Annotated in this window: 56 protein-coding genes and 5 pseudogenes (2 of these 61 running past the window's edge); 38 read left to right on the top strand and 23 right to left on the bottom strand. The window is 69.4% G+C overall.

Going from position 1 to position 55,490, the window contains the following annotated elements; genetic code table 11:
• Positions 1-271: the 5' portion of a DUF6233 domain-containing protein gene (locus tag AC07B0_RS33820; RefSeq protein ID WP_356877606.1), read on the bottom strand. 65 nt of this gene lie to the left of the window's left edge; the window shows 271 of its 336 coding nt (coding positions 1-271); its start codon is at positions 269-271; its stop codon lies off the left edge, out of view.
• 101 nt (positions 272-372) lie between these two features.
• Here AC07B0_RS33820 and AC07B0_RS33825 point away from each other — a divergent pair, with 101 nt between their 5' ends.
• Together AC07B0_RS33825 and AC07B0_RS33830 are read left to right on the top strand one after the other, a co-directional pair.
• Positions 373-678 (top strand): hypothetical protein, encoded by a 306-nt coding sequence (locus AC07B0_RS33825; protein ID WP_478899785.1) that lies wholly within the window; start codon positions 373-375, stop codon positions 676-678.
• Positions 679-1,134: 456 nt separating this feature from the next.
• On the top strand, positions 1,135-1,539 hold the full coding sequence (locus AC07B0_RS33830) for an aggregation-promoting factor C-terminal-like domain-containing protein (RefSeq protein WP_356877604.1): 405 nt from the start codon (positions 1,135-1,137) through the stop codon (positions 1,537-1,539).
• 99 nt (positions 1,540-1,638) lie between these two features.
• Here AC07B0_RS33830 and AC07B0_RS33835 read toward each other — a convergent pair whose 3' ends face one another.
• Positions 1,639-3,171 (bottom strand): hypothetical protein, encoded by a 1,533-nt coding sequence (locus AC07B0_RS33835; RefSeq protein WP_478899786.1) that lies wholly within the window; start codon positions 3,169-3,171, stop codon positions 1,639-1,641.
• A gap of 182 nt (positions 3,172-3,353) precedes the next feature.
• Positions 3,354-3,527 (bottom strand): CsbD family protein, encoded by a 174-nt coding sequence (locus tag AC07B0_RS33840; RefSeq protein ID WP_356877602.1) that lies wholly within the window; start codon positions 3,525-3,527, stop codon positions 3,354-3,356.
• A gap of 296 nt (positions 3,528-3,823) precedes the next feature.
• On the opposite strand from AC07B0_RS33840, the gene AC07B0_RS33845 reads away from it, so the two are divergent.
• Positions 3,824-4,231 (top strand): hypothetical protein, encoded by a 408-nt coding sequence (locus tag AC07B0_RS33845; protein WP_478899787.1) that lies wholly within the window; start codon positions 3,824-3,826, stop codon positions 4,229-4,231.
• 35 nt (positions 4,232-4,266) lie between these two features.
• Here AC07B0_RS33845 and AC07B0_RS33850 read toward each other — a convergent pair whose 3' ends face one another.
• Both AC07B0_RS33850 and AC07B0_RS33855 read right to left on the bottom strand, forming a co-directional pair.
• Positions 4,267-4,647, bottom strand: coding sequence for a PIN domain-containing protein (locus tag AC07B0_RS33850; protein WP_478899788.1), 381 nt, complete (start codon positions 4,645-4,647; stop codon positions 4,267-4,269).
• Positions 4,644-4,901, bottom strand: a complete 258-nt coding sequence (locus tag AC07B0_RS33855; RefSeq protein WP_356877599.1) for a hypothetical protein — start codon at positions 4,899-4,901, stop codon at positions 4,644-4,646. Before AC07B0_RS33855 ends, AC07B0_RS33850 begins: the two co-directional genes overlap by 4 nt.
• A gap of 317 nt (positions 4,902-5,218) precedes the next feature.
• On the opposite strand from AC07B0_RS33855, the gene AC07B0_RS33860 reads away from it, so the two are divergent.
• The 3 genes from AC07B0_RS33860 to AC07B0_RS33870 all read left to right on the top strand — a co-directional run bounded on the left by AC07B0_RS33860 (position 5,219) and on the right by AC07B0_RS33870 (position 7,680).
• A complete protein-coding gene (locus tag AC07B0_RS33860) occupies positions 5,219-6,442 on the top strand; it encodes a hypothetical protein (RefSeq protein ID WP_478899790.1) in 1,224 nt (407 codons plus the stop codon).
• Positions 6,443-6,610: 168 nt separating this feature from the next.
• Positions 6,611-6,841, top strand: coding sequence for a hypothetical protein (locus AC07B0_RS33865; protein ID WP_469383000.1), 231 nt, complete (start codon positions 6,611-6,613; stop codon positions 6,839-6,841).
• Between the two features lie 311 nt (positions 6,842-7,152).
• Positions 7,153-7,680 (top strand): GNAT family N-acetyltransferase, encoded by a 528-nt coding sequence (locus AC07B0_RS33870; RefSeq protein WP_478899792.1) that lies wholly within the window; start codon positions 7,153-7,155, stop codon positions 7,678-7,680.
• 89 nt (positions 7,681-7,769) lie between these two features.
• Here the strand turns inward: AC07B0_RS33870 and AC07B0_RS33875 are convergent.
• Positions 7,770-8,207: pseudogene (locus tag AC07B0_RS33875) on the bottom strand (leucine-rich repeat domain-containing protein); the annotation flags it as partial.
• Between the two features lie 1,169 nt (positions 8,208-9,376).
• On the opposite strand from AC07B0_RS33875, the gene AC07B0_RS33880 reads away from it, so the two are divergent.
• Together AC07B0_RS33880 and AC07B0_RS33885 are read left to right on the top strand one after the other, a co-directional pair.
• A complete protein-coding gene (locus AC07B0_RS33880) occupies positions 9,377-10,561 on the top strand; it encodes a ParA family protein (protein ID WP_356877594.1) in 1,185 nt (394 codons plus the stop codon).
• Entirely contained in the window at positions 10,558-11,649 is a 1,092-nt protein-coding gene (locus AC07B0_RS33885; protein WP_478899794.1) for a ParB/RepB/Spo0J family partition protein, read from the top strand. Before AC07B0_RS33880 ends, AC07B0_RS33885 begins: the two co-directional genes overlap by 4 nt.
• A gap of 279 nt (positions 11,650-11,928) precedes the next feature.
• Here AC07B0_RS33885 and AC07B0_RS33890 read toward each other — a convergent pair whose 3' ends face one another.
• Both AC07B0_RS33890 and AC07B0_RS33895 read right to left on the bottom strand, forming a co-directional pair.
• Positions 11,929-13,050: an NADAR family protein gene (locus tag AC07B0_RS33890; RefSeq protein ID WP_478899795.1), complete on the bottom strand. Its 1,122-nt coding sequence runs from the start codon at positions 13,048-13,050 to the stop codon at positions 11,929-11,931.
• A gap of 574 nt (positions 13,051-13,624) precedes the next feature.
• Positions 13,625-14,230 carry a hypothetical protein gene (locus AC07B0_RS33895; protein WP_478899797.1) on the bottom strand — a complete coding sequence of 202 codons (606 nt, stop codon included), beginning with the start codon at positions 14,228-14,230 and terminating at the stop codon, positions 13,625-13,627.
• A gap of 1,230 nt (positions 14,231-15,460) precedes the next feature.
• Between AC07B0_RS33895 and AC07B0_RS33900 the strand changes: the two genes are divergently transcribed.
• Together AC07B0_RS33900 and AC07B0_RS33905 are read left to right on the top strand one after the other, a co-directional pair.
• Entirely contained in the window at positions 15,461-16,165 is a 705-nt protein-coding gene (locus tag AC07B0_RS33900; RefSeq protein ID WP_356877588.1) for a hypothetical protein, read from the top strand.
• 51 nt (positions 16,166-16,216) lie between these two features.
• A complete protein-coding gene (locus AC07B0_RS33905; RefSeq protein ID WP_356877587.1) occupies positions 16,217-16,633 on the top strand; it encodes a hypothetical protein in 417 nt (138 codons plus the stop codon).
• 272 nt (positions 16,634-16,905) lie between these two features.
• Here AC07B0_RS33905 and AC07B0_RS33910 read toward each other — a convergent pair whose 3' ends face one another.
• Positions 16,906-17,505 carry a YdcF family protein gene (locus AC07B0_RS33910; RefSeq protein ID WP_478899798.1) on the bottom strand — a complete coding sequence of 200 codons (600 nt, stop codon included), beginning with the start codon at positions 17,503-17,505 and terminating at the stop codon, positions 16,906-16,908.
• A 128-nt stretch (positions 17,506-17,633) separates the two neighbouring features.
• Here AC07B0_RS33910 and AC07B0_RS33915 point away from each other — a divergent pair, with 128 nt between their 5' ends.
• Positions 17,634-18,221 (top strand): TetR/AcrR family transcriptional regulator, encoded by a 588-nt coding sequence (locus AC07B0_RS33915; protein WP_478899799.1) that lies wholly within the window; start codon positions 17,634-17,636, stop codon positions 18,219-18,221.
• Entirely contained in the window at positions 18,218-18,598 is a 381-nt protein-coding gene (locus AC07B0_RS33920; protein WP_356877584.1) for a hypothetical protein, read from the top strand. Before AC07B0_RS33915 ends, AC07B0_RS33920 begins: the two co-directional genes overlap by 4 nt.
• A gap of 93 nt (positions 18,599-18,691) precedes the next feature.
• Here the strand turns inward: AC07B0_RS33920 and AC07B0_RS33925 are convergent, their stop codons facing one another.
• Positions 18,692-20,182, bottom strand: a complete 1,491-nt coding sequence (locus AC07B0_RS33925; protein ID WP_356877583.1) for an alpha/beta hydrolase — start codon at positions 20,180-20,182, stop codon at positions 18,692-18,694.
• 20 nt (positions 20,183-20,202) lie between these two features.
• Here AC07B0_RS33925 and AC07B0_RS33930 point away from each other — a divergent pair, with 20 nt between their 5' ends.
• The 4 genes from AC07B0_RS33930 (at position 20,203) to AC07B0_RS33945 (ending at position 26,799) form a co-directional block, all read left to right on the top strand.
• Complete coding sequence (locus AC07B0_RS33930) at positions 20,203-22,344, top strand: hypothetical protein (RefSeq protein ID WP_478899801.1); 2,142 nt, start codon at positions 20,203-20,205, stop codon at positions 22,342-22,344.
• Positions 22,334-24,691, top strand: coding sequence for a WD40 repeat domain-containing protein (locus AC07B0_RS33935; protein ID WP_478899803.1), 2,358 nt, complete (start codon positions 22,334-22,336; stop codon positions 24,689-24,691). The genes AC07B0_RS33930 and AC07B0_RS33935 overlap by 11 nt, the downstream gene beginning before the upstream one ends.
• Positions 24,692-24,968: 277 nt before the next feature.
• Complete coding sequence (locus tag AC07B0_RS33940; protein ID WP_469383021.1) at positions 24,969-25,664, top strand: RES domain-containing protein; 696 nt, start codon at positions 24,969-24,971, stop codon at positions 25,662-25,664.
• A 736-nt stretch (positions 25,665-26,400) separates the two neighbouring features.
• Complete coding sequence (locus AC07B0_RS33945; protein WP_478866650.1) at positions 26,401-26,799, top strand: XRE family transcriptional regulator; 399 nt, start codon at positions 26,401-26,403, stop codon at positions 26,797-26,799.
• 71 nt (positions 26,800-26,870) lie between these two features.
• On the opposite strand, the gene AC07B0_RS33950 is transcribed toward AC07B0_RS33945, so the two are convergent.
• A complete protein-coding gene (locus AC07B0_RS33950) occupies positions 26,871-28,253 on the bottom strand; it encodes a tetratricopeptide repeat protein (protein WP_478899805.1) in 1,383 nt (460 codons plus the stop codon).
• A gap of 632 nt (positions 28,254-28,885) precedes the next feature.
• Between AC07B0_RS33950 and AC07B0_RS33955 the strand changes: the two genes are divergently transcribed.
• The 4 genes from AC07B0_RS33955 to AC07B0_RS33970 all read left to right on the top strand — a co-directional run bounded on the left by AC07B0_RS33955 (position 28,886) and on the right by AC07B0_RS33970 (position 31,303).
• Entirely contained in the window at positions 28,886-29,734 is an 849-nt protein-coding gene (locus AC07B0_RS33955; protein ID WP_469383027.1) for a hypothetical protein, read from the top strand.
• Positions 29,735-29,932: 198 nt separating this feature from the next.
• Positions 29,933-30,259 carry a ribosomal protein L7/L12 gene (locus AC07B0_RS33960; RefSeq protein ID WP_469383029.1) on the top strand — a complete coding sequence of 109 codons (327 nt, stop codon included), beginning with the start codon at positions 29,933-29,935 and terminating at the stop codon, positions 30,257-30,259.
• A gap of 53 nt (positions 30,260-30,312) precedes the next feature.
• Complete coding sequence (locus AC07B0_RS33965; protein WP_469383031.1) at positions 30,313-30,753, top strand: hypothetical protein; 441 nt, start codon at positions 30,313-30,315, stop codon at positions 30,751-30,753.
• 235 nt (positions 30,754-30,988) lie between these two features.
• A complete protein-coding gene (locus AC07B0_RS33970; RefSeq protein WP_478899807.1) occupies positions 30,989-31,303 on the top strand; it encodes a hypothetical protein in 315 nt (104 codons plus the stop codon).
• On the opposite strand, the gene AC07B0_RS33975 is transcribed toward AC07B0_RS33970, so the two are convergent.
• A complete protein-coding gene (locus tag AC07B0_RS33975; protein WP_478899809.1) occupies positions 31,298-32,827 on the bottom strand; it encodes a hypothetical protein in 1,530 nt (509 codons plus the stop codon). The genes AC07B0_RS33970 and AC07B0_RS33975 overlap by 6 nt on opposite strands.
• Before the next feature lie 1,273 nt (positions 32,828-34,100).
• Entirely contained in the window at positions 34,101-34,307 is a 207-nt protein-coding gene (locus AC07B0_RS33980; protein ID WP_469383036.1) for a hypothetical protein, read from the bottom strand.
• Positions 34,308-34,621: 314 nt separating this feature from the next.
• Here AC07B0_RS33980 and AC07B0_RS33985 point away from each other — a divergent pair, with 314 nt between their 5' ends.
• The gene (locus AC07B0_RS33985; RefSeq protein ID WP_469383038.1) at positions 34,622-35,050 is read left to right on the top strand and encodes a DUF4259 domain-containing protein; all 429 of its coding nucleotides are present in this window, start codon (positions 34,622-34,624) and stop codon (positions 35,048-35,050) included.
• A 38-nt stretch (positions 35,051-35,088) separates the two neighbouring features.
• Here the strand turns inward: AC07B0_RS33985 and AC07B0_RS33990 are convergent, their stop codons facing one another.
• Positions 35,089-35,625, bottom strand: coding sequence for a hypothetical protein (locus tag AC07B0_RS33990; protein ID WP_469383040.1), 537 nt, complete (start codon positions 35,623-35,625; stop codon positions 35,089-35,091).
• Between the two features lie 260 nt (positions 35,626-35,885).
• Here AC07B0_RS33990 and AC07B0_RS33995 point away from each other — a divergent pair, with 260 nt between their 5' ends.
• Entirely contained in the window at positions 35,886-36,176 is a 291-nt protein-coding gene (locus AC07B0_RS33995) for a hypothetical protein (protein ID WP_478899811.1), read from the top strand.
• Positions 36,177-36,371: 195 nt separating this feature from the next.
• On the opposite strand, the gene AC07B0_RS34000 is transcribed toward AC07B0_RS33995, so the two are convergent.
• Positions 36,372-37,070 carry a hypothetical protein gene (locus AC07B0_RS34000; RefSeq protein ID WP_478899812.1) on the bottom strand — a complete coding sequence of 233 codons (699 nt, stop codon included), beginning with the start codon at positions 37,068-37,070 and terminating at the stop codon, positions 36,372-36,374.
• 140 nt (positions 37,071-37,210) lie between these two features.
• On the opposite strand from AC07B0_RS34000, the gene AC07B0_RS34005 reads away from it, so the two are divergent.
• Together AC07B0_RS34005 and AC07B0_RS34010 are read left to right on the top strand one after the other, a co-directional pair.
• A complete protein-coding gene (locus AC07B0_RS34005) occupies positions 37,211-37,396 on the top strand; it encodes a hypothetical protein (protein WP_478899813.1) in 186 nt (61 codons plus the stop codon).
• A gap of 18 nt (positions 37,397-37,414) precedes the next feature.
• The gene (locus AC07B0_RS34010; RefSeq protein WP_478899814.1) at positions 37,415-37,996 is read left to right on the top strand and encodes an HD domain-containing protein; all 582 of its coding nucleotides are present in this window, start codon (positions 37,415-37,417) and stop codon (positions 37,994-37,996) included.
• A 69-nt stretch (positions 37,997-38,065) separates the two neighbouring features.
• Here AC07B0_RS34010 and AC07B0_RS34015 read toward each other — a convergent pair whose 3' ends face one another.
• A complete protein-coding gene (locus AC07B0_RS34015) occupies positions 38,066-38,326 on the bottom strand; it encodes a hypothetical protein (protein ID WP_469383049.1) in 261 nt (86 codons plus the stop codon).
• 155 nt (positions 38,327-38,481) lie between these two features.
• Here AC07B0_RS34015 and AC07B0_RS34020 point away from each other — a divergent pair, with 155 nt between their 5' ends.
• Entirely contained in the window at positions 38,482-39,015 is a 534-nt protein-coding gene (locus AC07B0_RS34020) for a DUF7822 domain-containing protein (RefSeq protein WP_469383051.1), read from the top strand.
• 210 nt (positions 39,016-39,225) lie between these two features.
• Here AC07B0_RS34020 and AC07B0_RS34025 read toward each other — a convergent pair whose 3' ends face one another.
• Positions 39,226-39,567, bottom strand: a complete 342-nt coding sequence (locus tag AC07B0_RS34025; RefSeq protein ID WP_478899816.1) for a hypothetical protein — start codon at positions 39,565-39,567, stop codon at positions 39,226-39,228.
• A 428-nt stretch (positions 39,568-39,995) separates the two neighbouring features.
• Here AC07B0_RS34025 and AC07B0_RS34030 point away from each other — a divergent pair, with 428 nt between their 5' ends.
• The gene (locus AC07B0_RS34030; protein WP_478899817.1) at positions 39,996-40,223 is read left to right on the top strand and encodes a hypothetical protein; all 228 of its coding nucleotides are present in this window, start codon (positions 39,996-39,998) and stop codon (positions 40,221-40,223) included.
• Positions 40,224-40,233: 10 nt separating this feature from the next.
• On the opposite strand, the gene AC07B0_RS34035 is transcribed toward AC07B0_RS34030, so the two are convergent.
• Positions 40,234-41,844: an alpha/beta hydrolase gene (locus tag AC07B0_RS34035; RefSeq protein ID WP_478899818.1), complete on the bottom strand. Its 1,611-nt coding sequence runs from the start codon at positions 41,842-41,844 to the stop codon at positions 40,234-40,236.
• Positions 41,845-42,076: 232 nt separating this feature from the next.
• Here AC07B0_RS34035 and AC07B0_RS34040 point away from each other — a divergent pair, with 232 nt between their 5' ends.
• Both AC07B0_RS34040 and AC07B0_RS34045 read left to right on the top strand, forming a co-directional pair.
• A complete protein-coding gene (locus AC07B0_RS34040; RefSeq protein WP_469383062.1) occupies positions 42,077-42,532 on the top strand; it encodes a DUF3592 domain-containing protein in 456 nt (151 codons plus the stop codon).
• A gap of 722 nt (positions 42,533-43,254) precedes the next feature.
• A complete protein-coding gene (locus AC07B0_RS34045; protein WP_469383064.1) occupies positions 43,255-43,545 on the top strand; it encodes a hypothetical protein in 291 nt (96 codons plus the stop codon).
• Positions 43,546-44,302: 757 nt separating this feature from the next.
• Here AC07B0_RS34045 and AC07B0_RS34050 read toward each other — a convergent pair.
• Positions 44,303-44,821, bottom strand: a complete 519-nt coding sequence (locus AC07B0_RS34050; protein ID WP_356877554.1) for a proline dehydrogenase — start codon at positions 44,819-44,821, stop codon at positions 44,303-44,305.
• A gap of 80 nt (positions 44,822-44,901) precedes the next feature.
• Positions 44,902-45,549: pseudogene (locus AC07B0_RS34055) on the bottom strand (transposase); the annotation flags it as partial.
• Between the two features lie 237 nt (positions 45,550-45,786).
• Here AC07B0_RS34055 and AC07B0_RS34060 point away from each other — a divergent pair.
• A complete protein-coding gene (locus AC07B0_RS34060; RefSeq protein WP_478899819.1) occupies positions 45,787-46,392 on the top strand; it encodes a recombinase family protein in 606 nt (201 codons plus the stop codon).
• Position 46,393: 1 nt separating this feature from the next.
• Positions 46,394-47,899 carry a S1 RNA-binding domain-containing protein gene (locus tag AC07B0_RS34065; RefSeq protein ID WP_478899820.1) on the top strand — a complete coding sequence of 502 codons (1,506 nt, stop codon included), beginning with the start codon at positions 46,394-46,396 and terminating at the stop codon, positions 47,897-47,899.
• A gap of 90 nt (positions 47,900-47,989) precedes the next feature.
• On the opposite strand, the gene AC07B0_RS34070 is transcribed toward AC07B0_RS34065, so the two are convergent.
• Positions 47,990-48,244 (bottom strand): hypothetical protein, encoded by a 255-nt coding sequence (locus AC07B0_RS34070; protein ID WP_478899821.1) that lies wholly within the window; start codon positions 48,242-48,244, stop codon positions 47,990-47,992.
• A gap of 754 nt (positions 48,245-48,998) precedes the next feature.
• Here AC07B0_RS34070 and AC07B0_RS34075 point away from each other — a divergent pair.
• The 3 genes from AC07B0_RS34075 to AC07B0_RS34085 all read left to right on the top strand — a co-directional run bounded on the left by AC07B0_RS34075 (position 48,999) and on the right by AC07B0_RS34085 (position 51,215).
• The gene (locus AC07B0_RS34075; protein WP_478899822.1) at positions 48,999-49,559 is read left to right on the top strand and encodes a PH domain-containing protein; all 561 of its coding nucleotides are present in this window, start codon (positions 48,999-49,001) and stop codon (positions 49,557-49,559) included.
• Positions 49,560-50,047: 488 nt separating this feature from the next.
• The gene (locus tag AC07B0_RS34080) at positions 50,048-50,359 is read left to right on the top strand and encodes a hypothetical protein (protein WP_469383075.1); all 312 of its coding nucleotides are present in this window, start codon (positions 50,048-50,050) and stop codon (positions 50,357-50,359) included.
• A 283-nt stretch (positions 50,360-50,642) separates the two neighbouring features.
• Positions 50,643-51,215 carry a GNAT family N-acetyltransferase gene (locus AC07B0_RS34085; RefSeq protein WP_478899823.1) on the top strand — a complete coding sequence of 191 codons (573 nt, stop codon included), beginning with the start codon at positions 50,643-50,645 and terminating at the stop codon, positions 51,213-51,215.
• Between the two features lie 306 nt (positions 51,216-51,521).
• Here AC07B0_RS34085 and AC07B0_RS34090 read toward each other — a convergent pair whose 3' ends face one another.
• Positions 51,522-51,926 (bottom strand): DUF8189 domain-containing protein, encoded by a 405-nt coding sequence (locus AC07B0_RS34090; protein WP_478899824.1) that lies wholly within the window; start codon positions 51,924-51,926, stop codon positions 51,522-51,524.
• 301 nt (positions 51,927-52,227) lie between these two features.
• On the opposite strand from AC07B0_RS34090, the gene AC07B0_RS34095 reads away from it, so the two are divergent.
• The 3 genes and pseudogenes from AC07B0_RS34095 to AC07B0_RS34105 all read left to right on the top strand — a co-directional run bounded on the left by AC07B0_RS34095 (position 52,228) and on the right by AC07B0_RS34105 (position 54,047).
• The gene (locus AC07B0_RS34095) at positions 52,228-52,722 is read left to right on the top strand and encodes a hypothetical protein (protein WP_469383080.1); all 495 of its coding nucleotides are present in this window, start codon (positions 52,228-52,230) and stop codon (positions 52,720-52,722) included.
• 4 nt (positions 52,723-52,726) lie between these two features.
• Positions 52,727-53,367 (top strand): annotated as a pseudogene (locus AC07B0_RS34100) (MerR family DNA-binding transcriptional regulator).
• 110 nt (positions 53,368-53,477) lie between these two features.
• On the top strand, positions 53,478-54,047 hold the full coding sequence (locus tag AC07B0_RS34105; protein WP_469383083.1) for a GNAT family N-acetyltransferase: 570 nt from the start codon (positions 53,478-53,480) through the stop codon (positions 54,045-54,047).
• Between the two features lie 377 nt (positions 54,048-54,424).
• On the opposite strand, the pseudogene AC07B0_RS34110 reads toward AC07B0_RS34105, so the two are convergent.
• Positions 54,425-54,595 (bottom strand): annotated as a pseudogene (locus AC07B0_RS34110) (MFS transporter); the annotation flags it as partial.
• A 51-nt stretch (positions 54,596-54,646) separates the two neighbouring features.
• Between AC07B0_RS34110 and AC07B0_RS34115 the strand changes: the two are divergent.
• Together AC07B0_RS34115 and AC07B0_RS34120 are read left to right on the top strand one after the other, a co-directional pair.
• Positions 54,647-55,321, top strand: a pseudogene (locus AC07B0_RS34115) (AraC family transcriptional regulator); the annotation flags it as partial.
• 97 nt (positions 55,322-55,418) lie between these two features.
• A protein-coding gene (locus tag AC07B0_RS34120; RefSeq protein WP_478899825.1) for an SCO4651 family lipoprotein crosses the window boundary here: on the top strand, positions 55,419-55,490 show its start. Its footprint extends 459 nt past the window's final position; 72 of the gene's 531 nt are visible here — the first part of the coding sequence; the start codon lies at positions 55,419-55,421; its stop codon lies beyond the right edge, outside the window.

Here is a 55,490-nt window from a genome sequence, read left to right on the forward strand (position 1 = left end):
GGGCGCGCCGGACCGCCTCCCGGGTCGCGGGCTTACAGCGGCTGCGGGTGTCCCAGCAGCTCCCCGTGTGGACGCGCACGGCGGGGCGGCCGGTCCCGATGCCGTGCTCGACCAGCCACTCCGGCCGCGGCGGCGCCGGCGGCCGCGCGGTGCTGGACGCTTCGCGGCGCTCCTCGGCGGCGATCCAGTCGCGGGTCCGTCGCAGGTCGTTGACCTGGACCTTTTCCAGGAAGCGGAGGAGCTCCAGGCGCGACAGCTGGTTTTCGGACACAAGTTCGATTATAGGCCAGGGTGAGGATTCGGAGCCCGTTGCCGGTGGCGCGTGCGGTGTGGTGCGGGGCGGGTCCCCCTGGCCGGTTCTAGGCTCCGCTCGTGGCGGATGTCGAACTCACCGACGATTTGATCATTCTCCGGAAGCGCGCCGACACGGCGTGGGCGCTGCTGCGGGATGTCCAGGAGCGGCACGGCCGGCCGTCCGTGGAAGGCGGCTGGCCCGCGGAAGCACACGCGGAGTGGGACGAGGCGCGCGTCCAGTGGGGCGAAGCCGCCGACGCCGTCCGGGTCGCCATCGGGGCATGGGCGGCGGAGAGCGGTCAGCGCCGTATCGACATCGAGGCCCGGCTGACGGGTGAGGTGCGCGGAGGCAAGGATCCCCAGGTCTGGCCGGAGGCCGGATAGCCGCATCGGTGACATCGCTTCCAGGCGGTACGGCGTACCGGTCCCTTTCCTCGGGACAGGCCGATCCGGCCCTCAGCTGCCCTTCCTCGAAGCGGTACATCCAGTGACATTCGGTGAGATTCGGGCGGCTCGGGGGTGAGCCGCCCCATAGGGCCCACGTCACATACGACCCGGGCTAGTAGGCGCCGAAGGTACGGCGCGGGCTCCTTCTACCCGGCTCCGACCTGCGCGGATACGTTCCGGCTCGCCGGTGGGCCGCAGGTCCCCGGCTGCGAGGGCGGGTAGTAAGCGGGCTCGTTGCCAGGCGGGTGGGGCATCGGTAGAACTGGATGTGTCGCCGGGCGGCCCGGGTGTTTCACTCACCTGCCGCTGACGAACCCCTCTCCACCGCGTGAAGGGATCACGCATGCCTTCGGCATGCCGCGACCGCCCTTGTCCCCTGTGGAAGGTTCCCCTGTGTCGAACTCCGTCATCCGCCGCATCGCCGCTTCGAAGAAGACCCTCGCGGGTGCCGTCGTCGCCGTCGGTGTCGCCGGTTCGATGCTCGCCACGGTTCCCGCCCAGGCGGCCCCGACGAGCGCCAAGGCGATCGCCCAGCAGATGATCAAGGACCCGGCGCAGTTCGCGGCGTTCAACAACATCGTTTCCCGTGAGAGCGGCTGGAACCACACCGCCACGAACTCCTCCTCGGGCGCCTACGGCCTCGTCCAGGCCCTGCCGGCCTCGAAGATGTCCTCCGCCGGTTCCGACTGGAAGACCAACCCGGCCACCCAGATCAAGTGGGGCCTGGACTACATGAACTCCCGCTACGGCAGCCCCGTCGGCGCCTGGAACTTCTGGCAGACCCACCACTGGTACTAAGCCACCAGCGGACCCGAGAACACATCGCGAAGACGCCCGGCCGGGACACCCCCGCCGGGCGTCTTCGCGTACCCGGGGACGGGCCGCGGATGCCGGTCGTCAGCGCAGGACGGCCCCCGGCGGGGTGACGGTGCCGTTCAGGCACTGGTCGAGGAGGGCGTGCATGCGCGGCACGGGGAGGGCCGGATTGGCCGCGGCGCCCTCCGCAGTGCGGGGGTCGGAGAGGAGGGCGTCGAGGGCTTCCGGGGGCAGGCTCGGGTTGGAGGCCGCTGCCCGGCGCACCGACGCGTCGGGGTCCTCCACCGGAGGGTCGGGCAGGGCCGGATCGGCTGCTGCCAGGGCCCGCACCTCGGAATCCGGGTGGTCGATGAGATGAGCCCAGCCGGTACGGGGGAACGCGGGCAGGTCCGCCAGGTGCGAACGGTGGGCTTCGCGGGTGACGAAGACGTTCAGGAGGAGGCTCGGCGGAGCCAGCGGGTGGTGGCAGGCCAGCCGGATCCTCACCTCCTCGTCGTCGTCCTGCGCGAGCGCCTCGACGAGTTCCGCCGACAAGCCCGGCCACCTTGCCGCGACCCGGCGGAGCACCGGCTCCTCGGACACCGCACACGCGGCGAACCAGTCGGGCGACGGCCCGACGTCCGGCTCGACGTGCGACCTGGTGTACGGCCCGCCGGACGGGCAGACGCAGTCAGGACCGTGCCCGAGGACCTGATCGATCGCCCAGTACTCCGCCCAGGTACGGGGGAAGGGGTGGAGGCGCGCGCACATCCGCACGTACTCGTCCGGGTCCTGCAGCAGCTCCGCCATCAGGTCCGGTTCCACGTCGGGCCGGGCGGCGACCGCCGCGCGGACCTCCGTTTCGGGGTGGCGGGCGAGACGGGCGAGGGCGTAGGCGGGGATGTGCGGGTTCCGGGCCATGGGGAGCACCGTGCCGTCCGTGAAGCACTGCTCGACGAGCGCGGGGGACAGCGCACACGTGTCGAGCATGTACCGGTAGCGCGGGCCGAAGGACGGCAGCTTGGCCTCCACCCGTTCCGGGTCCAGCCGCCAGTTCCTGTCGTGCGCCTCTTCACGGACCGCGGGGTCCGGATCGTCGAGCAGCCCCGCCCGCTGCGCCGGGGTGAGCGACTCCCACCGCCACGTCGCCCGTATCCGGAGTTCGGGATTCTCGCTGCCGGCCATGGAGCGGAAGAAGGAGAGCGGGATCTGCCGGGACGAGTCGAGCCCCGCGATGATCTCGTCCACGGTGACCCGGCCGTCCACGCCCGCGTCCTGGGCGGTCAGGAGGGTCACGAGGACGTCGTCCGGCAGCGGTCGGACCCATCGGACGTAGTGACGGGGATAGGGGCCGGAGGCGAGCCATGCGCGGACGACCCCCGACGGGTCCGTCGCCAAGGGCGCGAGCCGCGCCGGGTCGACGTACCGGTTGCGGGCGAGCTCGCGGCGGACGACTCCGTCCGGATGGTGCAGAGCGGCGTCGACGACGGCGTCAGGCAGGTCACGACCCCCGCACATCAGCAGACCGGCGTCACCGGCAGCCGCTCGGTCCAACAGGCGTACCAGTACGTCGGAGGGCGCCGCCCGGTTGAAGGCGATGCCGCGCAGCCACAGTTCACGCAGAGAGTCGGACACCGTGCCATCCTGCCACCTCACCTCCTGAACCCGGCGGCCCGGGCGGCCGGGCGCAGACCCGCAGCCCCGCGGGCAGCGGCAACAGGGGGCGTTCGACACACGGCTGGGCCCCGACCCGGGGGGAGGGGGTCGGGGCCCAGCCGGCTTGTGGAGGGGGCGCGTTGGCCCCTCGGTCCGTCAGATCAGCGACGGAAGGCGTCCTTGACGTCTTCCTTGGCGTGACGCACCTTGCCCTTGGCCTGGTCGGCCCGCCCCTCGGCGGTCATGCGCTCGTTGCCCACGGCCCGTCCGACGGTCTCCTCGACCTTGCCCTTGGCCTGCTCCGCGTGCGCCTTGCTCTTCTCCGTGCCCGACATCGGGACCTCCTCGTGTAGTACCGGTTTGGTCGTGTCGCTCTCCTGCTCCCGATCGCGGCCCGCAAACCCCCTGTCTTCAGCCCGCTTTCCGGGTGTCGTGGGAACGGCCGAAGGACGGGTGGGTGCCGAGCGTGCCCCTGGGTGCCTTCCTCGGAAACGGTGCTGACACCGTAGGAGTCGTGAGAGCAGAAGGAGCGGCACCAGAACCGGAAACCTCCGTGCGGAGTGCGTTCACTTCTCTGGGTGAGGTGGCGTGCCGCTATCAGGCGGACGAGCTGCGCCCGGAGGATCTGCCGATGATCGCTGCTGAGGCGCTCGCAGCCGGACTGGACACCCTGACCCTGTGCGAGCTGGCCGGCTGGCCCCGCAACACCGACGCCCGCGACATCCGCGACGCGTTCGAGCAAGCACTTGCAGAGTCGGGGATCGGGCTGCCGGACAGGGGTCTGGCACGGCGCCACGCCCTGCGCCGGCTGGCGGCGAGGCTCGTCGATGGAGAGGCAACTCCCGCTGACCTGGCGACGGACGACTGGTGCGAGACGGAGGCCGAGACCGCGGCTGAGCAAGCGCTCGTGGCGCTGATCCCGCCATGTGATTGCTGTATCGAGTACACCTTGGGACTTGACCAGCAGACGTGGGCGGCGCAGCTACGGAACGCCGCCCTCGCCCTGACGTCGTCTCCGCCGATCCGCCCCGGATGCTGAGCTGCAGTGATCCCGCGCTTCCGGGCGGCGTGAGCCTACGGGGTGAGGTCCAGGACGCGGACCGGCTGCCCTTCCCAGCGCTTCGGCGCGGTCGTGGCGACGATCGCGCCATCGGGCCGGTCGGCCGTCGGCTGCGCGGCGTGCCGACTGTGGGCGGCGGCCCAGGTCTCCTGCTGGGCGACCGCAAGCGCCGCCGGCAGGTCCAGGTCCAGAACGGTGATGCCCGGCAGGGCGGCGAGGTGCTCCGCGGTACCGGGCCGGGCCCGGTCGGCTTCCACGAGCGCGCACGACGGCGCGTACAGGAACCAGCCCGTCTCGGCGTGCGCACGGTGGATCAGCCGCGAGGCCAGCACGTTCCCCTGCCCGGCCGCCGTCATCGCCGTCTCGTCCAGCACGATGTGCATCGCCTCGCTCACGGGCGCTGCACCTGCGCAAGCCGCCGGTCCAGCTCGTCATCGAGCTCGTGCTGCTCGTCCGGAGTCGGCGCGTACCCGTTCCAGGCCCGCAGCGCGGCCTGCGCCTTCTCCGCGCGCTCGGCGCGCTCGGCCGGCGTCAGCATCGTCTCGGCCAACCTGGCCAGATAGGCGCGCAGGGACAAGCCCTCGGCGGCCGCGATCGCGGCGAGGCGGTCCCTGGCTTCCTCGGGGATCCTCACGTTGGCATCGGACATCGTCGTGCTCCTTCCCATCCCCCCAGGGTACGGGTACGTACCCGTACCCGCCACGTGGGGCGGGCCGCCTGCTGCGCAGAGACCCCGCCGACGCCCCCGGAAACGCGGCCACCGCAGGCGGGGGTGCGGAAACGGGCGAATGCGGTCACTCCTGGCAGCAGCTCCGCCCTTGTTCGGGGCCGGCGGTCGGGGCTCCATCCACTCCCACGCCGCCTCCGTCAACTCACCTCAACCTGCCACAAGATCAATCTTTCAGACCAGGCCTTAGCATGGGCACGCCATCCCCCGTTACCGTGTCCAGCCGACGGAAGACACCCATGCGCCTCCAGCGGATATCCGCCGCGACCGCGGCCCTCGCCGCGCTCACCACCCTCGCCACCGCCTGCGAGGACTCCCCCAAGCCGGGCCCGCCCGCCGCGAGCCCCTCCGCGAGCCCCTCCGCGAGCGCTGGGGGCGCCGCCCCCGACTCCCCCACGGCCGCCGGCGCCGGCGCCGCGCCCGCCACGCTGGCCGGGGCGCAGGCTCACGTACAGCAGTACACGTCCTGCGAGAACCTCAGCACCGACCCGAACGACAGCCGGGTGCCGCTGAGCGGGTTCATCGGTGCCGGGGACTGGGGCATCACGGAGCGCGGCGTCTGCACGGACAAGAAGGCGCAGGGCGAGATCGTCCTCTTCCTGACCCCGGACATGAAGGCCTTCCAGCAGGCCGCCAAGGACCACGCCGCGAAGCGGCTCGCCGAGGGCCGGTACGACACCGACCTCGCCAGCCGCACGGTCGTGGGCAAGACCTTCGCCCTGACCGCGCTCAAGACCGCCACCGCCGTGTCGCTGGTCGACCCGCCCAACTCCGACCTGCGCATCCTGAGCTGCAACCCCGACGTCTTCGTCCCGGAGGGGTTCAAGAAGGAGAAGGCCCTGGTCGAGGGCTGCTTCCTCACCGACTACGTCAACAGCCCCGACGGCCAGGGCAGCCCCCACCGCGGGGCGGTCCGCGACCCCTCCACCGAGGGAGCCGCGAAGCCGGGCCAGCCGTCCACCGGCAGCCTGGGCCTGCCGAGCGCCGGCAGCATCGCCGAGCTGAAGAAGCTCGTCAGCCCGCACACGGTCGACTGCACGAGCATGACGGTCACCGACGAGCAGGTACGGTCGATCGACTACATGCCCGTCGTCGACGGCCCCGCGAGCGCTTGGGGCGTCAAGCAGCGAGCGGTCTGCGGCCAGCTCGGCGGGGAGCAGCGCGCGCACAACCTGAACTGGCTGGACACCGTCTCCGACATGAAGACCCTCCAGACCAAGGCCAAGGCGGCGCAGCTGGCCGACCTGAAGGACGACGGGCGTCTCAAGGCCACTGCGAGCAAGCTGCTGGTCGGCACGAACATCGCCGTGGAGACCAACAACGCGAACGTCCGCCGCGGGCTGTACCAGCTCCAGTTCCTGTACCTGAACTGCGAGACCGGCTTCACCGCGCCGGCCGGCTACCGGCTGGAGAAGTCCCAGGTCGAGGGCTGCGTCCTGACCAACTACGAGCGCCCTAGCTGACACACGGCCCCCCGGGGCGTGCGCGGCACGCCCCGGGGGGTACCGACTGAGGTGTTCCGCCATCCGCGCACCAGAAGCACCAGCAGCGGGCTCCGCCGACGACCCACCACACTGCCGCGCTACTCCTGGCAGACTGACCCTCGATCATGAACCGAGGGCAATTACCTGATGATGTCATTGCGTGCCTACCTCGCCAGCTACGCGGGCGGCGAGGTCACCCGGGCCGAGATGATCGAGACTGTCGCGGCATGGCCGCTGGAGGAGAGCGACTTCGATCCGGCCCACACCCTGCCGACCCACCAAGACAACACCACTGACGTGTTGGCCATTGCCCTCCTCAACGGGCAGATCGCCGATGCCGACTACCAGGAAATCACCCTGCGTCGCCAGCGGTCCTGACCACGCCGCGACCGCGGCGAGGGGGGAGAGGCCGGCGGGCCATCCTGGAAGAGGCGAAGGGCAAGTGTGCGGACCGGCCGCGCGGAGCGAAGGCCGGTACGGCTGACGTCGGGACCGCCGGGGGCCTGCAAGGGAGGGGCCCAGATTCTGCTGCGCGCACGCCAGGGGGGACGGAACGAACCTCGGTCAGGCCGCTTCTGTCCGGACGCTCTGTGATCGCCGACAAACGTGGGCCCGCCTCTGGGTATCGACAGGTCAGCAGTGGCATAACCGCATGCGGCAGGTCGGTTGCACCTCGGAGAATGGTGCACGTGGTCCACCGAATCGAAGCGCCCAGTCCCGACGATGCCGCAGCCGTGGGCCGTATGCAGCTCACGGCCTGGCTCCAGACCTACCCCAACGAAGACGTCGGCGTCGACGAGACGTGGATCCGCGAGCAGCGAGGGTCCGCTGTCACCACCGAGGGCATTGCGCAGTGGCGAGAGTTCATTGACGAGGCCGCATGCCACCCCGACCGGCTCTTCTGCCGTGTCGTCCGGTCCGGGGCTGAGATCACTGGTGTCCTCTGTGGCCGCCGGGATGAAGGGGTGACCCTCGGGCCGATGTATCTGCTGAACGAAGCCCAAGGCCAGGGCATCGGCGGTCAGCTGATGGGTGAGTTCCTCCTATGGGCGGACGGTGCTCCCCTGCACCTGTGGGTGACCGAGTACAACGGGAGAGCGATCCGGTTCTACGAGCGCCACGGGTTCCAGCTCACGGGCGAGCGTGCACTGTGGCGAGACAGGCTGCCCAACGTGCGAATGGCGCGCGGTCCCATGCAGCACCCTCAGATCGCATGAGACGCAGGCGATGCGCAACGTGATCGACCACAAAACCTGAGCCAGAACCCGAGAAAGAGCGGCACTGTGCCGCGAGGGGGGCGTCGCTGTCAGGTCAGGACGAGGCAGCCTAGCCGCTCCAGCTCGCTGCGGAGCGGCAGGGAGGGATCGACCTCGTTCCAACGCCGATCCAGCTTCTCCAGCGATGGCATCAGGGCGAGCCAGTCCGGCAACTGGCCGAGGCGGTTGCTCCGCAGGTCGATCTGCCGCAGTTGCGGGAGGCCGGCCAGGGACTCTGGTACCCCGGTCAGGGAGTTCTCGCGTAGGTCCAGGTAGCGCAGTTCATGCAGCTCGGCTGCCGACGACGGCAGGTACTCGATCGCGTTCCCTCGGAGCCACAGCTCACGCAGGCAGCGAAGCTGGCCGATGCTATCGGGCAGGGCGGTGAGCCTGTGGGACTTGCCGGTTCCGGAGTCCCCTATCAGGCAGAGCGGTTGGCTCTTCTTGATCCACTCGCAGCTGGCAAAGGTATGGATGGCAGCCGCGTCGGCGGCGGCTACCGGCTCGGTGTGCACGGCGAGGAGTACGACGTCGTCGGGCTCGGCCGGGGGCCGCGCCCGACCTGGCCGTCGTGGCTGATCACCGTCCGGTGGCTGGCCGACCGCCGTGTGACGACCCACCGCACGGGCTGGGACGACCGGAGCGACGCCGTGGTCGAGCGCCCCCGGCCTGAGGTACGGCTCTCTGCGCCCGCTGCGCGAGCGGACGGGCGGCCTAGGCGGCCGCCGAACGCCAGTGTTGAAGCTCGCGTCCATCACCAGCCAAATCCGGCTGCGCGTGCTGATCGCCTCTCGGCAACATGGGTGCAGCAAGCCGAGCAACCTGTCTGATCAACCTCAGGAGGACCACGACGTCCGCACCGGACGAGCCGTTCTCCCCCTTCGACCCCCAGTGGAACCCTGCGGTCACGCGCCTCACCAGGCTTTTGGGCGCACCTCGGACTGGACGGGGATGCTCCCCGAGGGGTGAAGGGGGTCAAGCTGCGCGAGGCCATGCGCGGCCGGTCCTGGACCCAGGCCCCCGCATCGCTGCGCCACGAGGCCGACGAGTTCGTCCGCAGCGCCTGACCTGCCAGCACCCGCACCGTGGTGACGGACCTGGCCACCGAACAGTTCCTAGTCGTCGTCGGCATACCTGTCCGCGCATTCCTGTAGGTGCTCCGCGGAGTACGAGTCGTGTGCACCTGGCTTTGCGGGCAGGACAGTTGCGGGGCGATCCGCTGAGATGGGGTCTGGCTACCCGGCTGCGCATGTGACCCTCAACATGCCTGGACGCCGGTTGGGCCGAGACCACCCCCGCCCAGACCAGGGAGACATCCGTTCTCCCTTGCCGGCGGCCCCGGAACCGCCCCCGTCTTGCCCGGCTCTGAACGCGGGGTCTGACAGGGACCGTGGCAACCAGGCCCCGGTTGGCCCGACTCGGTCTCGTGCCCTGAACTGGCGACGTACCTGGACCGGCGGACGCGGGCGGCGTCGGAGCCCGTCTTCCCGCGCCATTGGGCGGCGGTCTGCCCGTAGTTGAGAGGGGTGCTAACGCCGTTAGCACCCCAGCAGGGTGCTAACGGCGTTAGCACCGGAGTAAAAACTGCCGCAGAAAGTTAGCAAAACGCGTCTATTGGATCTCCGGTGTCACCTGCCACGGCAGTATGCTGCCGTGCATGTCATCTCCGAACTCGGGTGCTGATCGGGAGAAGCTCGTCTCGAAGCTGCCCGCGCACCTTCAGCAGGCACTCAAGATCCGTGCAGCACAGCTCCAGACCGACATGCAGGACGCGGTCGCTGCCGGTATCCAGGCCTGGCGTGACTGCCGGGACCAACTCCCCACCGTCAACACCGCCGGAGCCGACTCCTTCGGCACCTACCTTCCCGAGGGCCTCTACGAGGACTTCAAGGACGACTGCGGTGAGCGAGGCGTCTCCTACATTCAGGGACTCGCCCAGTCCGTGGTCCTCTGGCTCGCCGACAACCCGGCCGAAGCACAGAAGGCCACCCGGCGGATCATCGTCTGCAACCAGAAGGGCGGCGTCGGCAAGACGGCCGTCTCCGCCGGCCTCGCCGAGGCACTCGCCGAAGACCCGTCCGCCACCGGAGCCACAGCCTCGACGGGAATCGGCGGCCTGCGGGTCCTCCTCGTCGACTACGACCCCCAGGGCCACCTCACCCACCAGCTGGGCCTCACCGCCATCCCGGCCGGCGAGGAAAGCCTCATCACGCACATGCTGCACCGCGAGCAGGCCAAGCAGTCACTCCTCGACCTCACCGTGGCCATAGGCGGTGACCGCTTCGGCGGCCGCCTGCGGATCCTGCCCGCCGCGTTCGACGCGTTCCTCCTCGACTCCGGCCTCACCGTCTTCCGCGGCCCGCGCGAGGCCGCACTCGAGCGGGCACTGGCCCCCCTCGAGGAGCACTTCGACGTCATCGTCGTCGACTCACCTCCCAGCCTCGGGCTCGCCATGGACGCGGCTCTCAACTACGGCCGCCAGCGTGACGGGGAGAAGCCCGGCTCCTCCGGCCTCGTCATCCCCGTCGAAGCCGAGGACACCTCCGCCCAGGCGTACGGAATGCTCATCCAGCAGATCGACTCCCTCTCCCGCGACTTCGACATCGAGATCGAGCAGCTCGGCCTCGTCGTCAACAAGTTCGACAGCCGCCGCGGCTACATCGCGACGTCCTCCCTCGACAAGTGGAAGTCACTCGGCACTCCCCCGGTCCTCGCCGTCGTCCCCGACGTCAAGGAACAGCGCGAAGCCGTACGCAAGCAGCGCCCGCTCCTCGACTACGCACCCGACTGCGAACAGTCCCACCAGATGCGGCAGATCGCCCGGGGGGTGAAGACCGCATGAGCAAGGCAGACATGCTCGGCGACTCCCCCACCTTCAACGCGGTCGCCCAGCCCATGAGCAGCCGCGCGGCGTCCTTCGCACGGTTCGCCGGCCAGGACGCTCCCGCCGCCGAGCCCTCGTCCGCCGCCCCGACCGGCACCCTGCGCGTTCCGTTGGACGCCCTGGCGCACAACCCCTACAACCCGCGCGAGGAACTCAAGTCGGTCAAGGACCTGGCCGACAGCCTCACCTCCCGAGGCGTCATCCAGCCCCTCGCAGCCGTCACACGGCAGGCCTTCCTCACCGCGCACCCCGGCCACGAAGAGCAGATCGGCCAGGCCGCCTACATCGTCGTCGACGGCAACCGGCGCCTGGCCGCCGCGAACCTCGCCGGGCTGGACGAGCTGCCCGTCCACGTCGACGACTCCCTCGCGCAGGACGCCGACACCCTCCTCGAGACCGCCCTCATCGCGGCGGTGCAGCACGAGAACCTCGACCCCCTCGACGAGGCGAAGGCACTCCAGCGCCTCGTCGACGTCCACGGATCCCAGCGAGCCGTCGCGCGTGCTCTGGGCAAGTCCAGCCCGTGGGTCACCCAGCGGATTGCTCTGCTCAAGCTCACCCCAGAACTGCAGGAGGCGGTCGAGGACCGGACGCTTCCGGTGGAGATCGCCCGCAACGTGGGCCAGCTCCCCGCGCAGCAGCAGCAGAGCGCAGCCGAGGAAGCCCTGGCGAAGCGCGCTGAGACCAAGCGGCGCAAGCAGAGCACCCAGGGTGCTAACGCCGTTAGCACCCCGCCGACCCCTCACAGTGCTAACGCCGTTAGCACCCCTGCCACCCCTCAGGGTGCTAACGCCGTTAGCACCCCCTCCGCCTCTGAAGCTGCCACTCCCCCGGCCGGCCACGAGGTACAGGGCAGCGAGAACGCGGAACCCGGCCCGTCGTCCTCGGAAGCGGCCGGCGCCCCGTTCCTCATGGACGTCCGCTCGATTCCCCGGATGCCTTGGCATGACGGAGCCGCCGTGGCCGACATCCTCCTCGAGAAGATGGACCCCGCGCAGCGCGAACTCCTCGTGGAACGGCTCCTGGCCGCACACGGCGAGGAGTAGCAGTACAGCTGGAACGTGACTGAGCCCGCCCGGATTCCGGGCGGGCTCAGTCACGTTTCGGGTCCGTGCTGCCGGCAGCGTGAGTACCGGTCCGGCGGCCGCCCCGAGTGAGGCCGGTGGTCAGCGCGTCCCGACATGGGGTCGGCCGTAGGACTGCGGTCGGCCGAGCAGAGCAGAGCACCCAAGGTGCTAACGCCGTTAGCACCCCGGCAGTCGTCCCGTCCCCGGGTTCCCGGGTCGCATGGCCGGGCCCTGGGGGAGTCCATACGTCTGGTTCGGTCACAGCCCGGGAATCGGGGTTCGCCGCATATGGAGTTCTGAGCGGACGAGTTCGAGGAGGCGGCCTGTCCAGTTGCGGCCCCGGCCCGCATTGTCACCCCAGAACGCCGACTGCAGGTCGTCGTAGATCACGGTGGCGTCGTCTGTGGCCATGAGGATTTCGGCGAGCTCGGGGTGCTGGTCGTACTTGGCCCGCAGCAGGCCGGTCATGACCGCGGTGCGGGCCTGCTCCCAGCCCTCGCGCAGCGGTGTCCCGGCCGCGAGCTTGCGTGCCGCGATGGGAGAGTCCGTCGCCGTGATCTCGCTGCTGACTTCCGGCCGTGCGACGGACAGGGCCCAGTAGGCGTGGGCGACGGAGGGGTAGGTGGCCTCTCCGACGGTGATCGGGGCGGGGTAGTCGTTGCGCAGTGCGAGCCGGCCGGGGTCGGCCAGCGGCTCGTTCGGGAAGGTCTGGTCGAGCTGGACTGCAGGGGCGTGCGGAGTCGCCGGGCCGTCCGCGGGGACGCGTGCGCGGTAGTCGGTACTCCGCCGGGCGCGCTCTTCGAAGTACGCGAGGGCCCTGCCGTACGCCTCCTCGGTGACCGGCGGGTCAGCCGGCCGGTAGGTCCGGTTGCCGGGCCCGGCAACCAGCACCCGCAGCGGCCAGTCCTTGCTGTCCATGTCGCCCAGCGAGTAGCGGCGCCGTGTCGTCGGGATGGCCAGGAAGGCGGCGCGGGCCGCGGCCCGGTTCTCCTCTGTCCGGTCGGCGAGGAATGCGTCGACGGCTGCCAGGCAACGGCCGGTCGAGTCGGAGCGGCCGTTCAGCTGGTCGATGGAGTCGCGGACTTCGGCGACGAGCAATTCCGGGGTGAGCCCTGTCCGGGGTTCGCTGAACTTCCAGGACGCCAGTTCGTGCGCCGACGCCTGGGCGCCCTCCGGGAGGGTGGTGGCCACCCAGCCGGTGCGGAGCTTCTCCTCGAACTCCTCCAGCGTGACCAGACCCCAGCAGTCGATGAGCCCGTCGGCGTAGATGAAGAGGTCGGTGAGGAAGTAGCTGCCTCCGTTGCAGATGAAGGCGTGGCGCCACGTGCCGGGTATGCGGACGCCGTCCGCGGTGCGATGGGTGATCTGCTTGCCGTTCATCTGGTGATTGTGCCGCACCGGCCGCTGAGGAGACTTTGCCGCGACTCCTGAAGGTCGTCCCTCGCACCCGGCGCGGAAACCATCGGGGGAGCGCAGCTCTGCTCTCGGCCGGATAGGCCGCACCGATTTCCCTGTACGCCGGCTCCTCTTACGCCGAGACCTTCGGGTGGATCGCGGCTGCCGGAGTACTGCCCGCAGGGGTCGCGGTGGTGGGGCGGATGCGGCAAGCACACAGGGCCAAGGTGCGGTGGTGGGCATCGGGGCCGAACGTGGTCGCGGCCATCGGCACCCTCTTCCTCGGAGCCACGTCAGAGACGTACCAACCACCGGTCCTGGAACGGTCCCACTACGTCGGACCGCGGCTCCGGGCGCGGGACTTGAAAGGCCTCGGAGGCGGCCCACGGCCTCCGGGCAGGCGTCGATCTGTCCATCCCCGACTGCGAGGGCTTGCGGCTGAGGTGGGAGGTGGCGGGGACGGACGAGCGGCCCGAACCGTACGTGCTCCTGGGCGATCCGCATGCCGGGGATCAGGCCGTGCTGCGCAAGCGTGTGGGGTCGGCCGAGAAGGAACGGTCTAGTACGCGCCTCCGCGGAAGAGGATGCTGTCGTGATGGCGCGGGTGGTCGCCGCGTTCGTGGGCAGCGTCGGAACGGTCGGCGGGGCGTGAGTGCGGGGAGAGGGCCCGGAGGGTTTCCAAGCCGGCCAGCACGTCGTCGCGTCGATCCGCGGACTTCATCCAGGCCGGCAGCCGGGAGAACATCGACATGGTGGGGGAGGCGTGACGCTCACGCAACCGGGCACCCACGTAAGCGGCGAGGGCCTCGACATGGTCCACGTCGTAGGCCCACAACGTCCGCCCCGCACAACGCGTCTGAAGCCAGAGCGGCCTCCGGAAGAACGGGTCCTCGGTACCACCGGGCGCCGCGCCGACCAGACCGGCGCCCCGCTCGTCGGCCGTCCAGTCGGCGACCGCGCCGCAGCCCGCGCAGGAGAGGCGACGGGGGAGGAAGAGCAGCGCGCTGAAGTACTTCGGTGCCGCAAGGCCGGGGAGCGGCACGACGACCGCGCGGCCACCGCACCGCGGGCAGACCACGAGGATCCGGGCGGTGAACTGGACGAGCCACACGCCGTGGTCGTGGTGGCGGCGGACCGGTTGGGGACGTGCAGGCTCGGAGCTCATGACACACACCCTGGCAGGCCCTGCTGGGCTGTTGGGGTGACTCCGTAGCCGATTCGCACTGCACCGAACCTGGCAGAAAGGCCTGGAAGCCTCTCTGGCGGCGTCGCGGGTAGGGGATGGTCCGATCACTCCAGGAGCTTCGAGATAGAGCCTTCAAGGTGCCATTCTGCGGGTCGCTTATGACCCAGTTTGAGCTTTTCATGAACTTGTTCCGTAGTGAGTTGGGCGTCTCGTCTCATTAGATCCGCTACTGGTCCTGCTGCCGGTTCCGGCCGGTGCAGCCTGCCTTCGGCATCACGGCCGCCACAGCTGGTGGCTGCTGAATCCGGAATCTTGTCCGCCATTGAGTGACGGCCCGTCAATCCCAGGGGCCAGCCCCTGGACCCCGCCAGCGCCTGGCCGCGCTGGACCGGCCGTGGCATGGGGGGCTCCTCGCCCCCCAGACCCCCTCGCCAGGCGCTCGGGCGCCCTGGACCCGCTCACCCTCATGTCCTGCGCCGACTCCCTAACGGTCGCCGCCGCACCGGTCGGGCGCGGGGCGCCCTCCCTGGACACGAGGGCCTCAAGCCAAAAGGGGCCGACGCCTTCTGATGCTGATGTGGGGGACTGCCCGTCGAATGTCGGCCGGGAGCGCAACTACGGAGTTGAGGTGCTGTGGTCAGGGTGGGGGAGGGGAGGGGAGGGCAGAGCAGTTGCACAGCAAGAGGTCTCACCGTGCTGCCTGGCCATCACCGCCCGATGGGACTTGAAGGCCGCGGGCACATGAAGGCGCGGCCGATTGCGGGTTGCTCTTGTAGTAAGAGAGCGCGGCGCTCATAGCCCTCTGACCTGCATGTTTGGGAGCATGAGTGTGCTACCCAGGGCACATTCCGCGACGTGAAATGTGTACCTGGCGGGCACATTTGGGGAAAAAATCAAGCAACAGTTGATTTTCTTCAGCCCTGTTGTCGCGATGGATCACTGCAGGTCAGAGCGTCAAGGGTTGAGGCGGAAGCCGGATAAGCGCTCCTCCCGGCCGCACTGCAATGTGCCGCAATGGCGACACGTAGAATCAAGCAGGCGTGTACTTTCTGGCCTTCGGCGCAGCAAAACTTCACGTGGCGTGTACTTTTGGAGCCGCTCCGCGCGGTTCGCGCATCAGAGGCGCCTCTCGGCGCGCCGGTGCACCAAAAGACAAGCCCACGTTGATTTTTCGGTAGTCTCAGACCGCCTGAGTAACAAGGAGGTCCTGTGACATCTGATCCGCCCGCCCGTCGTCGACAGCGCGGGCCCCGGCCTGTCCCGGCACCCGCCGCGGCAGGGAACGACGCCGAATACGGGGACATCCTGGCCGTCCTCGGCCAGCAGCTCGGGGAGACGGTCGCACAGGCCACCGACCCCGGCGGCCGCCGTCGCCTCAAGGGCGTCCACTTCGAATACGCCGCGGACCCGAGGTCCGTCCACGACATGGCCGGCGGCGCCGGCTACAGCCTCGCCAGCAACTGGTTCACCCAGCTCCTCGCGCAGCTGGCCGTCGCCAACAGCATCACCAAGTCCCAGCTCTGCGTCTTCCTGTTCGTGGCCGGAGGGCAGGTACCCGGTACTGGCATCGCCCAGTACACCCAGCAGGAGATCACCGACGGGCTGAACAAGATCGCCGCGCAGAAGGGCGGCAAGATGATCACCCGTTCCACCGTGAACCGTGCCGTGCAGGCGCTGTGCGGATACAACTGGGTGGAGAAGGCCGGCAACGGCCGGATCCAGATCAACGTGCGCCTGTGGTTCCAGGGCAACAGCACGGCCCAGCACGAAGTACTCGCCGAAATCGCCGACAAGCACGACCACGACCCCGGCGCATTCCCCTACGCGGTGGGACCGGAAGGCGCCCACCAGGAGGAGCTGGACCTCGACTTCGGTGCCGAAGCCAGCTTTCGCGGAAGGAAACGTACCGGGTGATAGTGCTGCCATGCCCGCGCACGGGCGACCGCTCACGAGGAAGGCCATCCCATGGCTAACGTCATGTCTCCGATCGTCGCGGAGCGCATCTGGGCCCTGCCGTTGTCAGGGTCCGCCGTCAAGTTCCTCCAGTACCTCGTCTCCCGCAGCGACTTCGGGGGAGCGCTGCCGGTCCGGCAGAAGGACATGGCGGCTGAGTACGGTGTCACACCCCAGGCCGTGAGCGGACTCATGGCGCCCCTGTGTGACCTCAACATCGTCCTCAGGCCGCGCAGCGAGGAACGGAACGGCAACTCCTACCGGCTTCACCCGCTCGCGGCGAAGTACGAGAGCCCCGAGGCCATGGAAGCGGCGTTCCGGGCCGCCCTCGCACGGATCCAGGCCGGAGACCTTCCCAACCTGAAGCTGCCGACGTACCAGCAAGCCCCGCCGGCCCCGACCGGCAGGCCGAAGCTCCAGGTCGCGTGACCGCGGACCCACCGGGACGAATACAGAGGGCCCCCACCAAGGTGGGGGCCCTCTGCGCCTGAGTAACAGTTGGCGTCCAGTATATCCGTCGGCCTTCGCTCTCGCAGGCAGCCAGAACCTGGCGTGAGGCGCGGGCCCTTGACCGGCAGGGGGAAATGGCCGCCGGTGCCGGTCCACCTCGTGCAAGGTGCCTGGTCCTCAGGCGTGGTCAGCCGGCTCCTCAGGGGTGGTCAGCCGGCGGCGACATGTGACGCCGAAGCGAGAGCGGCCGTCTACCGCACGGCCTTGCGTTCTTCGACCGTGAGGCCGCGGAGCGTCCAGAGCCCGTACAGAGCCAGCAGCGGCTTACCGGCCATCCACTCACCAAGACGGTAGTCATCCGCTCGCACGAGCCTCTCGGCGAGATCAGGGCGCTGCCGCCGCAGGTACGCACGAGCCTTGAGCGCGTGAGCCGGTTGGGAGACGATCTTGATGCGGTCTGCATCCTCAAGCAGCGGGATCACGTTAGTGATGTTTTCCCAGGTCGTCGCGCTCTGGTCTTCGAGAAGCATTGTGACGTCGAACCCGAGCACCGACTTCGCGTAGTCGGCCATCAACCGGGCCTCCGCAGCACCGTTGCCGGTGGTACCGCCGCTGAAGATCACGCGATTCCCGGCGCACCCGTTGTCGGCGAGGGAACGGATCCCGGCACGAACTCGCCAGCGGTTGATGAAGTTCGCCGTCGGTTGTGGGTTCCGGTAGCCCAGCACGACCACGGCTTCGGAAGCGCCCGTGCCGGTCCCCACGAGGGCTCGAGACCAGCGCCAGTTCGACCACTCGCCCCAGGCCAGGGCCGTAGCCCCGGCCAACAGCAGTCCTGTCCTTCGTCGCATGCGGCGACATTAGGACACCGAGCCATTGAGCAGCGAAGGAGTCAGCCGCCTTTGAGGGCACGCGTGCTGCTGGGGATTCTCATCCGGGGGTTGTTTACCATACGGGTCGACCCGTAAAGTAAATGGATATGAGCTTCTCTCCGTCCTCCAGAGGACGTCCCAGGGATCCCCGCTCGCACGAGGCGATCGTCAGCGCGGTCACCGAGCTGCTGGGCGAGGTGGGGTACGCCGCGACGTCGATCGGGGCGGTGGCCGCCCGTGCCGGTGTCGGCAAGGACACGATCTACCGGCGGTGGCGGGGCAAGCCGGAGCTGGTCTTCGAGGTCGTGTTCACGACCACCGACCACGCTCCGGTCCCGGACACCGGAACGCTGGCCGGGGACCTGACCGCACTGCTGCGGGGCCTGGTGGACGAGTTCCACGCACCTGCCGCCGCAGCCGCGCTCCCGGGGCTGCTCGCCGACTTCGCCGCCGACCCGGTGCTGAAGGCCCGCATCCGCAGCGACTTCCTGGCCCCGTCGAAGGAGCGGCTGCTGATCGTCTTCGAGCGCGCCGTGGAGCGCGGGGAAATCGCGGCCGGCACGCCTGTGGACCTGGTCCTGGACACCCTGGCGGGAGCCGTGTTCTTCCACGTCGGTCTGGTCGGGGAACAGCCCGACCCTCAGCTGGCCGGCCGGCTGGCCGCTGTCATAGCCCAAGGGATCGAGATCCGATGAACGGCTGGCTTCTCGCGGCGGGCATCACCACGTTCGGCGTGGCCGCGGCGCACATCGTCGGCGGGCACCGCGACGTGGTGCGCCCGCTGCTGTCCTGCGGACTCGCCGACGAACCCAAGCGCGTCCTCCATGCCGTGTGGCACATGGTGAGCGTCGACCTGGTGCTCTCCGCAGCCGCCCTGATCTACCTCGCGCTGGCCGACGGTACGTCGGCGACCGGCCTGATGGCCTGGTTCGTGGCCGCGCACTTCGCCGCGTACGCGATCGCCTTCCTGGCCGTCACCCTGTCTGTCGGCTGGCCGAGACCACTGCTCAGGCTGCCGCAGTGGATGCTGCTCCTGCCGGTCGCTGCCCTGACCGTGGCGGGCGCCGTGTAGCGACAGCCGCGGAGCGATGCCGCAGAGGTACCGGCAGAGCTGCTCCGAGCCGCCTGCCCCCTGTGGGTCGTGTGGGCGGCTCGGAAACCGCTGCTACTCCTCGGCTTCCCGCAGCGGCTGGCCGGGTTCGTCGGCCAGGACGAGCTGGGTGATGGTGAACCCGTCGGGTGTGCGGATCGAGACCCGGTAGAGGCTGGGCGCTGTCACGGTCGCGTCGGCGCGGGCTTGGCCGTCTTCCCAGCTGAGGGTGAGTTCCTGCCGGTCTTTGGGGTCTTCGAGGCTGGTGAGGCGGCAGGTGATGCCGGCGAGGGAGTCGATGCCGCTGAGGGTGATCTTCCACGGCCGGCCGGCTTCGACGAGGTCGGGTGCGGTCAGGCCGCATCCGGCTTCGCCCAGCGGCGGGCCCATGTGGGCGTCCTCGCGGATGATCTCGGTGATGGCTTCGAGCGCCGTCCGGGCCTTGGCGACGTCGCCGTGCTGGAGGGGGAGCGCGGTGACCGCGGGGGCGATGGCGGCTGATTCCTTGTAGACGGTGCCGTCGCCGTGGACGCGGAAGAACTTGATGTTCTTGTCGTGGTCGCGGACGAAGGTGCCGTCGGTGTGGGTCCGGGCGCCGTCGAGGTGTGCTTCGACCTGCCCGTCACGGATGGTCAGGTTCTGCCAGGTGGGCTGGTTGACGCCGACGACGGAGCGGTGGTCGGGCAGGCTGATCGGCTTCTGACTACGGTGGAACACGGCGGCGTTGCGCGCGAGTTCCGGGTTGCCGCCGATGGAGGTGATGTCGCCGGGTGTCAGATGGCGCACGTCTCCGTTGCTGCGCAGGCTCTTGTACTGCGGCAGCAGGTCGTGGAGGCCGGGCATGTCCGCGCAGATGGCGCGGAGCCTGCGGTGGGGGAGGGGTACGGGCGTTCCGCGGCCGGTGTTGAGGATGACCGCGGCTTTGACCGCTCCGTGGAAGGGGGTGCCCAGGGTGATGACGCCGCGGGTGTCGCCCCGGAGGTCGCTGTCGTACCGGTCGTCCAGCGCCGCACGGGTCACGAGCCCGCCCATGGAATGGGCGACGAAGACGAGCCGGGCTTCGCGTTCGTCGACGCGGTGCCGGCGGGCGGTGTCGTGGGCGGGGTGCAGCCGCCAGGAGGACAGGTGCTCGCGTGCCGCCGCGGCCAGGAGGCGGGCGTTAGCCGCGATGGGCAGGCGCCAGTCGTAGGCGAACTCCAGGACGGCCGCGGGGTGGGCGACACTGGTCCCGACGGTTTCCACGAGGTCGGTGTAGGGCTCGGAGCCCGCGAGATAGGGCGTCCAGGCGCTGTGTTTGAGCAGGCCGGTCGCCCTGATCCGGGTGTGCTTGCCGTCGAGTTCCTCGTCGGTCATCCGAAGGCCCTCAAGGCCCTTGGGGCTGGTCCACGCCTTGCGCAGCCAGGAGATTCCCTCCAGGCCCCACAGGTGCTTGTTCGTGTGGGTGTCGAACAGTTCGCTGCCCATGATGCCGGGGACGATCACAACGGCGTCCTGGGTGACGTGATCGGGTAACTCGCCGGCCATGCCGGCGGCCGCGGTGACCCGAAGCTGCTGATTCTGGTCCATGGGTGTGAACAATAGGGAAAGTGAACGGGCAGCGAGGCGAGATCGGCTTGGCGCAGCCGATCCCTGTGCCGGAGGCTGCCGAGGGCCCCTCCGCGCCGGAGGCGGGGGCGCTCTTCCTCCTGCTGCTGGAAGACGGCACGGACGAGATGCGGGCCGCGATGGACGAGCAACTGGACGCCGTCGCCGCCTGGTGGGTGAAGGCTCCCCCGGACGGCCCGGGATTCACGAAGGTCGAACCGGAGTACCCGCCGGCCAGCCGGCACGACGTGGAGCGCTTCCTGGCCGCCTCGCGCATCCGGGAGGTAGAGCCCGGTGTTCCGCTGGTGCTGTACGTGACCGGGCACGGGATCACGTCAGCGGCGGCGACGCACTACGCGGTGCTCCGCGACACCCGCACCGAGCGGCTCCTCGCGACGGGACTGAGGACCACCGAGATCATCGCTGCCGCACTGGACTCGCTCTCCCAGGACGTTCTGGTGATCGTGAACATGTGCGAATCCTCGGACGTCGGCCCCGAACTGCTGGCGATGGAACGGGACCTGACGGACCGCACGGAGTCCGCGACGCTCCACGTACTGGCGACCGCGGGGCCCAGACGCAAGGTACTGGGCGGCGCGTTCGCGGCGATCCTCCGGGAGGCATACGAACTGCTGCGCTCCAGCGAAGAGATCACCCGCCCCTTCCTGACGATGGAAGAGTTCAGCGGAGCCCTGAGGCAGGCCACCCGGACCATCAACGAGCGGGAAGGCCGCAAGCTGGAGGGGCCCCGGGCACTCCTGCCGGGCAAGCAAGACGTCCCGACCGCGACGCTGCCGAACCCCGGATACCGGATGATCGCGGCGGCCGTGGAGCCGGGCCGGCAGGAAGTCGCGCCGACGCTGGAGCACCTGGACTACTGGCTGGAGAAGGCCAGCGGCCGCCCCACCGCCGCCGACGTCGGCTGGTACTTCTCCGGACGCAGGCCGCTGAACCGGGACCTGGCCACGTTCTTGCGGGGTCCGGCCGCCGTCATGGTCGTCACCGGTATCGCCGCCAGCGGCAAGTCGGCGATCCTCGGCCGGGCCGTGACCCTCGGCGACGAGGGCTTCCGGCGCTCCGACCGGTTCGCGGCGGCGGTCCGTCACTGCCCGCCGGAGACGGTGCCCGACGAAGGCTCGGTAACGGTGGCGGTGACCGCCCACAACCGCGATCCCCTGGACCTCCTGCGGGCCGTCGCCACGAAACTGGGAGCGAGCGCGGATCCGGCCGGAGGCACCGACGCCCTGCGCAGGTGGCAGGCCGGGCTGCGGCTGTTCCTGCGGACTCCCGGCCCGATGGTCACGGTCGTCGTCGACTCGCTGGACGAGGCGAACGACCCCGTGGGATGCGTACGCAACGTCCTGGTCCCCCTGGCCGGCCGCCACAGCGCCCACGGCACGCGCCTGGACCGTGTTCCGCCGCAGCCCACGGACACCACACCCCCAGGGCGCGGTGTCCGGCTGGTGGTCGCCGTCCGCAGCAGCAGCCCCGCCGACGACACCTCCCGCGGTGAGGACAGCGAACACGAACTGCTGTCCGAACTCAGGACGTCGTTCCCCGCAGTCACGATCCTGCGCACCGACCTCGAAGTAATGCGGGAGGACATCGCCGGGTACGTCCGCGCCCTCCTGGACGGCGAGGACACCTGGCGGGGCCAGGACCTGGACGAGGTCTCACAGGTGGTGGCAGCCGCGGTCGGCCGGTCCTTCCTCGACGCCCGGGTGGCCGCGGAGCAGCTCAGGACGGGCGGGCCCGCACTCCTGGGCGACGCGTGGTGGCTGGACCGGCTGAACACTGGCACGGTAGGGCTGCTCGCCGCGGACCTGGACAGGGTCGCGGAGGACGGACTCGGGGCCGAGGAAGCGCTGGCACTGCTGCGCGCGACCGCGTTCGGCCTGGGGCGCGGCATTCCGTGGGGGGAAGTGTGGCCGGCGATGGCGGCAGTGCTGCTCGAACGGTCCCTGGAGGGAGCCGACGAGAAGATTCGCACACTGCTGGGCGGGCGTCTGGCCGGGTATCTCACCTACGACAGTGAGGACGACCGTCGTGTCTACCGCCCGGCGCACGACAGGCTGGCAGCGGTCTTGAGGCGCTGGCCCGCGGGCGGCGCCATGGGGGGAGGGGGGACCGGAAGTGACGGCTGATCATGAAGGTCAGGCGGGGGAGCCGACGGACGAACCGGGTGTGCACGCACGGATCGCCGAGGCACTGGCGCAGCTGATCGCCAGAGACGGGGAGACGCCCCCGCCGCCGTACGTGCGCCGGTACCTGGCCAGTCACGCCCAGCTCGGAGACGCGCTCGACGACGCCCATGTCCCGGCGGAACTGCTGCCCTGGGCCACGGGAGCCGGAATCCGCGGAATGCTGGCCGCATCCGGGGCGAGGGAGCCGGGGTCGTGGCTGGAGGCCTGGGCCACGGTCGAACCGTACCTGCACCGGGCGGACGTGCCCTCACGGCTGGCCAGTCTCCAGCTCGCCTACGCCGGCCTGCGCTTCCCCCGGGTGCCGCGGGCCCGAATGCCCGCCGAAGTGGCATCGCCCCCCAGTTCGAGGCTGGCCGTCCTGTGGTCCCAGTGGACCCCGCCCGTCAACGTCCTGGCCAAGGTGGCCGTCCCCGTCCACTCCCTCGCGGCCTGGACCACCCTGGAAGGCCGCCCCCTTCTGGCGGCGGGAGACGAACACGGCGGCATCGAGATCATCGACCCCGCCGACGGAAGCGCGGTCGGCGAACGCATCACCGCACACGAAGGCCTGGTGTGCCGCCTGCTCAGCGGAACCCGGCCCGGCCAGGGACCGGTACTGGTGTCCGGCAGCGCCGACGGCGCGGTCCGCGCCTGGGACCCGGTCCACGGATCGCTCATCGACCAGATCCGCCGGCCGGCCGGCATCTGGATCGACGACCTGAGCGCCTACCGTGACGCCGAGGACGAACTGGCCGTGCTCGCCGTCAACGGATGCGCCGAAGTGGTGCGCTGGAACGAACGCATGGGAGCCGAGGACCTCCTGGCCTTGCCGGGGGAGACACCACGCGCCGGCAAGGTCGCCCTGACCACCTTCGAGGACGGGACGGGCAGACGGCTGCTCGCCATCGCCGACGGGACGTCGCTGACCTTCAGGGACCCGGAGGACTGCCGGCACACGGCCGCGGCCTTCGACGTGCCCAGCCCCGTGCGGGCCCTGACCGCCACCACCCGGGCCGGCCAGGTGGCCGCAGGACACGCGGACGGGACCGTCACCCTGTGGGGGACCGCCGGGAAGACCGCGACCCTGGACGCCGGCACCGGCCCCGTGACCGGCCTGGCAGCCCTGGCCGTCGGCTCCCGCCACCTGCTCGCCGCCTGCTCGGCCAACGACATCGCCCTGTGGAACACCGAACAGACCGGGCCGGCAGCACTGCTGAGCGGCCACAGCGCACCCGTGACCGCCCTGACCCGCGTCACCGTGAAAGGCGGCGACGCACTCGCCTCCGCATCCCTGGACAACACCCTGCGCCTGTGGGACCACAAGGCCCTGGACGCGGCCCTCGACGCCGGCTCGCCCGCACCACCACGCGTGACCAACGGGGTCCTGGCCCGCGACGACCACACGAGTGCCCCCTGGTTCGCCCTCAGCGGCCGCCACCCCGGCATCGACATATGGGACGTGGCCGGCGGGACCGTCGTGACCAGCGTCCCCACCGATGCAGCGCCCGCCGCAGTGGCCTGGGCACGACGGACACAGGGCCGGACCCTGCTGTGGGCCGGCCCGGACCACGGCATCCGCATGTGGGACGCGGGTACCCGGACCCACCTCCCGGACCCGCTCGAAGGCCACATCATGCGCGTGCGGGCCCTCGCCCCCCTGACGACCGCGGACGGCCGCCACGTGCTCCTCAGCGGCTCCGACGACCACACCGCCAAACTGTGGGACCTGGACGACAGCAGCCTGCTGTGCGACTGGCACGGCCACGACCTGCGCGTCCTCACGGTGGCCGCGGCCACGGACCACCACGGCCAGGACTGGTACGCCACCGCCGGCGCCGACGGCACCGTCCGCCTGTGGGACATCGAAAACGGCGCCCTGCGCCGGCCTCTGCGGTGCATGCAGGGCCGCATCCACACCATCGGCATCAACCCCAGCCCCGCCGCCGGCCTGCCCCCACACCTGGCCAGCGCCGGGCAGGACGGTACCGTCCGCCTGTGGGACCTCCTCGAACACCGCCCGCTGAACGAGCCGCTGACCGGTCACACCAGCGCCGTGCGCGCCCTCGCCCTGTGGACCCTCGACAGCCTCGGCAGCTTCCTCGCCAGCGCCTCCGACGACGGAACGATCAGGATCTGGAACACCGCCAACGGTCACTGCCTCCTGCTGCTCGCCACCGGCAGCCCCGTCCTGACCCTCACCGCCCACCCCTCGGCCAGTCCCACGCGGATCGTGCTCGCCTTCGCCGGCGAAGCCGGCGCTGCCACGCTCGAACTCGAACTCGGCGAACGCCAGCGCAAGACCCCCTGACGTCATGCGCCCCCTGAAATCTCTCGTGCGCCCCCAACTGATCGCACCAACGGCTCGCTTCAGTCGCACCAGCGCATAAAAATGATCGTTCGGCATGTGCCAACGACCAGCACGCAGCGAGACCCCCGCCCAGCCTGCACGCCGCGCGACCACACACCGGCTCTCTCACGAACCCGGCCTGTTCGGCGACCCATGCCGGCAACAGCGAACCGACGAGCCACGAGCGTTACCGGCGCGCACCCCCTTGCCGGGCGCGGCCGGAGCAAGGAGCAGCCAGATGACCACGGACAAGACCCCACCGGGCGTCAGCCTGATCCAGGCTCCCGAGCGTGGCATCTGGCGCCTGGGCAAGGCGAACGAACCCCTGAAGTACGAAACGATCAGCAGGGAAGACGCTTCGCACGCTGGAGGCAACCGCTGGAGCCTGGTGACCTACGGAACGCTCTACTGCGCCACGGACCACGACGGGTGCTTCGCCGAGGCCCTGGCACCCTTCCGGGTCCACCCCACCATGCTCGAAGACGTCCAGGAGGACTGGAAAGGCACCTCCTACATGCTCCCGGGCCAGCTGCCACGGGACTGGTCCACACGCCACACCCTGGTCCGCTTACAGCCCGTCAAGGAAGCGCGCTTCCTTGACGTCGACGACGAAGGCACCCTGGAAGCCCTCTCCCGGGAACTCCGCCACGAACTTGCGGCACTTGGAGTACGGCGACTGACCACCGCGCACGTCCAGGGATTCAACCGGCGCATCACGCGCCAGATCTCCGCGTGGGCCATCACCCAGCGCACCGGCCCGTCCGAGAAGGAACGCCTCATCCACGGCATCGCCTACCGGTCCCGCTTCGGCCTGCGCCAGTGCTGGGCCGTCTTCAGTGACGTCGAGCTCAAGCAGGAAGAGTCCAGCCTCGTCTTCCCCGAGGCGGAAGCCCTGCGCGAGGTCGCTGACGAGTACGGACTCAAGATGCTCTGACCACAGGCCCACCCGTGTCCACAGGCGCCCACGCGCGTTCACGCGCGCCCACATGCCCACCCGAAACCCACCTGCTTGCCCACCCGAAAGTCCACCGGGAAAACAACCTGCCCGCCTGTAGTCCGAACGGAGGATTTCTTGCCGAGTTCGCCGGCGGGAAGGCCCCGTACGCCGCTGCGAACCGGGGAGTCCGACCAGGTCAGCTGGCAATTGCCGTTCCAAACGGCACTGTTGACGGGTGATGAGCAGAGGTGCCGGTTCTGGCTAACAGGTGGAGTTAGGTAGTGATAATGGGTAATCTGAGTAGGACCGACGAGGAAGATGTAGGGGGAAGCATGATCACGAAGAGTGCCTTCTTACCGCCGGGCTGCCTGACGCCCGTCCTGGCACTGCCCGCCTGGGACTTGATTCCGATCCAAGCCGACAGGCCTGACGCCGCCCTCGCCCGCGGCCTGGAACCCCTCGGTCATCCGCGCACCGGATCCCATCCGACCGGGAAGCGACGATGCTGAGCGCCGGCCTGTAGCCGGCGCCACACACCCCGCAGAGGTCACGCTTCCCCGCGGGGCAGGAACATCAGAAGCGTTCACTTGCTCGCCGAGACCGAGCGTCCATGCGATCGTCCCTCGCAGCAGCATGCGACAGCCTGGTCCTGTGCGCATTCCATGCACCCACCGTCCGACACGTGACCGCCACCAAACTGGCGCGTAGTCAGGGCACTGAGGGAGACCACGCCATGCCCATCGAGACCACCACAGCTGCCAGCAAGAGCGACCTCAGCGCCGGACGGGCCCACGTCACCACCGTGCGCATGCACATCAGCGAGATCGCCCGCTTCCTCCAGGACAACCTCGGCCAGCGACTGACCGCAAGGATCGCCGGCATCAGCGACCCCAAGCAGGTCGGCAAATGGGCCTCGGGCAATACCACCCCGCGCCCGGAGGCCGAGGAACAACTGCGCGCGGCACTGCAGGTGTTCCAACTCATCCAGGACGCTGAAAGCGTCTACACCGCACGCGCCTGGATGATCGGAATGAACCCCCAGCTCGAAGACGAAGCCCCCGCACTGTGCATCGCCGCCGGACGCCGTCGCGACGTCATGGTCGCGGCACGCGCGTACGTGGACGGCAGCTGACGAGCGGGCGCCTCAGCCGCCGATCCCACCCCTCAGCGCGACACCGGTCGGCTGGTGGCGCTCGCGCGCAACTACTGGAGCGGCCGCCCGTCGGTGGACCCGGCCTCCGTGCTGCTCCCAGTGCCCCACCGGCGTTGAGCGTCCTCCCGCTGGGCGACACTGGGTATGGCAGCGATGGCCTCGGCGGATCGATTCTGTCTGATCAGCAGTTTGGCGAGGTCTGTGGCGGCGCTGAGTCCGGCATGGGGCCGGAGCAACTCGATCGCTTCGTCCAGTCTGCCGTCCTGTGCCAGCATCGAGGCGATCGTGCTGTCCCGCTCGTCCGCATCCAGGTCAGGCATCGCCTCGACCTCCGCGATGGCTTCGCGGCAGCGCCCGGTTTCCCCCATCAGCCACCATCGGTTGGACGGAACCCAGTGCGTCTCTTCGAGGAATTCCGGACTGCACTCGTCCAGGAGCCGCAGTGCCCGTTCGTGAAGTCCGTTGTCGACGAGCATGAGCACCGCTGGTTGCAGAAGGCCGTCCCAGAGGTTCTGGAAGGTGGGCCGCACCGCCTCCACGGCCTCGTCGATCCGATGCTGCCCGGCCAGTAGATTTATGAGGAGGTACTGGCCGTTGCGCGGGTATTCGGCCGTGGCGATGAATGCGCGCAGCATCGCCTCGGCTTCACCTGCCCGCCCCGCCCCCTCCAAGATCCTCACCAATGGAGCCAACGCCTCGCGTGCGTGGCCACCAGTGGCCGCCTGGCGGAGTTCCTCGATCCGTCCGTGCCGGGCGAGGAGCTCCGCGTAGGACGCGACCGTGTTCCGGGGACCGTACCGGCGAGAGGCCACGTCCGCGCCGAGGATCCGTATCGCCTCCTCGACCCGCCCCGACCTCTCCAGGACGGCGGCCTGCAAGTCCAAAGCCTCCCAAAAGGAGGAGCATCGTCCTTCGGCCTGGACCCGCCTGGCCTCCTCCGCGAGCGGGACGATCAGTTCAAGGACCCGTTCGTCCTTGCCCTGCCCCTCGGTCATCTCAACCAGGGAGGCCGGCACCCGCGCATCCCCCAGGTGAGGTTCGAGCACCGTGATCGCCTCGTCCACCCGGCCGGCTTTCACCAGAACCTCGGCGTAGGCCCGGCACACCTCAACTGCCTGCCACGTCGCTCCGTCCGGGCGCGCCAACGCCAGGGCATCCTCGACCCGGCCCCACCGGAGCAGGATGTCGGCACCCGCGGAAACGGCAGGCAGCCAGCCGGTCTCCGCGAACGGCTTCATCAACGCCCAAGACCGTTCGAATTCCTCCGTGGCACACAGCTCACGCACCGCCGCCTGTGCGCAGAACCAGTCCCCACGCTCGTCCGCGGCCCGCACCACCAGTTCCAGATGCCCACCGCCCACAAGGCAGTCCACCACCTGCGGGGAGACTCCACCCCAGTTGCTCGCCTGCCACTGAAGATCGTCAACGTTCACACGGCCAGCCTAGAAGCCACCTAGACCTCCCGTAGGCCGGGCCTCTCGGATGTGAGGAGGGACGCGGCCGCCGGTGCCGTCCCATACGAGGCCGAGAGCGACGGCCCATGCCGTGATCTGCTGGTAGTCGTCGTCCTGCGCTTGCCCGGTGCGCATGGCGGGGGTGTTGCGGACGGCGTAGGCAGGCAGGCGGCCCTTGCTCAGGACAGCACGCGGCAGTGTGGCCTACACAGAGCGAACCCTCGGCGTCCTACCCCGGCGGACGCGATCTCCGCGAAGCGGTCCGTACCGGTGGAGTCCCCGTACTCCACGGCGAATGCCTACCTTCCGTCCTCCCCGACCTTCACGACTCCGTCGCCGCGTGTGGGACGCCTCCCGGGCGTTCAGCCAGTTCTTCTGGGGACACACCACGTGCGAAGACCACGCTCTCCAACTGGCCCTCCACATCCGCCAGCCACTTGATCCCATCAGGCAAAGCACCCCCACCACCTGGTCGAAATCACCTCTGCCAGGTGGACCTGGCGAGCAGGGCGATCACTGACGCAGTGCGCGGGCTCACCGACTGGTCCGGGTCTGTGATCATGGGGGCAGTGGTCCTTCGCCCGTGAGGTGATCTTTTGACGTTGGTGGCATTGCGTCCGTACGCACTGTTGCCTCGGCAGTACGACGAGCGGAAGGTCCTGGCCTCCACGGTGGATGCGTGGGGCCGGACCCTCTGGCTGATCTGCCCTGATGCCCGCTTCCCTTCCCGCGAGTTCGGGAGGGCCGTCCCCGCACCGCTGAGCATGCCCTTCGACGCCCTCCTCGTCATATCTGACGGGGGCAGGTTCCGGGAGCGGATCCTGCACGGCGTGGCCGTGGACCCGACCATGCTCGATGCCCTTCCGTACGGCGGGATCGTCCTGCACGGCCACGGCTGGCCGGGCGAACGCAACGGCCAGGTCTTCGACCGTAACGGCCGCCCCGTGCGACGGTTCGCCCTGGGACACCGGCTCCTGCACCTGCAGGCGGACCGCCGGGGCAACTTCTGGACCGGCTACGCCGACGAAGGCATCTACAGTGACGACCCCGTGAGCGCACAAGCGCTGGTCCGCTGGGACAGCAGGGGCAACACCCTGGAGAACCTGCGCCCCTCGGAGCTCTACCGCATGGTGGCCGGGATCAACGCCCTCAACGTCACCGATTCGGTGGCGTGGGCCGCCTACTGGCCCGGATCGCCCCTCGCCCAGAAACGAGCCGGCGAACCATGGCGCATCCGGACGCTGCCCGTCGCCGACCCGTACGCCATCGCAATCCGCGACGAGTACCTGCTCCTCCTGGGCGGCCACGAACGAGGCGCGGATGCTTCTGGCCGGCGCGGGCTACACCTGTGCCGCCTGACCGGCGACGGAGCGGTGATCGTCGAACGCTCGCAGCTCACCTGGCCGAACCCGTACCGGTCAAGGTGGAAGGGAGCTTGTCATATGCCTACCGCCGACTGACGTGGCGGGTTTACGGTGACGGCTACCGGTCCTCCCCGGCCCGGCGCCCCTCCCGGCCTCCCCACGGGAGGGCCGCCGCGCGCCCGGGCGCGGGCACAGACGTCGGCCGTCCACAGGTAGGCGCCGCCGCTGATGGTTCATTTGCCGGACGGCTTGGGATGGGGCGGGGGAGGATGTGTGGAGGAGCCAGGGTTCCGTGTGCTGGTGACTGCGGTGGGAGACCGGAAGACGGAGGCGATCCGCGCGGTCCGGACGGTCACCGGCCTCAGCCTCTGGAACAGCAAACTCCTCCTCGAAAGCGTGCCGGTAGCGGTCACGGAACCCGGCTGGCTGGAAGCCGCGGATGATGCGGCCCGCGACCTTCAGGACGCGGGCGCAGAGGCGGCATTGCTGTGCGACTGGTGCGACCGCACCATCACGCGGGAGGCGATTCCCGTCGACCCGGGCCCGTGCAAGGGGCCCTGGCCAGCCGGAACCTGTCGGGCGAGCTCCCCGCCGGGCACCGACTGGGCGACCGTCCGGTAGGGCGTCGCCCCGATGATATTTTGACCGGAATCGTGGGAGGGGCTGGCGGATCCGTGGACAGTGACTTGCGGCGTGCGGTCGTCGTGACCCTCGGCGAGCTCGGACGAAGCGATGACTGGCGTGACCGGGCGGATGCCGGTCACAGCCTGGCAGGGTTCGCCGAGATGCCGGAGGCCGTAGAACCGTTGCTGGGGCTCGTGCTCGATTCGCGTGACACCTTCGTCACCCGGCGCACCGCGGAGGGCTTGCTTCGGCGAAACGACAGGGCCGGACTGGCGATTGTCGCGTCCGCACTGGCCGTCGCCAACGACAACCACGCCGATTGGATCCACACCGCAGTCGTCGATGTCTTCAGCTTCGTCTCGGAAGATCTGCACGAGGCGCTACGGCTCTGCGAGGAGATGTCAGGCGGCACGGACGATCGCGTCGTCCGGGGAGCCCGTCGGCTGCACGAGAGCCTGGCAGAGATCGATCCTGCTCTTCGCCCCTCATAGTGGGGGCGACCGCGGTTGTGAGAGTGCGGATTGTCGACGACCGGCCGGACACGCCCGAGCCGGTGCGGGCGTCGGCGGGCTTCTTCCCGCCCCCGGCTCAGTCCTGGCGGGTGCCCTGGAGGATCGGGGCGGCGATGGCTGCGGCCTGCTCTCGGTGCGGGGTGCCACATCGACGTGCTCGCCCGCGTTCTCCAGGGGCCGGCCCGGCTCTGAGGTGCCCCGTCATCATGGGTTGGTGACGACATGGATGCGCTGCCACTGGGACGAGGAAGACGTCTGGTTCTACTTCGAGGTCGACGCGGACAGTTGGGTGACCCGGCAGGTCGAGCTCGCAGGGCCTGAGCTGACGCCGATCGCGGCCGCCTCCCTTGCCGAGTGGCAGCAGGCCTGCGACACGGGCCGCCCCGAGGAGTACGACAACAGGTTCGGGATCACAGCGGAACTGCCCGTCTCCGAGTGGGAAGGCCACGAACCGGAACAGCTGACCTCTGACGAGTTCGAAGTCGTCTGGGACTCCGCCCGTCGGCAGATCGCAGCCCGGCCGTCATGACATCGGCGGAGTGCCCCTCCGGCGGTCCGTACGCTGATCCGTTGTGGAAGGCGCTCGCACAGGCGCACTCCGGGAGCACTTTCCGCACCGTTGACGGCCTCGCCTCATGCTGGTCAGGGTTACCGTGGTCTCCGCCCCGCACGAGCAAAGGCAGCGCCAGCGGTCGGTGGTCTTCCCCGGGTAGGTTTCCAGGGGCTCGTATCCCGCCGCGCGCGCCTCTGCGGCGGCCTTCGAGGGATCGGTACGGCCTCCGGCTCGGGGGCACTTCTTGCAGCCGGCCGTTCCCGACCGGACGAAGGCCAGGTGTGTGGTGACCTCGTTCCCGCAGGAACAGCGGCAGCGCCACGGGTTCGTGGTGCGGCCGGGATAGTTCTCCAGTGGCTCGAACCCGGCCGCGCGCATCTCGGCGGACGCACGCTCGTCGTTCGCCGAGTTGAAGGCACAGAACCTGCATCCGCTCGAACCGCTGTTGACGTTGGCGTACGTGGGAGTCGTCTCGCGACCGCACGAGGTGCAGCGGCACAGCCACGGCGTTCCGCTCCCGGGGTAGGGCCCCAGCGGCTCGAGTCCGGCCGCGCGCATCACCTGGCCGGCCTTGGGCGCGTTCGCCGCGACCCGTTTCGCCTGCGTGGCCCTTGTCCGGCAGACCCGGCAGCGCTGTCCCGCGTTGCGGACGGCGTTGAAGGTCGGGCGGCCTTCGTGCCCGCAGGTCGTGCACCGCGAGGGCCAGGTCGCGTTCGTACGGCCGGGGTAGGGCTCCAGCGGCTCGTATCCGCAGGCCCGCATCTCGGCGGCCGCGGCGTCCGCGTCGAACAGGAACGCGGCACGGGGCCGGCCGCCGACTCGGGGCGCGTAGGGCTCCTGGGTGTTCCGGGTTTCCTCCTCCACCATCGCCCAGAGCTCGGCCGCCGTGACACGGTCGGCGGAGCAGGTCTCGCTCCAGCCGTTCGGCATGACGTCCTTGGTGAGGAAGGGGCTGAGCCCGGCCCCGCGCAGGCGGTCCAGCACGGCCTGCTCGACGTCGTAGGCGGCCGCGCCGGTGGTGAAATCGCGGGCCTGATGGAGTTGCCATCCCCGGCGTTGGTGTTGGACGAGGCGGGAGGTGTGGCCGGTGCAGGCGCCGATACCGATCTTGACCGCGTTCCAGTGCCGGTGGGTGATCACGTAGACCTTCGACGGTCCGGCGAGGTCGATGCCGTGTGTGGCGCACATCCGGCATCCCCTGCCGGTGCGGACCCCGGTCAGGCGCAGGTGCACCTCGTGTCCGTTCGGGCAGCGGCAGAGCCAGCGCTTGTCACTTCCGGGGTAGGGCTCCAGCGGCTCGAATCCGTGCGTACGCATCTCGGCCGCGCATGCCCGGGGGTCCAGCGGTGCGCTGCCCGCGCAGTGTCCGCAGCCGTACCCACGCCCCTTGACGCCGGAGTACATGGGCCTGGACTCCTTCCCGCACGTGGTGCAGCGGCAGCGCCAGCCCACGGAGGCGCCGGGGTAGGGGACCAGCGGCTCGAATCCCTTCGCGCGCATGAGCGCGCAGGCTTCCTCGGAGTCGACGCGGCGGGCGACGCCCCGCCGCTTGTATCCCTCGGACCGGCAGACGGGACACGGGTCGTATCCGCGGCGAACACTTGACGCCCGCACCCGGACCTCTGCACCGCATGCGGTGTGTCGGCAGTTCCACGGCGCTGCGGCCGCCCGGTAGGGCTCCAACGGTTCGTATCCGGCCCCTCGCATCAGGGCCTCGGCCTCGGCCGCGTTGCCCTTGCGCTGCCGCTCCCCGCGGGCCTTGCGGTTGCAGGCGGCGCAGCCCGACGCCGTCCCCGCTTTGATCAGGGTGCGAATGGAGGACAGGCGCCGCGTACCGACATGCCCGCACCCGGTGCAGCGGCAGGGCCAGGGCAACCCGCTGCTGCGGTACGGCGTCAGGGGTTCGAGACCGACCGACCGCATGTCCGCCTCGGCCCGCTCGGCTCCGCCGGCACGCTGCTGGAGGACGGCCCGGCGGCTTTCCTTCGCGCACTCCCTGCAGCCGACCCTGCCGGTACCGATGTACTCAGGTCTGGGGGTGACGACGTTTCCGCACGCCAGGTGCCGGCACCGCCACGGCGCCCCGCTGCCGGGGTACGGCTCCAGCGGTTCGAACCCGGCCGCCCGCATGACGGCGGTGTGCTTGGCCTCGGCGGCCTCACGACGACGGCGTCCTCCCTCGGCCCGGCCGCATGTGGGACAGCCGGAGGTCCTTCCCGCGAGGAACCGGTGGGGGATCACCTCGACCTCATGCCCGTTGGGGCACCGGCAGCGCCAGGGGGTACGGCCGGTTCCCGGGTAGGGCTCCAGTGGCTCGAATCCCCGAGAGCGGATGTCCCCTTCCGGATCGTCGAGAGGCATGGATCGGGGCCCTCCCCGTCGGGCTGAATGCTGCTCCGGATGGGTCGTCAGGGAACCTACAGGGATGGGCCGTGCGGCCACGGGGCCCTCTCCTTCGTCGCGAGGCCAGGGGTGGGCACGATCCCACAGGCCACTGACACGGGACGTGAGCGAGAACCCGGACGCGGGCAGCGACGGGCCTGGCCCGGCCTGGCCCGGCCTGGCCCGGCCTGGCCCGGCCGGTACTCAGCCACCTGCCGGCCCCTGGACCTTGCCCCGGCCACGGTTCACGCTGCCGCTGCGGTGAACACCCGGGGCGGGAGACTCCGGCCCGGCTTCCGTGGAGCCGATGGGCCAGGCGCAGTTGTACGCCGCCCGCTCTTACAGGCGAAAGGCGCACGGACTGGGGGAGTGACTTGTCCAGGGGGCCTGTTCAGATGGTGTTGTAGTCCTTGGGTTCGGTGCCCGGGATCGGCGTGTTGGAGATCACGATGTATGCCTCCGCGTGGGGGCTCTGCGTCTTGATGAGCTGGAACTGGTCGAGTTCATGGATACAGAACCGGCGAAGGAGGGCCTTGAGCTGTTCCACCTCTTGGTCTGTCAGGCTTTCGCCCGTGCCAGTGGTCTGATCGTCGTCCATGAGGGCAGGGTATGCGGCCCGTCCCAGGCACCTGGAGCTATCCCTTATCCGCTGCCGGCCGACCCGCGGAGCGGGCTTTCGTCCTCGGGGCGGTTCCGATGAACCGGGCGGGAGGCCGGAGCGGCGTACCGGAGCGGCGTACCGGAGCGGGGTACCGGCAAGATCATCGCAGTAGACCGCTCCTGGTTCTTCACCCTGTACTTCGACGCCACCGGGACCAGTGACATGAGGCTGAAACCCCGCGCTGGACTGCACGGCTTCTGTCAGTGGCGTCCGTCAGGATGCCCCGGTCAGCATCGTGATCAGGAGAGACCATGGGCACTTGGGACGTCGGCCCCTTCGACAACGACACCGCGGCGGACTTTGGCGGTGACCTCGATGAAGTGCCTGCCGGCGAACGTGAGGGCATCGTCCGTAGAGCTCTCACTCGTGTGATCGACACCGCGGCTTACCTCGAAGCACCCGAATCCGAGGTAGCCGTAGCAGCAGCCGCACTCGTTGCCGCGCAGTGCCCCGGGGGTGAGCCGGCCGATCCCGTCTACGGGCCGGAAGAGCCCCTCCCGGATCTCACCGGCCTACGCGATCTCGCCCTTCAGGCCCTCGACCGCATCATGACCGAACCATCCGAACTGATGGACCTCTGGGCCGAGTCGGACGGCGCCGGCCCCTGGCGCGCGGAAATCGGCCTCCTGCGGAACGTGCTCCTGCCACGGCCCCCGGGAGAACAGCTCAGTCTGGCCTGACCCACCGCAACCGCTACTCGAGTCCTACCCGGATGCCGTCAGACGTCTACGAGGCCGTCGCTCGTCGGGACCTGGGTGCCGCGCGTCCGGCGGCGCTTGACGAGTAGAACAGCGGTACGTGTGAGGACCATGGCCAGGGCCATGAACACGAAGGCGTTCGAGTAGACGTCCTGTCCGCTCAGCTTGTTCTCGATGCTGAACAGGATGACGTCCTGCGCGAACCAGTGCTCGGAACCGTAGGCGAACAGCACGCGGGAGGCGGACATCAAGGTCCAGACGATCGCATAGGCGATGCCGCCCTTGGTGTAGACGTCACCGTTGGGGGCTCGGTGGGCGGGCAGCAGAGTCGCGGCGATCAGGCCACAGATGACTCCCGCACCGATACCGGCCAGTTGGAGCCAGGGGTCGTTTCCTCCCAGGGGGAGCGTGCGGACGAACAGCGCGATCACGACCGCGATCGCGATGATCGAGCGCAGCAACCGCATGTTGGTGATCTGGCGGGTACCCAGGTCGGTGGACAGGATGATGACCAGGATCACCCCGCTGGCTATCAAGGCGGTCAGGAACGGGCTCATGGGGCAACCCCTCTTGTCGATGGGTACGGGGTGCTTCGCGGCTCTCCCGGATCTTCTGTTCCCACGCTAGGCAGTGGGAGGGGTGGACCTGGACAACCGACCGATGGACCGGCTGTCCACCGACAGGTGGACAGCCGGTCCATCGGCGGGGGAGGCATGGGGGAATCGCAGGGTGGCCCGAGCTTGCCTGCTCGGGTATGGGCTCGTGTGCTCGCGCCCTTGCGTGCCTGGCTTAGCGGGGGATGGTGCAGTCTGGGGAGATGAGACCCTGGAGCACCTCCACCGAGCGCGACCTGCGGCATCTGCTCAACGAGTGGGATCCGATCGGTGTCGCCGACGCCGTGCAGGACGAGTACGACTGCATGCTCGCCCCGCTGCTCGGGCGGCTTCACAGCGGCGCAGGCCCGACGGGAAGCGCCGAGTTCTTGCGGCATGAGCTGGCGGACCACTTCGGTCTCGACCCCTCGGGCCCGCGGCCGGACGCGATGGCCGCACGGATCGTCGCCTGGTGGACGCCCCCTGGCGGGGAAGACGGAACCGTCGGCGGATAGCCGCGACCGCATGGGTTTTCCGAACCCGCGCTCTGACCTCAGACTCCTGCGGCCGGCTGCGGGCAACGGCGGCAAGGCGGCCCGGTCGAAGGCAGCCTGGACTCGGCCCGGCCGATCTTGCCTTGGGCGGGCTGGAGCGCGACATCGTCCGCCTGAACGCCGCGTACGGGCGAGGCCACTGGACCGCTTTCCGCCTCAGCGTTGGCTGACGGTGTCGCCGGAGTCCTCGGCCGTGAGTGCGAGGACGAACCGCCGCACGAGTTCCCGAACGGGTTCCTGACCGGTCACGAGCAAGTCGCGGACCGCATCCTCCCCCGGTGTCCACGGAACACCGCGGCGGCCCAGACGCACCGTCACCCGTGCGGGCTCCGTACGTACCGGCGTGATCGCGAGGACTACGAGGTCCCCGTGTTCGGGGCCTGTCCGGTCCGCAAGTTCCCCGGCCAGCAGCCGGGCGGCTGTGTCCACAGGCTTCTCCCAGCTGACGTCCCTGCCTGCCCTGAACAGTTCGGCGTCGTACTGGGCCGCGTCGAAGTGCAGGTCGGTGGGGAGCGGAACCCGGTTGTCGTGTGTGTTCTCCCACGACGTCCAGAGCACCCGGTCGCCCTGGCGCCGGATGGTGACGAAGATGCCTCCGCAGCAGTCGGTGACACAGTCGTTGTGGGACAGCTCGACCCGGCGCGGTTCGTCCGAGGCCGCGAACGGCCAGCCCTCGGCGGGGCCAAGTACATGCCGGCTTGAACAGCTCGACATGCCGTCCGGGTGGATTTCCGCCAGCAGGTCCCGGCCGTCGACCAATGGACGCACCTCCGCCCACCCCTCCTCGATCACCTGAGGGTGCTGCGGTATGACGAACCGCAGTCCGAAACTGCTGACGGGTACGAGGTGGTCCATGAAGGCAATGATCGCCTACCAGTACCTCGACGACGGAGCGCGCGAGCAGCAGCTCCGCGACCGCCAGGACCTGGCCGTCCTCGCCGCAAACCACGGCGCTGCGCGGCCTGACGTACGGCCTCCACCACGCCCCGGGGTACGTGGACCTGTACGCCCACACGATGTGGGCCCTGCTGACGGCCCACCCGTGGCTGCCGCAGGCATCGGGCCTCCTGGTGCGGGATCTGGCGGAGCGTACCGAGCACCTGCTGGACGGGGCCGGCATCTCCGAAAGATCCCGCCGCGAACTCTCCACCGTGAACTACGTTTTACGTGATCGCACCTGACAGACCGGAGGTCACCACATGGCAGACGAGATGGCGAACGCCCAGGGCACGGCCGGATTCCTCTTCGAGATGGGCGTGCTCAAGAACGCCAAGCGGACCGGCTGGTGGTTCACCGGGAACAACAACCCCGAGAGCATCGCCGAGCACTCGTTCCGCGTCGGGATCGTCGGCGCCGTACTGGCCATGATGGAGGGCGTGGACCCCGCCAAGGTCGCCTTGATGTGCCTCTTCCACGACACCCAAGAGACCCGGATCGGGGACATCCCGCACATCGGCCGCCGGTACATCGACGCCGCGTCGAACGAGACCGTCACCGCCGACCAGGTCTCCGCCGCGCACCCGGCAGTCAGGGCCGGGGTGCAGCGGGTGGTGGGCGAGTACGAGAGCGGCGACACCCCCGAGGCGATCGTGGCGAAGGACGCGGACAAGCTGGAGTGCCTGGTGCAGGCGGTGGAGTACCGCGCGCAGGGCTACAGCCTCGTGCAGGACTGGATCGACACGTCGTTGAACAGCCTCAAGACGGCGTCGGCGCAGGCCCTCGCGGAGGCCGCGCTGACGATGTCGCCGCTCGAGTGGCGGAAGACCTTCCGGGGGCAGTAGCCCACGAACATCGAAGCCCCCGCTGGCCGGCTCGGTGCCGGGGCGGGGGCTTCGTCGTACAGAGGGTGATCAGGCGCTGTTCTTCAGCTCGGGTGTCTTCGGCGTGATGCCGTCCGATCCCGCGATCTGCTGTTGACGGGCCGCCCAGAAGCGCCGGAGGTACTGACCAGTCCACGCCCAACCCTTGCGGTTCAGGCAGCGGCGGACGTGATCGGCGCCGTGGCCGGGGTGCTCCATCAGCAGGTCCCGGAACGCGGGGTAGTCCAGCCGGGCGCGGTACGCGGGGGCAGAGCGTTGGGCCGGAATCTTCACGGCGGTGCCGGCGGTCATCAGGCCACCGCCACGAAATCCGGTAGCCCGTCCGGGTCAGGGTAGAAACTCAGTCCTACCGCACCGCTTGTGAGCTGAACCCCGCGGCAGGAGTGTCCGACGGTGCGACCGGCGGGCATCCGGCGTTGTCGGTCCCTGGTGTTAGCGTCGCCACCATGGCAAACCGTTCATACCTCTACTCCGCGGACTCGATGCCGAACGAGGCGCAGATTCCCCAGCGGATCCGGTGCATATCCGAGCACAACTGGGACATCCCGCTTGCCCACAAGCTCATGGTGGGGCGCGGAACGACGGTCGTTCCGTCGATGATCTGGAACCCTCCGATCGGCATCGCCGCGGACTACGCCGACGGGGCGGCGCTGCTCCGCGACCTCCTGCGCGCGGTCGGCAAGGGCCTGGAGGACGACGCCGAATTCGCCGAATGCGTGGCCAGGACCACGGCCCACCTCGAGAAGCAGCAGGCCAAGTACTTCGTCCTCGAGACCGGTGAGATCGTCTCCATGTCCGGTGACGATCCGGCAGCGAGCGTGCGGCGTCTGGCGTCCGACGACATCCCCGACGCTGTCGCCAACGCCGAGGCGGCGATCGCCGGCCAGAACGACGAATGGCTGGCATCGGTCCGAGCTGACTGGCAGAAGCACTTCGCGTCCTTCTACAGCGAGGCGCTCTACTTCTCCTTCCCCGGCTGACAAGTCCGCGCTTCGCCTCCGCGCGGGGATCCCACGACGTCCTGGACGCGATCTTGGTCCGCCCGGACGCGGACCGGACCGGAGCGGGCCTCGGCTCCGGTACACCACGGTGTACCGGAGCTGCGTCATGTCCGGACCGTGACCTCGTAGCGGCCAACTCGGACCGGGAAGAGCTTCGGATCGGCCACGCGCATCGGGTCCAAGGCGGCTCTAGCCGCCGCCTTGGAAGGCCCACAGCAGGAGCGCCAGCGCGCACAGCACGAAAGTGGCCAGGTGCGCGTAGATCAGGGCGATCAAGGCGCCGGCCCCGCCCATGACCAAGCCGCGGGTCCGCGTGTCCCGGTGGGCCGAGGGCCGCCAGGAGGCCGTCACCAGGGCCAGGGGAATGACGTACGGCAGGGCCAGCCACGCAACGCCGTGGATGATCGGGCAGGAGCGGTAGCCCCACGCACCGCCCAGTACAGCCGCCACGGTGAACAGGGCCGGAGCCAGCCACCACGGCGAGTGCCGGGTCCGTTCGGGCGGAGGTACCAGGGCAGAAGTCGTTCTCATGCCCCCATTGCACCGCCCGCCCCGTGGCCCCGGCATGGGCGTATGTACTCAGTTCGCCTGGTCCGCGTACCCAACTGCCGCGCGCGGGGACGCACGTCGCGGCGCCTTCGGCCGGCGGCAGCGTGACCAGTCGCCGTCGATGGCCCATCGCCCGCACGGTAACGAGCCACCGCACGCGGCCCCTTCGCATCTCCGCCGAGGAGTGGACACCGTCCACGAGCTGCGTTGAACGTGTTCAGAAAATCTGGCAACATGGCGTGCGGAAAGGCCTGACAGGCCAGGGGGGACGTGGATCCGTCTGCCTTCGGCACCAGCCGGCCGTGAGAACCGGAGGTCGGTACGACATGATCATGCTCTTGCTCGTCTTGTTCCTGGGCCTGGTGGTGACCGTTGCGCCGGGCCTGATTATCGGGTATGCCCTCGTCGCGGTGAGCGCTGAACTTTCGCTCACCGCGAGGGTCTTGTTGCTGGTGGCCCTGGCGATGGGTACGGCGGGGCTGTGGCTGGGGCTGGGGGAACCCGCCAGTGTCCTGCTGCCGCTGGCCATGCTGGTGTCGTTCCTCACGACCCTCGCCTCGGGAGCCACGTTCCTCGGGCTCGAAGCCCGCAGGCGGCGCGCACCCCGCCACCCCGCCCCGGTCTGGCAGAGCCGGTAGCCGCCCGCCGCTACCCCGCCTGCTTGACGCAGGTCCGGTCCCTCGCCGGCAGCTTGCCGGTGGCCAGGTACCGGTTGACCTGGTCGTCCACGCACGCGTTGCCGTAGCGCCCGAAGAGGGCGTGCCGGTTGGCGCCCTCAAGGGTGACCAGCCTGGAGCTCGGCAGCTGCCTGTGCAGCTCGACGCTTCCCTTGTACGTCGTACGCGGGTCACCGGTGGCGGCGACGATCAGTGCGGGGGCGTCGCGCCGCACCCGGGTGGGCTCTTCGCGCGGTGAGTCCCAGAAGGCGCACGGGTTGATGTTGTTGGTCAGAGCGCCGAACAGCGGGTGCGCGGTGCGGTTGCGCTCGATGTCCCGCCAGTAGAACTCGGGATCGCGCGGGGCGGCCACGTCCCCGCAGATGACGGCGGACTGCGCGCCGGTGGGCTCGCCCTCACCGCGCAGTACGTACCGGAGCTCCGGGACGAGCATCGGCGGCACCGTCGTCGGCCGGCCCTTCGCGGCTTCGGCCAGTACGGAAACCAGCTCGCCGAACGACGCCCGCGCCGGGGCGGTGTCGTCCGCGATGCCCGAGAAGAGGAGGAGCGGCACCTGGCTGTCGTCGATCCGGAAGGCATCGGCGCTCGCGCCGATGGTCAGCGGACCGCGCGCGGCCGCCGCGACGACGCGGTCGACGGTGGCGAGCACCTCGGCGCGGCTGCGGCCGAGGCCGTAGGTGCCGTGGTGCTCCGCGGCCCACGCGGCCCAGTCGGACAGCGCCTTCTCGTTCTCGCGCTCGGTGCCCTTCAGCAGCCGGGGGCGGTAGTCGCCCGGGTTGATCGCCCCGTCCAGCACCATCCGGTCGTGACGGCCGGGGAACATCTGCGTGTAGACCGTGCCCAGGTAAGTGCCGTACGAGTAGCCCAGGAAGGAGATCTTCCGCTCGCCGAGCGTGCCGCGGATGACGTCCATGTCGCGGGCCGTGTTGCGGGTGGTGATGTGCGGGAGCACCGCGGCGTCGGTGGCCCGGCACTTGTCGGCCAGGCTCTTCTGCAGGGCGACCTGGTGGTCGAAACCCGCCCGGCCGGCGCCGGCGGACAGCCAGGTCATGCCGACGGGCAGGCCGCAGTCCAGCGCGGTGCTGCGCCCGATGAACCGCGGGTCGAAGCCGACGATGTCGTAGCGCGCGCCGACCTCCTTCATCGACGCGCGGGCCTGCGGCGGGGACTGGAGCGCGGGACCGCCCGGGCCGCCGTTGTTGAGGAGGATCGCGCCGATGCGGTGCCGGGTGTCGGTGGCCTTGAGCCGGGAGACCGCCACGGTGATCGTGCGCCCCCCGGGGTCGGCGTAGTCCAGGGGCACGGTCACGTCCGCACACTGCACGCCCGCCTGGTCCAGATCGCGGCCCGTGGTGTCGTCGGGGCCCTTGATGCAGCTGCCCCAGCCGAGGTGCTGACGGTAGTACCGGTCCAGTCCGGCCCCGGAGCCGCCCTGGGCTGGGGCCTCCGCGGCCGTGGCCAGGACGGGGGAGGACGTGAGGCAGGCGGCGAGGGTGAGGCCCACGGCCAAGGCACGGCGCGCGGCGGGGCTGACCTTGGTCACGGGGTCTCCATGGGCATCGTCCGCTTCGTGTGATCGCATGCCCCGAGGCTAGGAACCCGCCCTGGTACGGCACATCGCCCAAGGGCACGAGGACCCCGGTCCCGTCCACGCCCGGTCCTGGACCTGCGGCCCGGTCCGGCCTCCTCCTCGGGGAGGAGACCGTCGGCGGGGCTGCGCAGAGGGCCGCCCCGGCCAGGCGCCCCTGGGTAAGCCAGATCGCCGCACTGGCATGCTGTCAGGAGTTCTCCGGCTCCAGAATCGAGACGACCCCGTGTCCGCTTCCCAGATCCTCTTGCTCTTCGCCTCGGTCTTCACCGCCGCGGGGGCGGCCATCGGAGTCGTCGCCTCCCTCAAGATCCGACGCGTCCGGTTCCTGCTGAGGGAGGGCGGTACTGCGCGGGGGGTGGTGACCCGTCTTGTGGAGACCCGGATCGCGCCGGCCTCGGAAACGGGCAGCACCGGCCGGAGCGTCGGAACCACCGTGTACTACCCGGTCATCACGTGGAGCACGGGCGACGGCCGCGCAATGGAAACCCGGACGAACATCGCTCGCCCCAAGGACAGGACCCTTCCCGTCGGTGCCCGCGTCGAGCTCCGGTACGACCGGGCAGACCCGTCACGCTGGACGATCCCGGCCGAGGGCACCGCCTTTTGGTGGCTGTTTTGCGCAATGGGCGCGCTGTTCGTCGCGATGGGGCTGGGGTTCGCCTTGGGGGGCCTGTTGTAAGGGGCCTTGATGTGCCAAACGTTCACGAAGCACCCGGGTCCGTATACCTGGAGTCATGAGGGGGCATCTCTCCGGCCCAAGACGCGTCGATGTACTGCAACAGCGCGAGATTCGCCTCGGCTCTGCTGGTGCAGACGCGGCCGCGGATGCTCTCGGTCTTGATCGGCATCCGCAGGTCTCCGCGAGGGCGTTGTTGAACGAGTCGCCGACCGGTCCATGGACGCCTGGATCCCGGCTCTGACCAGGCGTGTTATGAGCTCCACGGATGTGCACCGACAGCCCTGGTCCGCGTGGCGAACGAGCTCATCACAGCATCAGCCCGACGCATAAATGAATTTGACTTACACAGGAGGCGGAAAGTGACAATCACGGAAAGCGAAGCGCGGCAAATCGCTGAACGCTTTGGGCGTGCGAATATCCCCCAATGGGATGAATGGGGTTGCGTGATTAAACTCTCCCAAAGATTCGAGTCTCCCGGAAATATGGTATTCTCCTTCCCTTTGAGAGGGGTATCGCCGGGCGGGCAGCGTTATAGGATTGGCGCCAGTGCTCCAATCGTGGTCGATATGAAAACCGGCTACTGCAGATTTGAAAGACTTCCCTGGAAAGTCTAGGGAATCCGTCTAGGCGTCTGAACGGCCGGGGCGATGCAGGCGGATACTGTGGAGCGGCGCATCGGAGCGGCGGTCTTGGGGGGACGAGTGGGACGCAGCAGGCTGCCTGTGGAGAACGCAGGCAATGGCGATCTCTGCCTCTTCATCGAGCCGTACGGTGAGGACTTCTACCTGAAGCCCGGTGAGGTCTTCACGGTCGCGCCCGAAGTCGAGGGGATCGATGTCTGGTTCTCCACCGTTGTATGGGAGGGAGGCGTCACGGTGTGGCCCTATGAAGACGGCGATCCGACCAAGATTGTCCTGGAGTACACAGTGACTGACGCCAACGGAACCCGGCTGGAGTGCGGTCACCAGAGGCCCCCGAAGCCGGCTAGCTCCGACGTGGCTGAGCTGGGTTGACCTTCTCGTAACGGGGGCAGGGCGCAATTCTGCAGCTGGGCGATTCCCAAACGGACCCCCCTCAGCGGTGATCGTCAGCCCGCGATCAACGGGCGGCTCCTGACGGTGGTTCCGGCCCGCGGGCAAATCCGCGCGCGGGCCGGACGGCCACCGACCCCCGGACCGCGGTCCGGAGGGGCGATCGACACCGCTCGCAGGGTCCTGCGGCTGCCCACTGCAATCGGCTAACTGTCCTTCGAAGGCCTCCAGTGCCGGGCCGGCCGGCGCCTGCGGCGGCCGCACCGCCATCGTGCTCGCCGCGAAGGGCCCGGGCGTTCTTCAGCGTTCGACTGTGTCAGGTGTCGAAGGCCTGGTCGTCAAGGGAAGGAACTGGCGGCCGATATCAGCACGGACCCGGCGGTCGACCGCGATGTGGCGCAGCGGTCGGGGGAGGGCGGCCGCCCCGACGGGGGCGGTCAGTAGTGGCGGCCCTGCACGATGACAGCTGACCGGTTCGACAAGGCTCCCGCTCGACGCCGACGAATCCAGCGGCGCGCCCGGCGTCGCACGCTCTGGACACTGCGCGCACTGCGGTAGGAGCGCCGAGGTCCGGCCGCTGTGGGCGGACTCAGCACTGGGCAAGCCTCAGGTGAGCCTGGGCAAGCCCTCCATTACGGGGCTTGCCCAGGCTTCCGGTCAGCTTGACGTTCAACGTTTCAGGCTGAACAACGCCTCAATCTCCCAACGGTCCGGGGGGGCGGGGCTCGGAGTCCCTGGATCAGTTGGTTTTGCCGATAGTGCTGCGGGCCGCGAGGCGGAAGTCCTTGACGGCTTCGTAGAGGGTCCGCTCTCGTTCGGCGGCAAGGGCGAGGTCTTCGGCCTTGTGGGTGGTGTTGCCCGCGTGGGCGTTCTCGGCTATCCGTCGCATGACGTGTGAGAGGTCGGCGGAGGCGACGGTGACGCGTTCCGCGACTTCCGCGAGAGGTGCCGGCCCTTCGAGGATGACGATTTCGCAGGCGCGGTGGACCTCGCGGGCCAGGGTGATGAAGCGGCCTGTCTTCTCGTCGATGTCGGGCAGATCGGGTTGGTCTGCACGCAGCGCGTCAAGGACGGCGTCCATGGCGATGTCGCGGTCATGGAGAGCGCTCAGGTAGCCGGCGTATGCGTCGCGGCGATGCTGGCGACTCCATTGCGCGTGCTGGGACCGTGCCTGAGCACGGCCGTTGACGATTGCGGCCCCGAGGGTGGTGGCGGAGCCGACGGCGGCGCCCAGCAATGCGGCAAGTCCTGAGTCCATGAGCCTAGTCTGCCGTTCTTGCTGTTCATCCAGTTCGCCGGGGCCTCGTCCCCCTTCGTGTGATGTGCGGGTCGGGTGTAGGACTCACCGGTGGCGAAGAGCCGCCCGACGTCGTAGCGGGTGGCGGGCCGCCTGTTCTTCGAGCCGAGCGGGCGGCCGGGGCCGGGCCGTGTGGGTTTCGGTGCACCGGCCGGCGTGCCCGTCTTCGCGTGCAGGTTCCTGAACCCGCGCCGGATCCGGGCGGGGGTGAGTCTGTTCGGTTCCGCTGGTCGCTCCCATGGCCGGCGCGGGTCCCGTGCGAGGGGGCGGGCGAGGCGGAGTTGGGCGTGTGCGGCCAGGACGAGCCAGGTCCAGCGGTCGGCCGCGCCGGAGTCCCGGAGCCTGGGCCGGGTCCACCCGAGAGTTTGCTTGAGGAAGCGGAAGGTGTGCTCCACGTCGAATCGGCGCAGGAATGCCTGCCGGCACGGATCCACGTCCTCGGGGCGGGCACCGGTCCGGGACCGCCACAGCCACACAGGCTTGTTCACCCCACCGCTGGGCAGTTTCGCGACCGCCAACCGGATCACCGTGCCTTCGATGACCGGCAAGGGGCCCTTGTGGTCGATCCACGGCACCGGGACCGGCTTGCGCATGAACCGGTCCGAGCGCAGCCGGCCCAGCACTTCGACCGGCAGATCGCTGAGGAGGTGGGCAATGCGGGGCGCGTCGTAGTCGGCGTCGAGGACGACCGCTTCGAGGCCACCGTCCTGGTCGCCGCGATCGACTCGCCAACCCGATGCGAGGCATCAAGGGCGGCAAGCCGGCGATCAAGATACCCGCATCACTCACCGCGGTCGACGTGGAGTCCGCCGCTGTCGCCGCCCTGCAGGATCCGGCCCTTCACGTGGTCGTGCAAGCGGCGGTCTCATTCAGGGGGTCGTCCGGTGAACTGTTTGGTCAGCGGGCACTCACCGTACGCTCCGGGCATGAGTGAACGCTTCGGCTACGCGAGATGCAGTCTGGACAAGGAGGATCTCACCGCCCAGCGCGAGATCCTCCTCAGCCTGGACGTTCCGGAGGACGGGATCCACGTGGACCACCACGGATTGACCGGAACCGATCGCGACCGGCCCGGCCTGGCCCAGGCCTTGGCGGCGGTGCGTGCCGGCGACACCCTCGTCGTCCCCAAGCTCGACCGCCTCGCACGCTCGGTGCCCGACGCCCGCGACATCGGAGACTCCCTTACCGCCCGCAGGGTCAAGCTCTCGCTCGGCGGCACCCTCTACGACCCCGCCGACCCGATGGGCAAGATGTCCTTCGGCATCCTGGCCACCTTCGCCGAGTTCGACGTCGACCTTCCGCGCATGCGTACCCGCGAAGGCGTGGCAGTGGCGCGGGCCAAGAGCAAGCTCAAGGGGAAGCGGCCCAAGCTCACCGCCCGCCGGCAGGCCGACTTGGTCAAGCAGCACCAGTCCGGCGAGCACACCATCGCCGGCCTTGCCGAGCTCTTCTCTGTCAGCCGCGCCACCGTTTACCGCGTCATTGAGCGCCACGAGAACGCACCCGCGCTGTCGAAGCCCGGCGGGCAGTGACGTGCTGCCCTACGTCTACCAGGTCACGAAGTACGACCCCGCCGACCGCGACCAGAACGGCCACTACGCGGGTACTGAGCCCGCGACCAGTGATCACGGGCCGGTCGAAGCCGCCTACCTGCAGGCCGTCGCCGCCTTTGCCGAGGACACCGGCGTCGACCAGCTGGTCATCCGGGAGCCGCAACTCGCAGGCTTCGTCCACTTCGGCCTGGAACCACCGATCGACGGCCACGGCCTGGCCGGCCTCTTTCCCGCCGACCACGCCGGGTCCCACGACGGCGCACTGGTGCCGATCGACGTCGGCCTGGAACTCGTCCGGGCCATGCTCCGCGACAACGGCGCCTGGTGCCGCCTGGAGGCGGAGGGAGCGTTCACGGTGCACGTCGGCTGGGACCAATGCCTCTACCTCGGCAGCAGCCGGCCCTGCGAAGCCGCGCTGACCCGCACCCGCGCGCTCGGCCTGTTCCCGGAACGCCTGGACGCATCGCCGTACGACTTCGCCCCCGACGACCCCGCGTACGTACAGCGTCCGGCCGACGCCGACTTCTGGGCCCGCCTGGACTGGACCGTCAGCGCCCACCGCGCCGTGTTCCTGCAGGAGGCCTTCGCCGCCAACGCATCCCGGTGGCATCGCCTGAGCAGCGACACCATCGAAACCGCCCGATCCCGACTGGCCCCGCGCTCGCAGCTGGCGGTCTGGCCGGACCTGCTCACCGACATCGACACGGCCGTGGCCGCCCTGCCCGATGAAGGCCTGGTGGAGATCATCTGGGAGGACCAGGACGGGCAGATCACCAGCACGGTCGTGGACGACACCCAGTTCGAGGCGGTGACCTCCCAGCTCGCCGACGCGCGTGCTGCCGGCGTCGTATCCATGTACGCCGGTGAAGATCTCCCGCTGTTCACCGCCGTACTGCCCGACAGCGATGGGGTTCTCCGCGCTCGCTGGCAGACCGAGCCGACACCCAGCGACCGGGACTGGGCCTTCCTGAAGACTCTGCGGCGCGGTCAGGTTGTCACCGGCACGGTGACCTCCATCGCCAGCTTCGGCGTCACCTTCGTGGACATCGGTGGTTTCACCGCGATGATCAACATTCCGGAGCTGTCCTGGCGTCCCTTCAGCCACCCATCTGACGTCGTCAGCATCGGCCAGGAGATCACCGCCGAAGTCCTCGACGTCGACATGGTCTGGGAACGGGTACCGCTGTCGCTGCGAGCGGTGCAGGAGGACCCGTGGCCGCAGGTCGCGCAGCGGCTCGGACAGGTCGTCACCGGACAGGTCACCAAGATCCTCCCGTTCGGCGTCTTCGTCCGCATCGAAGACCGAGAGGACGGCTTCGAAGGGCTCGTGCACACCAGCGAGCTGGATGAAGCGACCCCGGTTGTCGTCGCGGTCGGCGACGCCCTCACCGCGAAGATCATTGATGTCGATCTCGCCCGGCGTCGCATCGCCTTGTCGCAGACGCAGGCCGGAACACCCCGCGCAGAGGGAGATCGCCGTTCCTGACGAAACGGCTGCCCACACGTCCAAGGACGACGCCCGCGGCCCAGGGCGCCGGCACGGTCGGCCGCCCTTACGGCTTGCCCGTGCTGTGGGCTACAGGTGGTCGCCGCAGAAGGTATCCACCCGATCTCTGCATTCTGTGACCTTCTCCTCCGCCGCCCTGAACCTCTTCCGGGACTTTTCGACCGCGATCTCCTGGGCTGTGATCTCCTTGGGGTCCGGGGGCAGTGCCGCCTGCAACTCGGCAAGCCGTTCCCTGGCCTCGTCCCACTCCCCGTGAAGACGAATCTTTAGCTGCTGTGCTCGCTCGAGGTCGGCCTTGGCCGCCTCGCACTGCTCCTGAGGCATGTTTCTCCCTAGCCCGAAGATGACGCCTCAGCCTCACGGGCAGGCAACCGGCGTGCACGCCGGCTTAGACCAACTAGCTGTTCGAACACCCGTGCCTTCTGGGGCTGAGCCAGTGGCTCCGCTGTGCTGCAGCAGTGGTTCCTGCTCGGTGACCGTGTACGTGCGGCCGTCGCGGACGGCGAAGCCTGAGGTGTTTCCGGCCGCCCCCGACCCCGTCGGCCCAGGCCGGCAGCGCCGTGTCGCCCTCGCCACCGCCGAAGACAGCGCCGACGGACAGATGGCGGTGCCCGGCCGCCGTATCAGGGGCCGTAGGGCGGCTTCACCGGGCCGCGCCCCTGTGCGAGGTCACCGGCCCCTCGCCGTGCCGCAGCGCCGGCTGTACCGGGTTTGGTGGTGGAGCGCATCTGAAGGCTCGATCGGTCCGGGTCATCGGTGGGGCTGCACACCGCGAGCGCCGGCCGGGACGGGATGCCGCTGGCGCTGCCGTTGCCGTTGTCGCGGTGAGTTGTGGCTCCCGTGGTGGGTGTTTCGTGGGCGGGACGCTCCCAAAGCCACCACCGCCCGACCACCGCCAGTCCCATGGGCCCCGGCCGTGGCGAGCGAGCGGTCTACGACCACCTCCTCGTATGCCCCCGGTAGGCGGCTGCGATCATGTAGCAGCTCAAGATCCATCTCGGCTTTTCAGGGGGAGACCGTGCACGAAGGACCACTGCCACGCCGCTATCGAACCACGACCAAGAAGACGTTCACAGTCGTGTGGGTAGCGGGCCTACCGATCGCCGCTTTCCTCCTGCATACCTGGAACGAGCCCTTTCCCCTCTGGCTGCAGATAACGACCACCGTCGCCTGCGCGGCTGGTTTCCTCTGGGCTCTGGGCGCCGCACCGCGGACCTTCACCAACGTCGACGCCGACGGCATCTCCCTCCGGGCGGGCATGCGCACACGCCGCTTCGGCTGGGCCGACATCTACGACATCCGTACCGTCGCTCCGCCCTCGCCCCCGGTGGGGGAGCGTGCGACCCCGGAGAGGGTCGTCTACGCCTACCGTTCGGACGGCCGACGCGTGCTTCTGCCGAACCTGGACACCACCGAACTCGGTGAAGAGCGACTTTCACATGAAACGGCGGCCCTGCGCGCCCTCCTGGAGGAGCGACGGGCGCCCGGCTGGGCGCCGGACCCGCGTGTGGAAGCAGACATAGCCCGGCACGAGGCACGGTACGCGAAGCGGTATCGGGCTCTCACCGGCCGGATCTCCCTCACCCTGTTCTGCCTCGTAGTTTTCGCCGTCATCATCACCGGCACGACCATCTTCTAAGCACCCACGAACGAAACGACTGGGTACGGCCCCAGCCGGGCGTCCTCATGGCAATGCCGAGCATGCGGGGCGAGGGACTCCTGCCGATGGTGAAGCCGTCGCGTCGGTCGGGGCCGGGGGACCGCGGGGGCCGAATCTCCGAGGCTGGGTGTCATCTCTCCGTGAGTTCGGGTCCGTTCGCCGTGCGTGCTGCGGCATCGTCGGATCGCGGCGGTCCTGGCCGTGGCCGGCGGCACGGTGCGGTGTTTGAGGGGTGCCGTGGGCGAGCGGTAGACGCGGACGGCGGAGGTCCGGTCGGAGGACATCGAGCCCCCTGGAGCCAACTACTACGTGGATCCCGGTGACCCGAGGGCCACAGACGATTCTGTGAAACGCCTTCCCGTGGACTTCCAGGACGGCGATATTTTCGCCGTCTACGACCCGAGCACGGGCGACCTCAAGACGATGTACCCAGTCCCGCGCCGGGATGACACCCCTAGGAGAAGCGCATGGACGCGAAGACGAAGTCCTTCATCGGCAGCGCCTTCGGCCCCGACTACATGAATGAGCCGGAAGACCTCAAGAAGGGGATCCAGGGGAGTCTCGCCAACCCTGGCCCCTTCTCGAAGACCGTCGCGGACCAGCGTGACGGATTCGCCGAGGTGATTCGCACGCGGGAGATGTCGCTCGTCGAGTGGCAGGACATCACGCAGGGGAGTCTCGATTTCTGCAGCGAGGACGACCTGTACGCGTTTCTCGAGAAGGCGTACGACTATTTCTTCGGCGACGCCACTGAGTTCCCGTATCCGCCCCAGGCCTGAATCCGCGGGCCGGGGCAGCCCGGGATTCCTGCCCCGGATCGCCGGTGTGGGTTCCCGAAAGACGCGTGCCGTCGCCCCCGGTCACCACGGACGGTCCCCACCTGCGGCTGCGGGGTCTGGTCGGCGTCCTGAGGGCGCGCCAGTACCGCCGCCGTCCGCTCGCCATGCCGGACGGTACTGCGGACCACCGCCCATGCGGCGCGTCCGGCGTGGGACGTACGCGCCCCGACCGTCCGGATAAACGGATGGTCGGGGGTGAGCGTGACGCGGCAGGATGCTCCGCATGACGTTGCGCACCCCCGAGCTGCACACCGCCCGCCTGCGACTGCGGCCGTTCACCGACGCCGACGCGGTGCCGCTCTACGCGCTGCACAGCAGCGCTGACGTGCTGCGCTACTGGGACTCCCCGCCGTGGACCGACCGGGCCCGCGCTCAGCGCTTCATCGCGACCTGCCAGACGATCGAGGAGGAAGGCACGGGAGCGCGGGTGGCCGTCGACCGCTGCTCCGACGGCGCGTTCATCGGTTGGTGCGGCCTGACCAGTTGGAACCCGGACTTCCGCAGCGCGTCCCTGGGCTACGTCTTCGACTCCGCTGCCTGGGGCCACGGCTATGCCACGGAGACCGCTCACGCCGTCCTGCGGTGGGCGTTTGACACCCTGGACCTGAACCGGGTCCAGGCCGAGACAGACACCCGCAACGTGGCGTCCGCCCGGGTCTTGGAGAAGCTCGGCTTCGTTCGCGAAGGCACCCTCCGCGAGGACTGCGTCGTCAACGGCGACGTCTCCGACTCCTGGGTTTTCGGTCTCCTCCGCCGCGAGTGGCACCCGACGGCGCCAGCGGCCGGCGGCCGTTAGGACCGAGACCTGCCCGCGCCTTTTGGTCCGCGCCCCCACCGAGGTCACTGTGGGCCGCTCCGGCGAGCTCAGCGTCCTCGCTTGCCCCTCCGATGTCCGAGGCCCGGGCCGAGCACGGTACGGCGGCGCGGCACGTCATCCCCTCCGCGTGCCACAGCGTCAGCGGCCGGTCCCAGGACACCACACCACGCATCCGGCGCGGCGCTGCCGTGCCCGGCAGCCACGACGGACGGCTCCGGGCGGACGCATCCCGCCCGGGGCCATTACCACGGGTCGAACGCAGTCGAATCCGCGACGGGGAGGGACTCAGCGGTCGGCGCAGCTGAGGCAGTCCCATCCACTCCAGTTCGCACCGGGAGCGGTGCGGAGCCGACCCCAGGTCTGGGTGTTGGAGCCCTTGGCGTAGATCCAGATCGCGTGGGGGCCGATGTCGGTCTGCTCCCTGATGCTGACCTTGCTCCACACGGTTCCCCCCAGGGAGTACCAGCCGGACCACTGCCCATTGGTGGTCCAGCGGGTCCACACCGCGTAATCGGTGCCGACCAGGAACTGTTCCCGCTGGTCCCCCGGAAGCGCGTGATTGGTGACGCCGTACTCGCAGATGTACTGGGCGCCGCCGGTACTGCACGGGGCGGCCTGGGCCGGCGCGGCGGCGACGGCGAGTCCGGCCACGGCGGCGAACGCGAGGATGGCGGCCTTGATCTTCTTCACAGCTGGTGACGCTCCTTCGATGACACGCCGGGAAGCCGTCGGTCAGTCAACTCCCGCACGCGTGTTCACCCTAGTCAAGCGCCTCACCCTCCCGGCACCGGGCCTCTCTGGCGCTTCGGATCACGGACGGGAACCACCCCGCACGCCACAAGACGCTCTTCGCCCAGGGCCGACAACGGCGTCGTCCTGCCGGCCAGCCCTCGGATCCCGCCCGCTGAGAAGGACCGGCTGCGGGCCGAGCACGAGCGGTCCATGCAGGTTCTCGAAGAGATCGACACGGCAACCGGAAAGACCGGATGACATGGCACTGAGCCACCAGCAGCGCGACCAGATCGAGCGGCGCATCCGCGCTGCCATCGACCGGTTGCTGGCCGGGCCGATCCCGCCCGGCGGCGCCTGCGACGTCAAGAGGCTCGCCCGCGAGGCGGGCATCTCCAGCGCGTCCCTCTATCGGACCTGGGGCCACCTCAAGGACGAGTTCGAGAAGCGGCGGGCAGCCGCCTGGGCGGCGGGCCGGCAGCCCGATCCGCGCGAAGCCCGCATGGCCCGGTTACGTGATCTCAATCAGCGACTTGCCAGCAAACTCACCCTCACGTATATGGAGTTCAGTCAACTCGCCGAGCGTCACCGGCTCCTTCTGAACGTCCTGGCCGCCAAGGACGACGAGCTACAGCGACTCCGCCGCGAGCTGAAGCCGTTCAGCCCGAACGTCCACGGCGCCCGTCTCGGAACCGCGGCAGGGGTGGAGACAGGGAGCGCAGACTTGAGTCTCCTGCAGGGGGAGACAGGAAGGTGAGCTCGTGGACTGCGGCGCCCTCTACTCGATCGGCGAACTGGCCCAGCGCACCGGGCTAACGGTCAAGACCATCCGGTCTACTCCGATCGGGGCATCGTTGAGCCTGCCGGCCGCACCCACGCCGGCTACCGGCTACGCCGACGCCTGATCGACGACTTCCTCAACAGCGTCTTCGAAGGCTTCTACCGCAGCTCTTACTACGCCGCAGCTCGGCGTTCCATGACGCCCGAGCTCCCCGACAGCCCCACGGACGAGCAGATCAGAGCATGGGTGGAGCTGGCTGAACTGTCTCTGGACCCGGATTTCCGCGCCAGTGTGCGGCGCCTGGCCGAAGACCACGCGGCCGCCCTGCACGACGTCGCCCCCACACCACCTCACCCAGACATGATCGCCATTGTTCGAGATCTCGTTGGGCCAGTCGTGGCGCGCGGCATCAGCCCCGACTCGCCCCAGGCCGATCCTGTCGTCGCGGCGCTCACCGCCCACTGCGCGCTCGCCCACGGCCGCTCCGATGACGCCGAGCTGCACCGGTGGCTGCTACAGCGCCTGAAAGCCGCGAGCGATCCGCGCAGGGACCAGTACCTCCGGCTGCTCGCGCTGATCAACGACTGGCCGACACTGGAACGCCTCACGGTGATCGACTAGGCCGTCACAGCTCTGCGGATACGGGCAGTCCAATGACGCAACAACCACACAGCCCCGCGCCGCAGTTACACGCGGCGCTGAAAGCTGCTGCGGCCACATATCCTCGGCCAATGGAGAAGATCGTTGCACTGCTCGAGGCAGACGCCACACCGTCGGCCCCCGCTCTCATACTGCGTCCCTGGGGCCCGGCGGACGCTGCCGACCTGGTTGAACTGTATCGGGATGACGCCCTGCGCCGGTGGACGAGCTCAACTGTGAACGACGAGGCGAGCGCGGCTCATTGGATTCACGAACAACAACAGGGATGGGATAAGGGAGACCGCTTCGGATTCGCCGTCGTCGAATCCCAAACTGCAGGCACCGACGGCACATTGACGGGGCATATAGTCCTGAAAAACGTCCTACCGGGCACTTCGTCCGCCGAGGTCGGCTACTGGACCGCAGCGCATGCGCGCGGCCGGGGGGTGGCACCCCGAGCACTACAGGCACTGACGGAGTGGGCTTTTACCGCCTTCCCCGGCAACGGGCTAACGCGCCTTGAACTCCTGCATCAAGTGGACAACACAGCATCTTGCCGCGTCGCACAGAAGAGTCGGTACGCACTGACCACGGTCCTGCCCTCAGCACCGCCCACCTACCCCCTCGCCGGTCACCTGCACGTACGGACGCGCGACCTCTGACCCAGTCGGGTGCCGACCCTCGCACTGCTGATCACGATGCCCCCACGTCACTACCGGGGATGCACTCCAGGCCGAGACGTTGACGTCGGACAACCGAGACAGTCGGGACTGCCGACGAGGAGGGCGCGACATCTGGGACCGGCCCGTGACCGGGACACCAGGGAAGTTGGACACGGCCGGCGCCGCGTTAACACAGTCAGAACCGAGCACCCTCTGCGAGTGGACCCTGTCCGCCTTCACCAGGTTCTCCACCTTGTGCGGGATCTTCGAGCCGCCGGCCACAAGCGGGATCTGCCTGATGGGGTCTGGTACCGCCTACAGGACACCGCTCTGCTCGATCGAAGAGATCTCCGGGCCAGCCTGAAGGAGATGCGCCGCTGGGCCACCGACGACAGCAGGGACGCAGCCAGCACGATGCCGGAGGCCACCGCGTAGGTGTAGTCCCGTTCGGCCACGAAGAACGGGATCAGCGCCGCGACGGCGCCCTGGTAGATGTCGACGCAGGCGTGTCCCACGGCCAGCAGGGAGATCGATGTATTCCTTCGCACGCTCCCATGCTGGGAGAAGCGCCCGGTGTCGCGCTTTCGGTAGATTGACAGGTGAGGCAGAAAGTCCGCCACGCATCCGTTGCGCCGACCCGGACCCAGCGCCTGGCCTCCGGCGGCGAGATCGATGCGCACCGCCATGACGATCACCAGATCGTCTACGCCGGCCGGGGCGCCATCGCGGTGACCACCGACGCCGGTTCCTGGGTTGCCCCCGCCACCCGCGCGCTCTGGATCCCCGCCGGCACCGTCCACCAGCATCAGGCACACGGCGAACTCGACCTCCACCTCGTTGGCCTGCCCGCCACCGACAACCCCCTCGGCCTGGACAAACCCGCCGTCCTCGCCGTCAGCCCCCTTTTGCGCGAACTGATCGTCGCGTACACCCGCGACCCCGACGACGACAGCCCACCCCACCTGCGCCTGCGCGCGGTCATGCTCGACCAGCTCGCCCTCTCCCCGGAACAGCCGCTACACCTGCCGGTTCCCACCGACCCTCTGCTCCGCGAACTGCACGACATCCTGCGCGCCGACGCGGCCGACAACCGCTCACTCGACGACCTCGGACGCCAGATCGGCGCCAGCGCCCGCACCCTCTCCCGCCGCCTCCGCGACGACCTCGGCCTCACCTACCTGCAGTGGCGCACTCAGATCAGGCTCCACCGCGCGCTGATCCTCCTGGCGGACGACATCCCCGTCACCGCGGTCGCCCACCGCTGCGGCTGGTCCCCCGACACGGGCGGCAAGCCGGTCCAGTTGAAGGGCTTCTACACCTGGTGGCGACGGCGTCGCCATGGAGACCGAGATGGCGGCGAAGGAGATCGGGATGGAACCGCTGGTAGCCGACGGTACGGTCACGGCGCGGCTCGTGGACGGCACGTACTACTACGGCGTCGAC

Source organism: Streptomyces sp. NPDC044704 (assembly GCF_056433525.1).

Bases quoted from the DNA above. Each gene is read 5' to 3' on its own strand.
- AC07B0_RS33905 (WP_356877587.1), top strand. From the start codon at position 16,217: ATGGCTAACGTCATGTCTCCGATCGTCGCGGAGCGCATCTGGGCCCTG.
- AC07B0_RS34025 (WP_478899816.1), bottom strand. From the start codon at position 39,567: ATGAGAACGACTTCTGCCCTGGTACCTCCGCCCGAACGGACCCGGCAC.
- AC07B0_RS33980 (WP_469383036.1), bottom strand. From the start codon at position 34,307: ATGGACGACGATCAGACCACTGGCACGGGCGAAAGCCTGACAGACCAA.
- AC07B0_RS34095 (WP_469383080.1), top strand. From the start codon at position 52,228: ATGGCACTGAGCCACCAGCAGCGCGACCAGATCGAGCGGCGCATCCGC.
- AC07B0_RS33940 (WP_469383021.1), top strand. From the start codon at position 24,969: ATGACCACGGACAAGACCCCACCGGGCGTCAGCCTGATCCAGGCTCCC.
- AC07B0_RS33840 (WP_356877602.1), bottom strand. From the start codon at position 3,527: ATGTCGGGCACGGAGAAGAGCAAGGCGCACGCGGAGCAGGCCAAGGGC.
- AC07B0_RS33910 (WP_478899798.1), bottom strand. From the start codon at position 17,505: ATGCGACGAAGGACAGGACTGCTGTTGGCCGGGGCTACGGCCCTGGCC.
- AC07B0_RS34060 (WP_478899819.1), top strand. From the start codon at position 45,787: ATGAGTGAACGCTTCGGCTACGCGAGATGCAGTCTGGACAAGGAGGAT.
- AC07B0_RS33995 (WP_478899811.1), top strand. From the start codon at position 35,886: ATGAGACCCTGGAGCACCTCCACCGAGCGCGACCTGCGGCATCTGCTC.
- AC07B0_RS33985 (WP_469383038.1), top strand. From the start codon at position 34,622: ATGGGCACTTGGGACGTCGGCCCCTTCGACAACGACACCGCGGCGGAC.
- AC07B0_RS33925 (WP_356877583.1), bottom strand. From the start codon at position 20,182: ATGGACCAGAATCAGCAGCTTCGGGTCACCGCGGCCGCCGGCATGGCC.
- AC07B0_RS33890 (WP_478899795.1), bottom strand. From the start codon at position 13,050: ATGAACGGCAAGCAGATCACCCATCGCACCGCGGACGGCGTCCGCATA.
- AC07B0_RS34035 (WP_478899818.1), bottom strand. From the start codon at position 41,844: ATGCGATCACACGAAGCGGACGATGCCCATGGAGACCCCGTGACCAAG.
- AC07B0_RS33915 (WP_478899799.1), top strand. From the start codon at position 17,634: ATGAGCTTCTCTCCGTCCTCCAGAGGACGTCCCAGGGATCCCCGCTCG.
- AC07B0_RS33920 (WP_356877584.1), top strand. From the start codon at position 18,218: ATGAACGGCTGGCTTCTCGCGGCGGGCATCACCACGTTCGGCGTGGCC.
- AC07B0_RS33975 (WP_478899809.1), bottom strand. From the start codon at position 32,827: ATGCGCGCGAAGGGATTCGAGCCGCTGGTCCCCTACCCCGGCGCCTCC.
- AC07B0_RS34080 (WP_469383075.1), top strand. From the start codon at position 50,048: ATGGACGCGAAGACGAAGTCCTTCATCGGCAGCGCCTTCGGCCCCGAC.
- AC07B0_RS34085 (WP_478899823.1), top strand. From the start codon at position 50,643: ATGACGTTGCGCACCCCCGAGCTGCACACCGCCCGCCTGCGACTGCGG.
- AC07B0_RS34020 (WP_469383051.1), top strand. From the start codon at position 38,482: ATGGCAAACCGTTCATACCTCTACTCCGCGGACTCGATGCCGAACGAG.
- AC07B0_RS33855 (WP_356877599.1), bottom strand. From the start codon at position 4,901: ATGTCCGATGCCAACGTGAGGATCCCCGAGGAAGCCAGGGACCGCCTC.
- AC07B0_RS33860 (WP_478899790.1), top strand. From the start codon at position 5,219: ATGCGCCTCCAGCGGATATCCGCCGCGACCGCGGCCCTCGCCGCGCTC.
- AC07B0_RS33865 (WP_469383000.1), top strand. From the start codon at position 6,611: ATGATGTCATTGCGTGCCTACCTCGCCAGCTACGCGGGCGGCGAGGTC.
- AC07B0_RS33945 (WP_478866650.1), top strand. From the start codon at position 26,401: ATGCCCATCGAGACCACCACAGCTGCCAGCAAGAGCGACCTCAGCGCC.
- AC07B0_RS34070 (WP_478899821.1), bottom strand. From the start codon at position 48,244: ATGCCTCAGGAGCAGTGCGAGGCGGCCAAGGCCGACCTCGAGCGAGCA.
- AC07B0_RS33880 (WP_356877594.1), top strand. From the start codon at position 9,377: ATGTCATCTCCGAACTCGGGTGCTGATCGGGAGAAGCTCGTCTCGAAG.
- AC07B0_RS33885 (WP_478899794.1), top strand. From the start codon at position 10,558: ATGAGCAAGGCAGACATGCTCGGCGACTCCCCCACCTTCAACGCGGTC.
- AC07B0_RS33895 (WP_478899797.1), bottom strand. From the start codon at position 14,230: ATGAGCTCCGAGCCTGCACGTCCCCAACCGGTCCGCCGCCACCACGAC.
- AC07B0_RS34050 (WP_356877554.1), bottom strand. From the start codon at position 44,821: ATGGACTCAGGACTTGCCGCATTGCTGGGCGCCGCCGTCGGCTCCGCC.
- AC07B0_RS34105 (WP_469383083.1), top strand. From the start codon at position 53,478: ATGGAGAAGATCGTTGCACTGCTCGAGGCAGACGCCACACCGTCGGCC.
- AC07B0_RS34010 (WP_478899814.1), top strand. From the start codon at position 37,415: ATGGCAGACGAGATGGCGAACGCCCAGGGCACGGCCGGATTCCTCTTC.
- AC07B0_RS33990 (WP_469383040.1), bottom strand. From the start codon at position 35,625: ATGAGCCCGTTCCTGACCGCCTTGATAGCCAGCGGGGTGATCCTGGTC.
- AC07B0_RS33845 (WP_478899787.1), top strand. From the start codon at position 3,824: ATGATCGCTGCTGAGGCGCTCGCAGCCGGACTGGACACCCTGACCCTG.
- AC07B0_RS34000 (WP_478899812.1), bottom strand. From the start codon at position 37,070: ATGGACCACCTCGTACCCGTCAGCAGTTTCGGACTGCGGTTCGTCATA.
- AC07B0_RS34015 (WP_469383049.1), bottom strand. From the start codon at position 38,326: ATGACCGCCGGCACCGCCGTGAAGATTCCGGCCCAACGCTCTGCCCCC.